Source organism: Acinetobacter sp. AS5, from assembly GCF_048957595.1.
Taxonomy (GTDB): Bacteria; Pseudomonadota; Gammaproteobacteria; order Pseudomonadales; family Moraxellaceae; genus Acinetobacter.
In genome coordinates, this window is record NZ_JARDAL010000008.1 from 57,672 (window position 1) to 103,972 (window position 46,301).

Annotated in this window: 41 protein-coding genes and 3 pseudogenes (1 of these 44 only partly in view); 26 read left to right on the plus strand and 18 right to left on the minus strand. The window is 44.5% G+C overall.

Annotated elements, in window-relative coordinates:
• The 3 genes from smc to ligA all read left to right on the plus strand — a co-directional run.
• Nucleotides 1-2,890: the 3' portion of a chromosome segregation protein SMC gene (smc, locus tag PV763_RS03795; protein WP_420937396.1), read on the plus strand. It extends 563 nt beyond the left edge of the window; only the last 2,890 of its 3,453 coding nucleotides appear in the window; its start codon lies beyond the left edge, outside the window; its stop codon occupies nucleotides 2,888-2,890.
• A 1-nt stretch (nucleotide 2,891) separates the two neighbouring features.
• A complete protein-coding gene (locus PV763_RS03800; protein ID WP_420937378.1) occupies nucleotides 2,892-3,857 on the plus strand; it encodes a cell division protein ZipA C-terminal FtsZ-binding domain-containing protein in 966 nt (321 codons plus the stop codon).
• 109 nt (nucleotides 3,858-3,966) lie between these two features.
• Nucleotides 3,967-6,006 carry an NAD-dependent DNA ligase LigA gene (gene ligA, locus PV763_RS03805; RefSeq protein WP_420937379.1) on the plus strand — a complete coding sequence of 680 codons (2,040 nt, stop codon included), beginning with the start codon at nucleotides 3,967-3,969 and terminating at the stop codon, nucleotides 6,004-6,006.
• A gap of 71 nt (nucleotides 6,007-6,077) precedes the next feature.
• Here ligA and PV763_RS03810 read toward each other — a convergent pair whose 3' ends face one another.
• Nucleotides 6,078-7,145, minus strand: a complete 1,068-nt coding sequence (locus PV763_RS03810; RefSeq protein WP_420937380.1) for an SDR family oxidoreductase — start codon at nucleotides 7,143-7,145, stop codon at nucleotides 6,078-6,080.
• A 342-nt stretch (nucleotides 7,146-7,487) separates the two neighbouring features.
• Between PV763_RS03810 and ftn the strand changes: the two genes are divergently transcribed.
• Nucleotides 7,488-7,952, plus strand: coding sequence for a heteropolymeric bacterioferritin subunit Ftn (gene ftn / locus PV763_RS03815; protein ID WP_420937381.1), 465 nt, complete (start codon nucleotides 7,488-7,490; stop codon nucleotides 7,950-7,952).
• 55 nt (nucleotides 7,953-8,007) lie between these two features.
• Here ftn and PV763_RS03820 read toward each other — a convergent pair whose 3' ends face one another.
• The 7 genes and pseudogenes from PV763_RS03820 to PV763_RS03850 all read right to left on the minus strand — a co-directional run.
• A complete protein-coding gene (locus tag PV763_RS03820; RefSeq protein WP_004279208.1) occupies nucleotides 8,008-8,424 on the minus strand; it encodes an ExbD/TolR family protein in 417 nt (138 codons plus the stop codon).
• A gap of 21 nt (nucleotides 8,425-8,445) precedes the next feature.
• Nucleotides 8,446-8,871 (minus strand): ExbD/TolR family protein, encoded by a 426-nt coding sequence (locus tag PV763_RS03825; RefSeq protein ID WP_004279209.1) that lies wholly within the window; start codon nucleotides 8,869-8,871, stop codon nucleotides 8,446-8,448.
• Between the two features lie 16 nt (nucleotides 8,872-8,887).
• Entirely contained in the window at nucleotides 8,888-9,787 is a 900-nt protein-coding gene (locus PV763_RS03830) for a MotA/TolQ/ExbB proton channel family protein (protein ID WP_420937382.1), read from the minus strand.
• A gap of 36 nt (nucleotides 9,788-9,823) precedes the next feature.
• On the minus strand, nucleotides 9,824-10,525 hold the full coding sequence (locus PV763_RS03835) for an energy transducer TonB (protein WP_168730988.1): 702 nt from the start codon (nucleotides 10,523-10,525) through the stop codon (nucleotides 9,824-9,826).
• 147 nt (nucleotides 10,526-10,672) lie between these two features.
• Nucleotides 10,673-12,157 (minus strand): annotated as a pseudogene (locus tag PV763_RS03840) (TonB-dependent receptor domain-containing protein); the annotation flags it as partial.
• Between the two features lie 3 nt (nucleotides 12,158-12,160).
• Nucleotides 12,161-12,912 (minus strand): IS5 family transposase gene (locus tag PV763_RS03845; RefSeq protein ID WP_103270875.1). Its coding sequence is split into 2 segments (ribosomal slippage): nucleotides 12,161-12,576 and nucleotides 12,576-12,912, totalling 753 coding nucleotides; the frame shifts between segments, so codons are not numbered across the junction.
• Between the two features lie 50 nt (nucleotides 12,913-12,962).
• Nucleotides 12,963-14,153 (minus strand): annotated as a pseudogene (locus tag PV763_RS03850) (TonB-dependent receptor plug domain-containing protein); the annotation flags it as partial.
• Nucleotides 14,154-14,877: 724 nt separating this feature from the next.
• Here PV763_RS03850 and PV763_RS03855 point away from each other — a divergent pair.
• Genes PV763_RS03855 through PV763_RS03880 form a run of 6 tightly spaced genes read left to right on the plus strand, consistent with a single transcriptional unit; the run spans nucleotide 14,878 to nucleotide 24,337 of the window.
• A complete protein-coding gene (locus tag PV763_RS03855; RefSeq protein WP_420937383.1) occupies nucleotides 14,878-16,635 on the plus strand; it encodes an ABC transporter substrate-binding protein in 1,758 nt (585 codons plus the stop codon).
• Nucleotides 16,636-16,656: 21 nt separating this feature from the next.
• Complete coding sequence (locus PV763_RS03860) at nucleotides 16,657-18,459, plus strand: ABC transporter substrate-binding protein (protein WP_420937384.1); 1,803 nt, start codon at nucleotides 16,657-16,659, stop codon at nucleotides 18,457-18,459.
• Between the two features lie 20 nt (nucleotides 18,460-18,479).
• Entirely contained in the window at nucleotides 18,480-20,486 is a 2,007-nt protein-coding gene (locus tag PV763_RS03865) for a M3 family metallopeptidase (protein ID WP_420937385.1), read from the plus strand.
• A gap of 12 nt (nucleotides 20,487-20,498) precedes the next feature.
• The gene (locus PV763_RS03870) at nucleotides 20,499-21,437 is read left to right on the plus strand and encodes an ABC transporter permease (RefSeq protein WP_420937386.1); all 939 of its coding nucleotides are present in this window, start codon (nucleotides 20,499-20,501) and stop codon (nucleotides 21,435-21,437) included.
• Between the two features lie 7 nt (nucleotides 21,438-21,444).
• Nucleotides 21,445-22,596, plus strand: a complete 1,152-nt coding sequence (locus PV763_RS03875; protein WP_005104834.1) for an ABC transporter permease — start codon at nucleotides 21,445-21,447, stop codon at nucleotides 22,594-22,596.
• Nucleotides 22,597-22,606: 10 nt separating this feature from the next.
• Complete coding sequence (locus PV763_RS03880) at nucleotides 22,607-24,337, plus strand: ABC transporter ATP-binding protein (RefSeq protein WP_420937387.1); 1,731 nt, start codon at nucleotides 22,607-22,609, stop codon at nucleotides 24,335-24,337.
• A gap of 43 nt (nucleotides 24,338-24,380) precedes the next feature.
• On the opposite strand, the gene PV763_RS03885 is transcribed toward PV763_RS03880, so the two are convergent.
• The 4 genes from PV763_RS03885 to PV763_RS03900 all read right to left on the minus strand — a co-directional run bounded on the left by PV763_RS03885 (nucleotide 24,381) and on the right by PV763_RS03900 (nucleotide 27,434).
• Nucleotides 24,381-24,635: a hypothetical protein gene (locus PV763_RS03885; protein ID WP_420937388.1), complete on the minus strand. Its 255-nt coding sequence runs from the start codon at nucleotides 24,633-24,635 to the stop codon at nucleotides 24,381-24,383.
• A 323-nt stretch (nucleotides 24,636-24,958) separates the two neighbouring features.
• A complete protein-coding gene (gene rluB, locus PV763_RS03890) occupies nucleotides 24,959-26,011 on the minus strand; it encodes a 23S rRNA pseudouridine(2605) synthase RluB (protein ID WP_004646093.1) in 1,053 nt (350 codons plus the stop codon).
• Between the two features lie 41 nt (nucleotides 26,012-26,052).
• The gene (gene scpB / locus PV763_RS03895) at nucleotides 26,053-26,643 is read right to left on the minus strand and encodes an SMC-Scp complex subunit ScpB (RefSeq protein ID WP_420937389.1); all 591 of its coding nucleotides are present in this window, start codon (nucleotides 26,641-26,643) and stop codon (nucleotides 26,053-26,055) included.
• Nucleotides 26,640-27,434, minus strand: a complete 795-nt coding sequence (locus tag PV763_RS03900) for a segregation and condensation protein A (protein ID WP_216986580.1) — start codon at nucleotides 27,432-27,434, stop codon at nucleotides 26,640-26,642. The genes scpB and PV763_RS03900 overlap by 4 nt, the downstream gene beginning before the upstream one ends.
• Before the next feature lie 505 nt (nucleotides 27,435-27,939).
• Here PV763_RS03900 and PV763_RS03905 point away from each other — a divergent pair.
• A complete protein-coding gene (locus tag PV763_RS03905; protein WP_071851463.1) occupies nucleotides 27,940-28,419 on the plus strand; it encodes a hypothetical protein in 480 nt (159 codons plus the stop codon).
• An 81-nt stretch (nucleotides 28,420-28,500) separates the two neighbouring features.
• Here the strand turns inward: PV763_RS03905 and PV763_RS03910 are convergent, their stop codons facing one another.
• The 3 genes from PV763_RS03910 to PV763_RS03920 form a co-directional block, all read right to left on the minus strand.
• Nucleotides 28,501-28,785: a hypothetical protein gene (locus PV763_RS03910; protein ID WP_420937390.1), complete on the minus strand. Its 285-nt coding sequence runs from the start codon at nucleotides 28,783-28,785 to the stop codon at nucleotides 28,501-28,503.
• Nucleotides 28,786-28,830: 45 nt separating this feature from the next.
• Entirely contained in the window at nucleotides 28,831-29,448 is a 618-nt protein-coding gene (locus tag PV763_RS03915; protein WP_004646095.1) for an L-threonylcarbamoyladenylate synthase, read from the minus strand.
• A gap of 87 nt (nucleotides 29,449-29,535) precedes the next feature.
• Nucleotides 29,536-30,198 carry an elongation factor P hydroxylase gene (locus PV763_RS03920; protein WP_420937397.1) on the minus strand — a complete coding sequence of 221 codons (663 nt, stop codon included), beginning with the start codon at nucleotides 30,196-30,198 and terminating at the stop codon, nucleotides 29,536-29,538.
• A gap of 97 nt (nucleotides 30,199-30,295) precedes the next feature.
• On the opposite strand from PV763_RS03920, the gene PV763_RS03925 reads away from it, so the two are divergent.
• The 6 genes from PV763_RS03925 (at nucleotide 30,296) to lysM (ending at nucleotide 34,054) form a co-directional block, all read left to right on the plus strand.
• Complete coding sequence (locus PV763_RS03925) at nucleotides 30,296-30,853, plus strand: YceD family protein (RefSeq protein WP_004279226.1); 558 nt, start codon at nucleotides 30,296-30,298, stop codon at nucleotides 30,851-30,853.
• 77 nt (nucleotides 30,854-30,930) lie between these two features.
• A complete protein-coding gene (rpmF, locus tag PV763_RS03930; RefSeq protein WP_004279227.1) occupies nucleotides 30,931-31,113 on the plus strand; it encodes a 50S ribosomal protein L32 in 183 nt (60 codons plus the stop codon).
• Between the two features lie 223 nt (nucleotides 31,114-31,336).
• Nucleotides 31,337-32,323, plus strand: a complete 987-nt coding sequence (gene fabD, locus PV763_RS03935) for an ACP S-malonyltransferase (protein WP_420937391.1) — start codon at nucleotides 31,337-31,339, stop codon at nucleotides 32,321-32,323.
• Nucleotides 32,320-33,054, plus strand: coding sequence for a 3-oxoacyl-ACP reductase FabG (gene fabG / locus PV763_RS03940; protein WP_004646100.1), 735 nt, complete (start codon nucleotides 32,320-32,322; stop codon nucleotides 33,052-33,054). The genes fabD and fabG overlap by 4 nt, the downstream gene beginning before the upstream one ends.
• A gap of 83 nt (nucleotides 33,055-33,137) precedes the next feature.
• Nucleotides 33,138-33,374 (plus strand): acyl carrier protein, encoded by a 237-nt coding sequence (gene acpP / locus PV763_RS03945; RefSeq protein ID WP_004646101.1) that lies wholly within the window; start codon nucleotides 33,138-33,140, stop codon nucleotides 33,372-33,374.
• Nucleotides 33,375-33,559: 185 nt separating this feature from the next.
• Entirely contained in the window at nucleotides 33,560-34,054 is a 495-nt protein-coding gene (lysM, locus tag PV763_RS03950; RefSeq protein ID WP_004279231.1) for a peptidoglycan-binding protein LysM, read from the plus strand.
• Between the two features lie 87 nt (nucleotides 34,055-34,141).
• Here the strand turns inward: lysM and PV763_RS03955 are convergent, their stop codons facing one another.
• A complete protein-coding gene (locus PV763_RS03955) occupies nucleotides 34,142-34,609 on the minus strand; it encodes an Lrp/AsnC ligand binding domain-containing protein (protein WP_420937392.1) in 468 nt (155 codons plus the stop codon).
• Nucleotides 34,610-34,749: 140 nt separating this feature from the next.
• Between PV763_RS03955 and PV763_RS03960 the strand changes: the two genes are divergently transcribed.
• The 4 genes from PV763_RS03960 (at nucleotide 34,750) to PV763_RS03975 (ending at nucleotide 39,167) form a co-directional block, all read left to right on the plus strand.
• Nucleotides 34,750-36,009, plus strand: coding sequence for a D-amino acid dehydrogenase (locus tag PV763_RS03960; RefSeq protein WP_213686930.1), 1,260 nt, complete (start codon nucleotides 34,750-34,752; stop codon nucleotides 36,007-36,009).
• Between the two features lie 34 nt (nucleotides 36,010-36,043).
• Complete coding sequence (alr, locus tag PV763_RS03965; RefSeq protein ID WP_420937393.1) at nucleotides 36,044-37,156, plus strand: alanine racemase; 1,113 nt, start codon at nucleotides 36,044-36,046, stop codon at nucleotides 37,154-37,156.
• 48 nt (nucleotides 37,157-37,204) lie between these two features.
• Entirely contained in the window at nucleotides 37,205-37,570 is a 366-nt protein-coding gene (locus PV763_RS03970; RefSeq protein ID WP_004646105.1) for a RidA family protein, read from the plus strand.
• A 169-nt stretch (nucleotides 37,571-37,739) separates the two neighbouring features.
• Nucleotides 37,740-39,167, plus strand: a complete 1,428-nt coding sequence (locus tag PV763_RS03975) for an amino acid permease (protein ID WP_184413228.1) — start codon at nucleotides 37,740-37,742, stop codon at nucleotides 39,165-39,167.
• Between the two features lie 57 nt (nucleotides 39,168-39,224).
• Here PV763_RS03975 and PV763_RS03980 read toward each other — a convergent pair whose 3' ends face one another.
• Nucleotides 39,225-39,677, minus strand: a complete 453-nt coding sequence (locus PV763_RS03980) for a CopD family protein (RefSeq protein WP_004279237.1) — start codon at nucleotides 39,675-39,677, stop codon at nucleotides 39,225-39,227.
• Between the two features lie 23 nt (nucleotides 39,678-39,700).
• Nucleotides 39,701-40,930, minus strand: coding sequence for a beta-ketoacyl synthase N-terminal-like domain-containing protein (locus PV763_RS03985; RefSeq protein ID WP_004730606.1), 1,230 nt, complete (start codon nucleotides 40,928-40,930; stop codon nucleotides 39,701-39,703).
• 272 nt (nucleotides 40,931-41,202) lie between these two features.
• On the opposite strand from PV763_RS03985, the gene PV763_RS03990 reads away from it, so the two are divergent.
• The 5 genes and pseudogenes from PV763_RS03990 to PV763_RS04010 all read left to right on the plus strand — a co-directional run.
• Nucleotides 41,203-42,687 carry an EcsC family protein gene (locus PV763_RS03990; protein ID WP_420937394.1) on the plus strand — a complete coding sequence of 495 codons (1,485 nt, stop codon included), beginning with the start codon at nucleotides 41,203-41,205 and terminating at the stop codon, nucleotides 42,685-42,687.
• A gap of 156 nt (nucleotides 42,688-42,843) precedes the next feature.
• Entirely contained in the window at nucleotides 42,844-43,218 is a 375-nt protein-coding gene (rpsL, locus tag PV763_RS03995) for a 30S ribosomal protein S12 (RefSeq protein WP_002050319.1), read from the plus strand.
• A 180-nt stretch (nucleotides 43,219-43,398) separates the two neighbouring features.
• Nucleotides 43,399-43,869: a 30S ribosomal protein S7 gene (gene rpsG / locus PV763_RS04000; RefSeq protein WP_004279240.1), complete on the plus strand. Its 471-nt coding sequence runs from the start codon at nucleotides 43,399-43,401 to the stop codon at nucleotides 43,867-43,869.
• Nucleotides 43,870-43,997: 128 nt separating this feature from the next.
• Nucleotides 43,998-46,133, plus strand: coding sequence for an elongation factor G (fusA, locus tag PV763_RS04005; RefSeq protein WP_071851492.1), 2,136 nt, complete (start codon nucleotides 43,998-44,000; stop codon nucleotides 46,131-46,133).
• A gap of 92 nt (nucleotides 46,134-46,225) precedes the next feature.
• A pseudogene (locus PV763_RS04010) lies at nucleotides 46,226-46,301 on the plus strand (elongation factor Tu); the annotation flags it as partial.

The following is a 46,301-nucleotide window of genomic DNA, read 5'->3' on the forward strand; positions in this document are numbered from 1 at the left end:
ACAAAACCTGTCGCGTCTGGAAGATATCGCCTCCGAACTGAAATCTCAGCTAAAAACCCTGAAACGTCAGTCGGAAAGTGCGATTCAATATAAAGAACTGGAAGGGCAGATACGTACGATTAAGATCGAAATTCTGTCTTTTCAATGTGAGCAGAGCCAGCGCTTACAAGAAGAATATACCCTTGAGATGAATATGCTCGGGGAAAATTTTAAGCTGGTGCGCTCTGAACTGACTACCGTTGAACATGATTTGGGCAGTACCAGTGAACTGTTTCAGCGTCTAATTCAGCAATCCACCCCTTTGCAAAGCGAATGGCAACAGGCTGAGAAAAAACTGGCTGAACTGGAAATGACCCTGCAACAAAAGCAGTCTTTGCTGGAGCAGAATTCCACCAGTCTGGTCAAACTGGAACAGCAAAAAGCCCAGACTAAAGAGCGTTTGCAGTTGATTGAACTGCAACTCGAAACCTTGCAGCAGCAATTTGAAGATCAACAGGCACAATTGCAACAGCAAGATGGCCAGACTCAGACGCATAGTCAGAATCTGAGTGAGCTCAAATCCCAGCAGAGTTCAGTAGCAGCGCAATTCGCACAGATTAAAACTCAGGTCGAACAGCAGCAACAGCATAAATTACAAATGCTGGCTCAAAGCGAGCAACTGGCAAAGAATATTGAACGGATTGAACAGCAGAAACAGACGCTCCAACAGCAAAATGCACAGATCCAGCAACAGGCGCAGCAAGATGAGCTGGTGCAGTATCAGGCAGACAAAGCCCAGGCTGAACAGCAAATCGTTGGCTATGAAATTCAATTAACAGATTTAAGAACTCAATTCGAGCAGATTCAGGAAGAGCAGGCGAGTCGTCAACAACAGCTGATGCAGCTCAAATCTGAAATTCAGGTCCTGCATTCAGAAAAGAAAAACCTGAGCCAATTACTGACCAAAGCCAACCCAAATGCCAAGAGTGATGCGGTCCAGTTGATGCATGTGCTTAAGCTCAATGATGCAGGCAAAGGACATGCCAGCCTGATCGAAAAGTTTCTGGCCAAGTGGCTGTCTGCCCAGATTCTGGCAGAGGGCGAGCACTTCCTTGAAGATCGTGCACGTCAGTTAAAACAACAGGCTGTTCAGAATAAAATTCAGATTGCCAATACGATGTGTCTGGCCGACTGGATTGAATCTCCGCATTATTCACTGTGGCAACAAGTCGCGGTCGTAGATACATTAGCACAAGCATTACCGCTTCAAACTGACCTATTACAAGGCCAGTCAATCCTAAGTCTGGATGGCTATCATGTTGGGTCAGACTGGGTCATTGCGCTGGACTATGATGAAGCCAGTCAGGCCGGACAAGGCGCATTGAGTCATCGAATCCGTCTGGATGAAATCGAGCAGCAGCTTGCGGAACTTGAACCCAAGCTTATGCAGCTGGAGCAGCAGTTACCTGAATTCGCCGATCAGGTTAAAGCTTTGCAAAATCAGATTCAGAGTATCAGCGAGCAGCACAAGCATACCCAAAAGCAGCTGCAGCAACTCGATGTCAATATTGCTAAAGTACAAAGTAGTGCGCAGGCTTTTGCATTGCAAAAGCAGCAATTACAGCATCAGTTACAACAACTGGATGAGCAGCTTGAAGAAGATGCCATGCAGAAAGATGATCTGGAAATTGATCTGCATGCCTTGAATATCAAACTGGAACAGGCGCTACCAAATTATAAAACCCTGCAATTCCAGCTGGAAGAATTGAGTACTCAGCTGGATGACTCACAGCAGCTCAGTCAGCAAGCGCAGCAGGAATTAGAAGTGCTGCGTAGGCAAAATGTGCAAAGCCAGCAGCAAATTGAATTGCTGGAAAAAGATCAGGTATTCCTAAAAGAACAGTCTCAACAAATTACTGCACAAATCGAGCAGGCCAAGAAATTTGTTGATCCGGTACAGCTGGAATTACCTGCTTTACAGAGCCAGTTTAATGAACAGGCGCAGATCACTGAAAAGCTGCAAAAGACCTGGGCCGACTGGCAGATTGAATTAAATCAGGTGCAGAGCAAACAGCAGCAGCTGACCGAACAGCGTCACAGCTTCCAGCAGCAGGATGAAAAACTCCGCAGTACACTGGAAGAAAAACGTCTGGCCTGGCAGGCAGCCAAATCTGATTTGCAGCATTATTCTGAACAGCTGAAAGAATTGAATAGTGAAGTAATTTCCGGACTGAATATTGACCTTAAAGTACATCAAACCAAACTGGAAAAAGCTCAGGCCCAGTTTGATAAACTCGGTGCAGTCAATCTGGCGGCTTCTGAAGAATATGAAGAAGTATCAAAACGTTATGAGGAACTGAGTCACCAGATGCAGGATCTGGAAAATACGGTTGAACAGCTACAGGCTGCGATGAAAAGTATTGACCAGGAAACCCGTAAACTGTTTATGCACACGTTTGATCAGGTCAATGCTGAACTGCAAAACCTGTTCCCGAAAGTGTTTGAAGGCGGTGAGGCGAGTTTAAGCCTTGAAGATGGCTGGCAATCGGGGGTAAAACTCATGGCCCGACCACCGGGTAAACGAAACAGCTCATTGGCCTTACTCTCGGGTGGAGAAAAGGCTTTAACTGCATTAGCATTGGTATTCGCGATTTTTCGCTTAAATCCGGCACCATTTTGCGTACTGGATGAAGTCGATGCACCGCTGGATGATGCCAATGTGGGACGCTTTTGTAATTTAGTCAAAGAGCTTTCTGAACAAGTGCAATTTATTTATATTACCCATAACAAACTTGCAATGATGATGGCGACTGATCTTTTAGGTGTAACCATGCCTGAACCGGGAACATCAAAATTAGTGACAGTTAATTTGGAACAGGCAAAAGAATACGGCCTAGCTGCGGAGGTATAATATGGAAATCACCACCATTATCGGGATTGTTATCGCAATTGTGATTATGCTGTTTGGTATAAGAATGCTGTTCAAAAAACCTGTAGAGGCTGTGCCTTCACTGGATGCCAACCTGCATATCGACCCGGATAGCCAGACACCGATCATTCCAAGGCATGTACGTTCTCAGTTGGCACAACAGGATGTCGAATCTGATCGTATCGAGCCAAGCCTGAGTATAGATGAGCCGGCTCCTGAAAAGCCTTCAGTATTTCAAAAGGCTGAATCAACTCCGGTTGAGCCGGCAGCGGTCGAAACTCTTGCAGTTGTCCCGTCAACAGAAGCTGAAGGAGTGGCAAAGTCGGTAGTCACGGCAGCAGATATTCCGCAAGTAAAAGCAGAGCAGGAGAATAGCCAGACTGAAACCAAGGAAGAAACGCCTGAATTCAGCCTGAACAGTAACATCGAAAAAGCAGAAATTTCTGAATTTAATGATGAAAGCAGTATTCTGGATGCACATCTGCATGAGCAAAAAATAGTGGATGAAGAAAGTGCTTTGTCCAATGCTGAAACCATTATTTCTTTGCATATCTATCCGCAAGGCCGTGTACTTTCGGGTGATAAAACCTTGAAGGTTTTATTGAAATATGGCCTGCGTTATGGTGAGTTGGCCTGTTTCCACCGTTATAGTGAAGACGGTTCAAAACTGCTGTTCTCAGTACTGCAAATGACTGATACTGGGATGGAAGGCTTTGATTTGGAAACCCTGTCGACTCAGGAAGTGAAAGGTCTGGCATTCTTCCTGGCTTTACCGCATAGCGATGTACAAAATGCGTTTGATACCATGGACAGTATTTCACGTTTGATTGCCCGTGAAGTCGATGGTCTGGTCTATGACCAGAACCAGCAGGAATTTACTCCACAATTACGTGAATTCTGGCGCCATCAGGCCATTGATTATCGTGCTGGACAAGGAACGGAAGTTTAAGGCTGCTTTGTTCAATCTCCAAGTTGAATCTGTAGACTGCAATTTTTATAATAGCTAAAAGCTGAATATTCTACAGGGCGGATTTTCCGCCCTTTTTTATGGTGAAATTATGACCCAAGATGCCACTGTCATTGCGCAAATGCGTCAACTGATTCAACTGCTTGCCAAGCATAACCATGCTTATTATGTGATGGATCAACCGAGCATTGAAGACAGTGAATATGATCAGCTCTTTCATCAGCTCAAAGCCTTAGAACAACAATATCCTGACCTGATCCAGTCCGATAGCCCGACCGATAAAGTGGGTGGGCAGGCGCTTTCAAAATTTGTGACCGTAACACACGCCGTGCCGATGCTGTCATTAGGCAATGTCTTTAATCAGGAAGATCTGCTGGCTTTTGCCCGCCGTATTGAAGAACGTTTGCCGAATCAAAAAATTGAATATGATGTTGAACTGAAATTTGATGGTCTGGCCATTTCACTCTGGTATGAGCATGGCGTACTGACGCGTGGGGTGACGCGCGGCGATGGGGAAACCGGTGAAGACATCACCCAGAATGTCAGAACTATTCGCAACCTGCCGAAACTTTTATCTCCAGTGAATGGCATCATTCCCGATTTGTTGGAAGTCCGCGGCGAAGTGTTGATGCCGAAATCCGGTTTTGAAAAATTGAATGCTGCCAATGCCGCCAAAGGTGAAAAGACCTTTGCTAATCCGCGTAATGCTGCGGCAGGAAGTTTGCGTCAGCTGGACCCGAATATTGCTGCCTCGCGGCCATTGGCTTTTTATGCTTATGGGATTGCTCAGTGCGTGCCGCATCATGGACAAACCACTATGTCCGCCAGTCTGGAATGGTTACATCAGTTCGGTTTTGCGGTTGGCGAGCGTCACTTTATCTGTGACAGTATTCAGGACGTGCAAAAGGTCTACGAACAGATCATTGATGAGCGTGCCAGTCTCAGTGTCGAAATCGATGGTATGGTGATCAAGGTCAATGACCTGAAACAGCAACAACAGCTTGGTTTCCTGAGCCGTGAACCGCGTTGGGCCACCGCCTATAAATTTCCGGCAGTTGCAGCACTGACCACAGTAGAAAATATTAACTGGCAAGTGGGTCGTACTGGAACATTGACGCCGGTTGCGCGTTTAAATCCAGTTGCTGTCGGTGGAGTAACAGTATCTAATGTAACCCTGCACAATATTGGCGAAATTCACCGTCTGGATGTACGTATTGGTGATACCGTCAGTGTTTATCGTAGTGGCGATGTAATTCCTAAGGTGGAAAAAGTCTGGCCGGAATTTCGCCCGGTTGATGCAGTTGAAGTGCATTTACCTGAACAATGTCCAGTCTGTGATTCACCCGTGGTCATGCCGGAAGGCGAAGCCTTGGCACGCTGTTCGGGCGGACTATATTGTGCCGCGCAGCGTATTGAAGCCATTCGTCACTTTGTCTCACGTAAAGCCATGGATATTGAAGGCTTGGGTGACCGTTGGGCAGAATCGTTGCTGCATCTGAATCTACTCAAAGATGTCTCGGATATTTACCATCTGCATGAACATCGTCAGACGTTGCTCGGTATTGAAAAGATGGGGGCCAAATCGGTTCAGAATCTTTTGGATGCCATCGAAAACAGCAAGAAAACTACACTGGCTGCTTTTATCTATGCCCTCGGTATTCGTGGGGTAGGTGAAACCACGGCGCGGATGCTGGCCAATACTTTCCAAACACTGGAGGCATTACGCAATGCTGATATTGAAGCATTAAAGAAAACACCAGATGTCGGTGATATTACTGCGGAATGGATTCTGGATTTCTTCCAGGCGCCACATAATCTGGAAGTTTTGGATCGTTTACTGGCTGCCGGTATTCACTGGGATGCACCGATTGCACCGACCCGTCAGCCATTGAACGGCGAAAGCTGGGTGGTTACCGGAACTTTAAGCAGTATGGGACGGGATGATGCCACCCAGTTATTGCAAGCCTTAGGTGCGCGAGTCAGTGGCAGTGTGTCTAGTAAAACCAAATGTGTGGTTGCAGGTGAAAAAGCTGGCTCAAAACTGGATAAAGCAGAAAAACTGGGTATCCCAGTGATCAATGAACAACAGTTTATTGGCTTGATGCAGGATTATGGTCAGCTTGAGGCCTAAATCTCTGGATATTTCATGAAAGAATAAGAGTTAAAAAAGCCACCTTCGGGTGGCTTTTTCGCATAGAAAGATTAAGGAATATATTTTTTCACGACACCATCATCGAGCAGCTGCTGGAAATGTTCCACCAGACTTTCTTTCACCGGACGATACTCAATACCGAGCTCATCTTTACTTTTCTGGGCATTAAAGAAAATTGGATAACCCATATTCAGTTCTACAAATTTGCGGCTAAAACCTGCTACAGGCCCGAACAGTTTAAAGGCTGCTTTGGGCAGTTGATTGCGCGGGAACGGAAACTTATTGCCAAAATGTGCTCGCAGAATTTGGCCCATTTCCAGCAGGCTCAAGCTTTCACTACAAATGATATAACGGCCATGCGCTTGCGGATTAAACGCAGCACGGATATGCGCTTCAGCGACATCCTGAACATCGACCACGCCATTCCACATCGGTGGAACGCCAAGCAGGGTCATGCCGTTGGCAAACTGTTGCAGGACTTCCACACTGCCGGATTGGGTATTTGGGGTTAAGGATTGACCAAAAACCAGTGCAGGATTGATACAGACCAGATCCCAGCGATCCTGTGCTTCAGCCATTTCCCAGGCTTTACGCTCTGCCATGACTTTAGAATAAGGATAAGGCTGATGTGTGGCTGAACTGGTGGTATTCCAGCATGATTCATCAAAACTGTTATTCTCAGTTTGTAGAATATCAATGGCATCGCCATAGGTAGATGCGATACTCGATGTCACGATCACGCGTTTCACTGATTCAGTCTGATTGACACTATTCAGTACATTTTCAGTGCCTAACACCGCAGGTTCGATAATATCTTTGACTGCATCTTTATAGTTGGTGACCACAAAAGGTGAGGCCATATGAAAGACAATTTCACAGCCTTGCATCGCCTGATCAAAAGAACCCGGGCTTAATAAATTGGCCTGAAATAACTTGAGAGTTCCCGGTGTGCTGTCGGCAATTTTTTCTAAATGGGCAAAGCTTTTACTTTTATTTAGGTCACGTACCGTGGCATGTACAGTATAGCCTTGCGTGAGTAATTTCTGGATGACCCAGCTGGCAATATAACCCGATGCACCGGTAACCAGAACAGGCGCTGTTGTTTGTGGATGTGTCATATCGGAACCGTTGTTGTTTTAAATTTGTGTGAATGATAAGCGAAATTTAAGCATGAAGTACGCCAATGCAGTGATATTTATACAAAAAGAATGAATCTGTCTGGTCAAAATTAAGATTTACAAATTTTAACGCATGTGTTTATTTGCCGGTTTTAGGTTATTGGCAAGCGTAATGAAAATGCAAAGTGTTGTTTTATAAATGGGATTTCATTAAGAACGAAGTGTAAATGCAAGTACTTCTCATTTTAATTATATAAAAATCAAATATTTAACCATGGTTAAGCTTTGCAAATTCAATTGCTTTTCGCCATAATAGCAAAATACAGGTAGGGAGTTATTCAAATGCGCGGAAATCCAGAAGTCGTAGATTATTTAAATATGTTGATCGGTGGCGAACTGGCTGCTCGTGACCAATACTTGATTCACTCTCGTATGTATGAAGATTGGGGATTGACCAAAATCTTTGAACGTATCGATCACGAAATGCAAGAAGAGTCCCAGCATGCGGATGCGATTATCCGTCGTGTTCTGTTCCTTGAAGGAACGCCAAACATGCAGCGCGATTTCGTTGAGATTGGCGAGGATGTGGTGAGCTGCCTGAAAGCCGATCTAAAACTTGAATATCATGTGCGGGAAAAACTGGCGCAGGGCATCAAACTGTGCGAAGAGAAAGGTGACTATATCAGCCGTGATATGTTACGCCAGCAAATGTCGGATACCGAAGAAGACCATACTTACTGGTTAGAAAAACAATTGCGCTTAATCGAACTGATTGGTCTGCAAAATTATATTCAGTCACAGATGTAAAACCGGATGAATAAAAAACCCAGCACATGCTGGGTTTTTTATATCTTGAAAATACTTAGTTGTTATTACTCATAATGCCAATTTTTTTGACCTCCAGCCTTTGAGCTGCCGCCATGACCATAGCGATATGTTTATATTCAGTGGCACGATCCGCCTTGATTTTAATCTGATCCTGATCCGCTTTTTGCGCTACTGTCTTGAATAAGTTTTCCAGAGCTTGGGTATTTGCTACCGGCTGTTCATTCCAGAAAATCTTACCTTGTGCATCCAGACGTAATTCCACCAGCTCAGGCGGTTTTTCATCGGTTACAGGAGGCGTTCCATTCGGTAGATCGATATTAATCGAGTTATTCGGCAAAGGAATTGTGATAATAAACATAATCAGCAAGACCAGCATGACATCAATCAATGGGGTCATGTTGACATCTAACATCACATCATCGTCTTGATTTGAACCAACATTCATACCCATAAACTTAATCCTTCTTTGTGCTTAAGGTGTAGCGGGCGGAGTGGTGACAAAAGCAATTTTGCCAATACCGGCCTGTTGGGTGGTACTAATCACCTGATCAATTGCTTCATAAGGTGTTAACTGATCACCACGAATATGCACTTCAGGCTGCGGACGTTTCTGTGCTTCTGCCTGTAAACGGCTCAGTAAAACTGTTTTATCTGCGATATAGATTTCGTTCCAGAAAATATCACCTGTTTTATTGACAGCCAGCTGAACATTTTCTGGCTTGGTTTCATACGGTACATTTCTTTCTTCGGGCAGATCGACTGGTACGGTATGAATGGCAACCGGTACAGTAATCAGGAAGATAATGAGCAGAACCAGCATAATATCAACCAAAGGTGTGGTATTAATGGTTCCAATTACCTCATCATCGCTGTCGTTTGAATTGACCATCATTCCCATGGCTGATGCCTCACTCTTACTTCACGTCACGATTAACAGGATTATTGGTTGTAATTTCACCGCTGAGTAATACTGCGTGTAAATCAGAACCAAAGGTACGCACTTCTTCCATGACCGCTTTATTACGGCGAGTTAACCAGTTGTAGCCAAGTACTGCCGGGACTGCGACTGCCAGACCAATTGCAGTCATGATCAGTGCTTCACCGACTGGGCCGGCAACTTTATCAATGGATGCTTGTCCTGAAACACCAATGGCAGTCAGTGCATGGTAAATCCCCCAAACCGTACCAAACAGGCCAACAAAGGGTGCAGTAGAACCGACTGTCGCAAGGAAGGCCAGGCCACCACTCAGATGGTTCTGGATTTTGTCGATTGCACGGGAAATTGAGATGGTGACCCAGGTATTGAAGTCAATACGCTCAAGTAATGTGCCACCATGATTTTTGGTTGACTTGATACCTTTTTCCGCAATAAAACGGTAGACGCTGGCTTCATCCAGGTTCTCGGTGGCATTATCTAGAGAAGAAGATTCCCAGAAAGTATTTTCAGCTTGCTTAGCCTGTTTGCGAATCTTGCCTTGTTGTAGGCATTTGCTGATCATGATGTACCAGGTGCCGATCGACATGACAACCAGAATAAACAAAGTGATTTTAGAAACAATATCACCTTCTTTCCACATGGCTTCCAGACCATAAGGATTATATCCAGCCTTTTCATCCTTAGCTTCAGCTGGTAATGGCGGTGTAGCCGCTGTAGCCGCTGTTGCAGGTGTTTTTACCGCTGTTTCAGTGACAGCACTGGTATTGGGTGTAGCGGACTGTTCTGCAAAAACTGTTTGCAGAGGTAATAAGGTACTAATGGCAATTACACCGGCAGCAGTCATATTTTTTAAAGGTTTTAGTGATTTTTTCATCATGGATCTCCTGATTTTTTTCTTTATCTGTTGTATCTGTTAGTCAAGGACAAATTCATATGGAATGTCATACCAAGATTCTTGCGGTTCGCCATTTTTCATTGCCGGCTTGAAAGTACATAAACTGAAGGCCTTGGATGCTGCACGATCCAGCGCACGACTACCGCTCGACTTTTTCACTTTGGCATCCTGGACCTTGCCGGTGGTATTTACATATACAGAGATCAGCACTTCACCTTGCTCTTCATTCATCAGTGCATCACGTGGATAGTCTGGGCGTTTACAACCTGCTTCACCTTGTGTCACCCCACGAGTGACACCAGCGGGTGGAGGAGCTGGTGCTGGAGCGGCTGCGACTACTGCAGCCGGTGCTGCTACCGGACTTGGTGAAGGACTCGCTGCAACGGGAGTAGGTACTGCAACAGTTGTCGGTTGAGTTGGCGTTGGAAGTGTTTTCTGTACAGGAACTACTTTTTCAACCGGTTTCACCTCAGGCACTTGTGCTACTTTTTCTACGATTTTCGGTGGTTCAGGTGGTGTTTCTTTTGGTGGCTCAGGTTCAGGCGGCTTAATATCTTGAATAATCATTAGCTCAACTGGCTGTTCCGTCGGTTTAATAATGTCTTTTGCCATACCAGCCATAAGTACCAGGCCAACCAGGATATGCAAAAAAACAACGACCCCAATACCAGTCAGTTTTTTGGCGGAGTTTTTTTCTAAGTCTTCAAACTTTGTGCCCATCATGACTCCTAGAATTTAAGACAAACAGGAAATAGTGCACTGATGAGAAATTTTTTTGATTACAGGCAGCATTATTTTTTGTTTGGCTAAAATTAAACGGGGAAAACCGCAAACACCGCTTGGCAGCAGTGTTTGCGAAGTAATTAATTAAAAGAATTTATAGGTACCACGTAGGAAGTAAGCGCGGCCTGTTGGATCGCTATAACGTGGGTCATAACCGTATTGGAAGTTATCCATTACGTCAGAGGCAGGTGGTTCTGCATCGAACATATTTTTAATACCGGCAGTTAGCTCCAGATTCTTAAATCCTTTGTAAGTACCAGAAATGTTGTATACGGTGTAGTCAGCAACATCACGTTCTTCCGAATAGTCTTCATAACCACGAACGAACTGTTGTTCAAACACCATTCTCCAGTTTTCATAAGACCAGTTCACGTTTGCAGTATGTTTCCAGCGAACAACTGCTGGGTCATCATAAAGACCGACATAACCTTCCCACTCGCCGCCTGGTTCACTTTGGTAATCCATTTTGATCACATAAGTACCGTCAATACCGAAACCGAAGCGGCCAGTTGACGTCATTGGAGAAAGATAGTTCAAACTCAAATCAATACCTTGAGTTTTCAAGCCACCGGAGTTAATCAAGTTAGTTGAGATATGATCGATACGACCTTCTGCATTACGAACAAAGTATTGAGCATATTTTTCTGGATCACCAAAAATTGATGCTTCACCAATCGTTCCAACTAGGTTTTCAATTTCGATATTGTAGTAATCGGCAGTGAAAACTAAGTTTTTGATCGGTTCAAAGACAAAACCAGCCATGTAAGATGTTGATTCTTCTGGACCTAGTTCAGAATTTCCGCCTTGGGTACGGATAAACTGGGTATTACATTCAGTTTGGTATCTGGTTTCAGTTGGTGTACCACCCGGGCAAAGAACCGGGTCGTTATATCTTGCACCAGTCCAGGTTCTGACCGAAGGAGCATTGACTTCATATAAGCTTGGTGCACGGAAACCGGTACTGTAAGAAGTACGGAACATGAGTTCTTTAACTGGTTCCCAGCGTAAGGCCACTTTAGGATTAAAGGTGTCACCAAAATCGCTATAGTCATCATAACGAGCGGCCAACTGTAATTCCAGGTTGGTCAATAAAGGTACTTGGAGTTCAGTAAATACTGCACTAATGTCACGATCGCCTGAGCTTTTTGGTTTATTTGGATCAATACCACTGCCTGGAACTTGAGCAACAATTTCAGAATTTACAGTTGCTTCCCAGTCTTGTTTGGAGAAACTGCCACCGAGTGCAAAACCGACATCACCTGCAGGCAGTGTGTAGATTGGACGACTCACGGTAAAGTCAATTGTAGTGGATTCTAAAGATGCCTGATTGGTATCGCCTTTGACATCAAAAGTGTTCCATAAGCCGGCATTGGCTGCTGCTTGTGGGCCAAATGGGTTTAAAGTTCCATTATCAAGTGCAGCCTGAACTCTACTGCGGTTTAAATAACCACTTACGAAACTGTCAGTCGCATCACTTTTTGCATAAGTAACACCACCATTCATATCCCAACCGTATGCTTCACCTTCAATCCCTGCAAAGATACGGTTCGATTCGTTAGGGTCTGTTGAGAATTACCGAGAGTTAATTAAACTCGCGCACAATTGAATCATGGCTTCAAAACTCGTATCTGTTTTACAACTACGCATCGCTATACGTTTAAATTCTTTTAACTTACAGAAATAGTTTTCAATGAGATGACGCCATTTATACATAATCGTATCAAAGGCTCTCATTACTTTTCGATTAGATTTGGGTGGGATCACCACTTTCACTTTACGTTCATTGAGTTCTTGGATGAGCCAATCTGCATCAAATGCTTTATCCGCTAGTAATGCTTGAAAATCAACATCTTCAATTAAAGGTTTGGTTTCTACTAAATCGTGATATTGACCAGGCATTAATCGAAACTTAATGAGGTTGCCTAGACTATCTACTAAGGCAAGAATTTTACAGGTCATTCCACCTCGAGATTTACCTATAGACTGTTTGAAAGTCCCCCTTTTGCACCTTGGCCATGTCGATGAACTTTAACAATCGTTCCATCAATCATGGCGTATTCCAAATCAACATCTTCATTTACAGATGCAAAAATAGTTTCAAATACACCAGCTTTCACCCAATCACGGTATCTTTTAAAGACGGTATTCCATTTACCAAAATGAGCAGGTAGATCACGCCATGGACTGCCTGTACGGGCAATCCATAGGACTGCTTCTAAAAATAATCGATTATCTTTTCCACTACGACCTCGATCGGTCACTTTACCTAGGCAAAAAGGTTCCATTTTTGCCCATTGGGCATCAGTAAGTATGTATCTATCCATAGTACTATTATAAATTAATCAGTAGCCTTTGTTAATTCTCAACAAGCCCTAATTGACTTAGAAACACGGTTACCGCCTTGTGAACGTAGATACAGTTGTAATGTGTTAGTCGCCAAGCCATCAACTGCTGGAGTAATACCTTTGCCAGGGTAATATTGACTGGCATAAGGCAAGGTCACACTACGGCTATAAACATCAGGCGCAATTGAAGTGGTTACTTCATCACGTGCATAGATATACTCACCAATCGCATTAAAGTTATCTGACAATTTGAAAGTTGCGCGACCTAACGCAGAAAGATTCTCTTGTTCAGGCACAATACCAATAACAGTTTGGGTATTTAAATAACAGAAACCATCTTCAGCAACAGTATCTTTGGTATTTAAACAATTATCCCCATAAGGGTTACCCAAAATACCTGTGATAGGATCGTAGAAGTTTGCAGGGAAAGCATTTGCTGAACTGCCATCAATTCCTAATTCAGGAAGTACCCCACCACGGCGGCTGACTTTACGGTCTTTTGCCCAAATCGTATCTTGTTTTCGGTAATCGATCACACCGTAGACATTAAAACCTTGTTCATCTAGATCGCCATATCCCCCAAAAATCGAAACGTCAATTTTTTCGCCGCCTTTTTCTTCAGGAATTTGACCACCTAAAGTAATGCCCACGCCTTCATATTGCTTTTTCGTAATAAAGTTGATTACACCACCCACTGCATCTGCACCATAGACTGCAGATGCGCCGTCACGTAAGACTTCAATGCGCTCTACCAATGCGAGAGGGATGTTGTTTAAGTTGGTTGAATCGGTACCAAATGCACTGCTTGCAACACGGCGACCATTAATTAAAACTAAAGTTTTATCCGAACCAAGACCACGTAAATTTGCTGTTGAACCACTGGTATTACTGGCACCGACATTTTGTGCTGTGACATAACTTGCTTGGTTGGCACTGACTTTCATCAATGCTTCTTCTACAGTGGTTACCCCCTGATTCACCAGATCTTCACCTTTAATAATCGTGATTGGTGAGGCGCTTTGTGCGGCTACACCTTTAATAGATGATCCAGTAACTCGCACTTTCTCAACCTTGGTAGGTTGTGCAGCGGAGTTTTCTGGTTCATCTGCTGCATGTGCCAGCGAAAGACACATCATGCTTAAGCTTAACGCGCTTAATTTGATGAGTTTTTTGCCAACGGTTGGAGCCCCCATAGATCCGACCAATTTGTTTTTTTTCATCGTAATTTTCACCCTTTTGTTATGTGAAGTAGTGCTGGGAGGACTTAAGCAAAGCGAATGCCAACTTATAAATTATTAATTTTAAAAAATATTAAGTGATTGAAAAAATTATATTTAATTTGATTTTTTTGGAGGTGTACTAAGTTCTGATGAAGAAATATTAAGAGAGTAGGGTTTAAAATCTGAAGAAAGTCTCTATAGGAAACCATGAGAAAGTAAAAAATAAATATTTAATGAATAAGAATGGAATCTAAAATTGAAAGGGAAATTGAATAAAGTTTAATCATGGTGCATGATTTTTACATAAAATATACAATAATTTAATAAGATAATAATTATATATTTCATTTGCTTATGTATGTATTTTCTTAGGTTGAAGTAGTGGGAGGATGCAATAATATGAAACAGGTCTGGTTTATTTTTGTGCAGACTAGGCTTGGAGCTAGATTTTAAGAATAAATATTAAATTAATGATTCATGGAAAATATTATGTTATTGATAATGTTTTAAATGATTAATAAAAATAAGCTTTTTTGAGTTAATAACAGGAAAAAATCGTTATTTTTCGAGGATGGCATGAAATTCGCTTTGTTCATTTTATTCCATCTGTCCAGCTTTGACCCATCCATTGAAGCAAATATGGGATGATGTGTTAAAGACTTCCTATAGCAATAAAACTTCAAGATCAAGAATAGGTACAAATTTGAAATCAGCACTTTTCAGCATGACAATTTTGGCCTTGGCCATGACTACGGGGCAAGCCTCCTGGGCAAAATCATCTGCACATCCGGATAAAGTTTTAAACCTGGCTTTTGAAGCACCTGATGATGGTTTTGATATGGTCAAAACCTATAATTTTTATAGTGGTAGCGTTGCTGAAGCCATTTTTGAACCCTTGTTGCGTTATGACTATCTGGCGCGGCCTGCAATCCTGGCTCCAAATACAGCCGAATCTTTACCCAAGGTTGAGCAGGATGGCAAAGTTTATACCTTTAAAATCAAGCCAGGAATTTATTTTAGTCCTGATCCTGTATTTCAGGGCAAGAAGCGTGAACTGGTGGCGCGTGATTATATCTACTCCATGCAAAGGATCATGGATCCAAAAAATCATTCTCCTTCTTTTTCTTTTATTGATGGAAAAATCCTTGGGGCAGATCAGGTCATCCAGCAGGCTAAAAAAACTGGCAAGTTCAACTACGATGCACCTATTCCCGGTTTAAAAGCACTAGATAAATATACCTTACAAATTACCCTGACCCGTTCCGATCTGAATTTTCCATATATTCTGGCCTATGTGGCTTTTAGTGGTACCGCACGGGAAGCGATCGAACATTATGGTCATCGGGCAGGTCAGCATCCGGTTGGAACAGGAGCGTATCAGTTACACAAATATGTTCCGCGTAGCCGTATTGAACTGACTGCCAACCCGAATTATCGTGGTTTTGTCTGGAACTTTAAGGGCGATGGTTCCGAGTGGGATCAACGTATTGTCAAAGCCATGCAAGGCAAGCAGATGCCGCAAATTGGCAAGGTCAAAATCAGTATTATTGAAGAGGAACAGTCTCGCTGGCTGGCTTTAAAGTCTGGACAACTGGACTATGACAAACTCACTGCGAGCGGCGCCGAACAGGCACTGGAAAATAAGCAGCTGAAAAGTGAATACAAGAAAAAAGGCATCCTGCACTATCCGAATAAAGAACCGGAAATTACCTACACTATCATGAATATGCGTGATCCGGTGATTGGTGGGAATTCACTGGAAAAAATTGCCTTACGTCGTGCTCTCGCCTTGTCCTATAACCAGAAAGAAGCTATCCAGCAGTTGTACAAAGGTCATGCCGATAAAGCTGAAATGATTTTGCCAGAGGGAGTAGGTGGACATGACCCGACGTATAAAAGCAGTATTGCTTATAACCCATTACTGGCCAATAAACTGCTTGACCGCTTTGGTTATAAGAAAGGCGCTAATGGTTACCGTAGCTTGCCTGATGGCAAGCCTCTGATACTAAAAATGAATTCAACCAGCTCAAGCTCTTCGGTGATTTCTGCAGAATTATGGAAAAAAAATCTGGATGCGATCGGGGTGCGAATTGAGTTCAAGGTCAGTAATTTTGCTGACAATTTAAAAGAAGCCACCCAATGCAAGCATATGATGTGGGGTGGAGCCTGGATTGCGGACTATCCGGAAGGGGAAAACTTTGCCCAGTTACTGTATGGGCCAAATGCGCAGCAAGGCAACCTGAGTTGCTATACCTCCAAAACTTATGATGCACTGTACCAGACCGCGATGAAACTGCCGCCGCAGCAGCGGGCGCCATATTATGAGCAGATGAACCGTCAGATGGAGGCCGATAATCCATGGATTCTGCACAATACCCGTATACGCAACTGGTTGATTCATCCGCATGTGCAGGGCTTTAAAGCCCATCCGGTGACCAGAGCAGTTTGGCAATATATGGATATTGAACCTGTTAAAAAATAACTTGAGAAGATTAAGAACCATATGAATGTGAATACAAATGCTTTAAAAAAACTGGCTCGTGGGGTGTTAGTGGCTGGTTTGATGATGGCAGGGGTTGCGTCCACATGGGCTGCCAATCCTGCCAACCCGAATAAAGTTTTAAAAACAGTATTTCCGGCGGCTGAAACCGGTTTTGATCCGGGTTATATCCATGACCGTTATTCAGCCAAGATTAATGCGGCGATTTTTGAGACCTTATTTACCTATGACTATCTGGCCTCGCCGGCAAAATTAGTGCCATTAACTGCAGTCAGTCTGCCTCAAGTCAGTGCGGATGGCCTGACTTATACCATCAAAATCAAAAAGGGCATTTACTTTGCCGATGATCCTGTTTTCGGCGGTAAAAAACGTGAACTGACTTCGTATGACTATGCCTATAGCTTGAAACGTCTACTGGACCCAAAGCTGCATTCACCGAACAGCTGGTTGCTGGATGGCCGAATTAAGGGGCTGGACGCATGGATGGCCCTAACCAAAAAAAATGGCAAAGCCTATGAAAATCCGTTTGAAGGTATTCAGACCCCAGACCGCTATACCTTGATATTAAAGCTGAATAATCCGGATCAGAACTTTCCGATGTTGCTGGCACATGGGCCTGCCGCTGCAGTAGCTCGTGAAGTGATTGAAAAATATAAAGACAAAGCGGGTTGGGTCATGAATAGGCCAGTGGGAACTGGTCCTTATGTGCTCAGTCGCTGGACACCAGGCTCACGGATTATCTTAAAACCAAATCCAGCTTATCGTGGTTTTGTCTGGGACTTTAAAGCCAGTGGTGCAGAAGATCAGGCTATTGTAAAAGCCATGCAGGGCAAAAAAATGCCTCAAATCGGCACTATTGATGTGCGTGTTATTGAAGAAGCGCAATCCCGGATGCTGGCATTTAAGAAAAATGAACTGGACCTGCTCGAAATTGAGGGCGATATCGTCGTACAGGCCCTCGATGGTGACAAATTAAAGCCTGAGCTGGCTCAGCAGGGAGTGAAGCTGTCACGTATTTTAGAGCCCTCCATTAGCTACCATTACTGGAATATGCAAAACCCGGTCGTGGGTGGTTTCGCGCCAGAAAAAATTGCCTTACGTCGTGCCATGGCGATGGCATTTTCTGTAGAAAACATGATCAATGTATTACTTAAGGGGGATGGAGCAAAACTGCACATGCCTATCCCCCCAGGAGTAGCAGGCTATTCACCGTCCTATAAAAGCAGTATTCCCTATTCAGTCAAAGCAGCCAACATGTTGCTCGACCGCTATAACTACAAGATCGGTGCAGATGGCTGGCGGAAAACGCCTGAAGGTAAACCTCTGGTGATTGAACTGATTACTGGGAATACCAGTCGGGGCCAGCAGCAGGGTGAGTTCTGGAAAAAGACCCTGGACAGTATTCATATTCGATTGACCAGTAAGGCCATGCCATTTGCTGAAGGCATCAAGCTGGAAAAGCAATGTAAAACCATGTTCAAGAGTTCTGCATGGATTGCCGATTATCCGGATGCCGACAATTTTATGCAGCTGTTCTATGGCAAGAATGTCAATGTCACCAACAATGCCTGTTTCAAGCATCCTGAATTTGACCGTCTTTACGAGCAAACCCAGAGCATGCCGCCAGGTCCGGAGCGTGATCTGCTCTATCGCAAAATGACCAGGATTCTCGAAGTCAACATGCCAACCCTGATGCTCTATAGCACCTACCGTAACGCCTTGACCCAACCCCAAATTATTGGACATAAGTCTCATCCGATTCTGTCTTCAGAATGGATGTATATCGATATTAATACGAAAAAGTAAGAAAAAATCTGGAGATGAATATGAAATCAAAGTCTTTAAAATTAAGTACCTTATGTTTAATGATAATGGGGGGATATCAAGGTGTAGCGGCAGATACCCAAGTACAGCTGTTGCAATTGTTCAAGGCTGCAGAAATTCCGTCTTTATGTGATGCCAGTCTGGCTTCCATGCAAAAAGATATCCAGATATTTGAAAATAAAAAAATTAAAGATAAAGCCAAGGCAGGACCTTATCTAGCTGAATGGGATGAGTTGCATGCCAAAGCCCGGGATTTCGGTGCAGCAGTAGGGCTGTACAGTAATGTCGATCCGGATCCTGCATTGCGTCAGGCAGCCGATGACTGTGAACTTAAAATCAGCAAATACCAAACCACCCTGTATCAGAATCCGAAACTGTATGGACAGTTCAAAAAACTGAAAGCCAGTGATCCGATTGATCAGAAATTTTTAGAAGATATTCTGGAGCAGTTTGAGAACACCGGGGTGCAACTCAGTGCAGAAAAACAGAAACGACTGAAAGAAATTATTGAAGAAAGTACCAAACTGGGACAGGACTTTTCCAAAAATGTGCGGGATAACCCTGAAAAAGTTGAATTTACTCCAGCTGAAATGAAAGGCCTGCCAGAAAGTTACATCGCAAATTTAAAGAAAAATGAAAAGGGCAATTATCTGCTCGGCTTTGATTATCCGGAATACCAGCCTTTTATGGAGCTGGCAGAAAGTGATGAAGCACGCAAACGTTACCAGACCGCTTACACGCGTCGCGGGACCGAACAAAACTTGCAATTCATGAAAAAAGCCATTGATCTGCGTTATGAAATGGCACAACTTTTTGATAAGGAAAGCTATGCTCATTCTGCGCTTGAATTCCGTATGGCCAAAACTCCTGAAGCAGTGAACGGTTTTCTGGATGAGGTTTATGCCAAAGTTGCACCTCTAGAAAAGCAGGATGTAGAACAATTACGCCAGTTCAAGGCTGAAACTTTAAAAGTTCCGTTAGAGAAAGCAGAAATTACACGCTGGAATCAGGGTTATTGGAGTGAAAAACTGCGTCAGGCCAAATACAAGGTAGACCAGGAAAAATTGCGGGATTATTTCCCGACAGAAGCATCGCAAAAATGGTTATTCGCTATTTCTTCGGAACTCTATGGCATTGAGTTCAAGCCGGTGAAAGTCAAGGCCTGGCATGATGAAGTGGAATATTATGCGGTACATGACAAGGCTACGGGCGAATTCCTGGGCGGATTATATGTTGATAAATACCCGCGTGAAGGCAAATATGGGCATGCAGCTGTCTGGGGAGCTTATGGCGGCAGTACCCTGAATCAGCGTCGTCCGGTATCGGTACTGGTGACCAATTTTAACCGTAAGGGCTTGAACAGCAATGAACTGGAAACCTTTGTGCATGAAATGGGTCATGCCTTGCACGGGATTCTTTCGAAGACCCGCTATACAGAACAGTCTGGTACCTCGGTAGAGCGTGACTTTGTAGAAGCACCATCACAGATGTATGAAGAGTGGGCACGCCGTCTGGAAACCTTGTCAAAAGTAGCAGATTACTGTGAGCCGGCATGTCCTCGGGTGGATGCTGCCATGACCGAGCGCTTAAAGAATGTGAAGAATTACGGTCGAGGCCTGCATTACGCCCGTCAGGCTTTATATGCCCAATATGATATGGCCTTGCATGGTAAAGATGCAAAAAACATTGAGCCTTTAAAACTCTGGCAGGATATGGAAGGCAAGACCGCCTTGGGTTATGTCAACGGTCAGCAGTTCCCGGGACAGTTCGGGCATCTGATGGGCGGCTATCAGGCAGGTTACTACAGCTATATGTGGTCTGAGGTCATTGCCCTGGATATGCTTTCATCCTTTGGTGATCAGCTGATGGACAAGAAAGTCGGTGCGCATTATCGCAATACGGTCCTGGCCCAAGGCGGACAAAAGCATGGCGAGCAAATGGTGAAAGACTTCTTGGGTCGTGATCCGGACAGCAAAGCTTTCTTTAATGAAATTTCAGGAAAAAATTAAGGAAGGCAAGCGATGCTGGCATATATTATTCGACGGCTTTGGCAAATGATCCCGACCATGCTCGGGGTGATTTTGCTGATTTTCCTGCTGTTTAACTGGGTAGGTGGAGACCCTGCCTATATTCTGGCCGGTAAAATGGCCAATGCGGAACAGATTGAGAACATCCGTCAGCAACTGGGTGTGGATCAACCGTATTACGTCCAACTCTGGATCTTTATCAAGCAGATTTTAACCTTTGATTATGGGGTGAGCTGGAGTACCGGGGAATCGGTAGCACAGATTATCACCACCCGTTTGGGGCCCTCACTGACCATTCTGATTCCACTGACCATTCTGCAAACTATTATTTCTATCATTCTGGCTTTAGGTGTGGCTTCAGTTCGTGGTTCTTTGACAGATAGCATGATCATGATGCTGTGTACGATCGGTATGTCGATCAGTATTCTGGTGTACATCATCGTGTTCCAGTATTTCCTGGCTTATGAATTGAGCTGGTTCCCGGTACAGGGCTGGAGCGATAATTTCGCTGATAACCTTTTCAAATACGCCTTGCTACCTGTGCTGATTATGTTGGTGGTCAGTATTGCACCGACTTTACGCCTGTATCGTAGTTTCGTACTGGATGAAGTCAATCAGGACTATGTGCGTACTGCGCGTGCCAAAGGCCTGGGTGAAAACCGTATCATGGGCGTGCATGTCTTGCGCAATGCCTCCATTCCGATTATTACCGATGTGATGGCAGGACTTCCGGCACTGCTGATCGGTGCTTTCCTGATTGAGCGTTTTTTTGGTATTCCGGGAATTGGCCGTGAAGTTATTATTGCGGTAGAACGTTCTGATTTTCCTGTGATTAAAGCCATTACGGTCTATGTTGCTGCTGCGACCATGATATTCAACCTGATTGCCGATCTGATCTATAAATGGGTCGATCCGCGTGTACAGTTGAAGTAGGTGAATTATGCTGAGTGCGATATTTAAAAAAGAACAAGCGGCTGAAGCAGCACCTGAATCGGCTTCAACAGGATTATGGCAACTGGCCATGCGCCGTTTGAAACGTGACCGGATTGCCATGTTTTCCCTGTATGTGGTGCTGTTTTATCTGCTGCTGCTGGTGCTGTCAATGAGCGGCCTGATTGCCAAAGACTGGAATAAAGAAGTGGCGGTCAGCTATGCACCGCCGAGTTTTATCAGTGCAGCGCCAGTTCCGGCTGTATCTGATACAGAGCAGGGCGCAGAATCTGTACCTCTACCAGTCAATCCAGTTGATCCTTTAAAAGATGTCATTGCTGAATTGAATGCTGAAATTGCTGCTGAGCAGGGTGCTGGTGCAGGCATCGATTATTATGGAGTGGTCGATCCGCTGGCAGAAGACATGAAGGCCATTAATCAGGAACTCGGTGGCCAGCTGATGGATGAAAGTGGGGAACTCAAGCAAAGTCTGGTCTTCGGTGCAGATAAATGGGGACAGGATGTTTTACAGAAAACCATCAAGGGGGCTGAAACCTCGATTCTGGTTGGATTGATTGCAGCCTTTGTCGCTGTACTGATTGGGACTGCACTGGGTGCAATAGCAGGGTATTTTGGTGGTTGGGTCGATGATGTCCTCAACTGGTTTTATAATATCTTTACCTCAATTCCCTATCTGTTGCTGGTTTTGGCCATTGCCGCAGTGTTACAGCAGAAAGGTATTTTATCAATCATCCTGATTTTAGGTCTGACTGGCTGGACCGGGGTCTTCCGTTTGGTTCGTGCTGAATACATGAAGCATACGGCACGTGAATATGTGCTGGCTGCCAAGGCGATTGGCGTGAGTAATATGCGTCGTATGTTTGTCCATATTTTTCCCAATGTCAGCCATATTGCCCTGGTACAGATGTCTATTCTGGTGGTGGCATTTATCAAGTCCGAAGTCATTTTGAGCTTCCTCGGTTTCGGTGTGCCTATCGGGGTAGTGTCATGGGGCAGTATGCTAAATGAAGCACAAAGCGAGCTGATTTTGGGTAAATGGTGGCAACTGGCGGCAGCCTCAATCGCCATGGCGGTATTGGTAACTGCTTTCTCGATGTTTACCGATGCACTCCGTGATGCATTAGATCCAAAACTGAAATAGGAGCGCAACGATGTCTGAAATCAATCCAAGCACAGCACCTGCGCTACTTCGCGTAGAAAATCTGCGAGTCAGTTTTAAAGGTGAAAATAAAGAATATATTGAGACTGTAAAAGGGGTTTCTTTCGAGATTCCGGCCAATACCACAGTTGCACTGGTAGGCGAATCGGGAAGTGGCAAGTCGGTCACTTCCCTCGCCACTATGGGCCTGCTTCCGGCAGAAAGCGCACGTATTTCAGAAGATAGCCAGATCATCTTTGAAGGGAAAAACCTGCTCAAGCTTAAAACCCGTGAAATGCGCAAGATGTGCGGCAAAGACATTGCCATGATTTTTCAGGAGCCAATGTCTTCGCTAAATCCGGTATTTACGGTAGGCATGCAGATTGCAGAAATCTTGCAACTACATTTAGGCATGAATAAAAAACAGGCGCGGCAACGTACCCTGGAGCTCCTCAAAGAAGTGGGGATCCCTGCGCCAGAAACTAAAATTGATGCCTATCCGGGGCAGCTTTCCGGTGGACAGCAGCAACGGGTCATGATTGCCATGGCTATTGCCTGTGAACCGAAACTGTTGATTGCAGATGAACCGACCACCGCTCTGGATGTGACTATTCAAAAGCAGATTCTGGACTTGCTGGAATCGCTACGTCAGCGTCGTCAGATGTCGATGCTGTTTATTACCCATGATCTGGCATTGGTTGGTGAAATTGCCGATCAGGTTATTGTGATGCGCCATGGGGAAATCCGTGAACAGGGTCCGGTTCGGGAGGTGCTGGACCGGCCTCAGGACATGTATACCAAAGCCTTGTTGCACTGCCGCCCGCAACTCTCGCAACGTCCGTTACGTTTGCCGATGATCAGCGATTTTATGAAACAGGATGGTTCAACCTGGCTGGAAGATATTCGTCTGAATACTCAGCTTCCGCAACGTTCACGTGGACTAAAGGGCGGAGAGGAAATTATTCTGGATGTACGGGATCTGCAAAAATCTTTTTATAGTCGTAAAGGACTGTTTGGCAAAGATGAGTTTCAAGCAGTAAAAGGAGTTTCTTTTCAGCTGGCCAAAGGCAAGACCTTGGGGTTGGTCGGGGAGTCCGGTTCGGGTAAAACCACCATTGGCTTGTTGCTGATGCGTCTGCAAAAGGCTACGGGCGGTAAGGCACTGTTTCAGGGTCGGGACATTCTGGACATGTCGGAAAAGGAATTTACCCAGTATCAACGTAAAATCCAGATCATTTTTCAGAATCCCTATGCTTCGCTGAATCCACGTTTTACTGTTGGACAAATCCTGATGGAACCGATGCAGATTCACAAGATTGGTCAGGATGATGCCGAACGCAAACAAATGGCTTTAGACTTGTTGGAGAGGGTCAGCTTGCCTGCACAGGCTTTTTATCGTTATCCGCATGAGTTTTCTGGTGGTCAGCGTCAGCGGATTGCAATTGCACGTTGTCTGACTTTAAAACCTGAGATTTTAATCTGTGATGAATCGGTCTCGGCGCTGGATGTATCAGTACAGGCGCAAGTGCTGAATTTACTGCAAGACTTACAGGATGAATTTGGTCTGAGCTATATCTTTATTTCGCATGATTTATCGGTAGTGAAATATATTTCTGATCAGATCATGGTGATGAATCATGGGGAGTTGGTAGAAATCGCCAATTCAGATGAACTGTATCAATCGCCACAGCATGAATATACCAAGCGTTTACTCGGTGCTATTCCGCAAGGGATTCCACAATAATATTTTAAGTTCCAAATATAATGCCCACATTGTTGGGCATTTTTTATGACTGAACGATGTTTTCAGGAAACAGGTGAGATAGCTGCATATGTATCAGATTCTGGTCGGCTGTACTGAACAGACTAAGGTTAAGATCGTGATCCTGTGCGGCTGTATAGAAGCGGAGCAGCCCAGTCTGCTGCTGATCTGCAGGAGGAATCACGATATATTCAACCTTCTGAACTTCACTGAGTTTGCATATCTTGCTGTAAGGATGACCAAAGAGAGACCAAGCAATACCATGCTCAGAAATGAGCAATATCCGATTTGTTTTTATAATATGGACTACTAGTACCAATAACAGAGAGGACCCGATCAGTAGACAGGTCCATGGATCCAGTATTTTTAGAGGCTACGTACTGAAATCACGAAGAAAATGAATATCGCTGAAAGGGATAGAGCTGCGCTGAGGAACTGCTCTTTGCCCGATGCTGTAATGAACCAGCATAAAATGCACTAGCATTAGTATGTAGAAACCATAAAGCCGGGAAGCCTGAGGTGCCACAGGATGATAATATTGGGTCATTATTATTGTTCTTGCAAAAAAAAGAGCCACCGAAGTGACTCAATTTTAATCAGAACTTAGAACTTTTTAAAGCCTTTGTTGATACCGTATGGACGACGCGGCGCATTTTCATCACGCTCTTCACGACGACCAAAGCCTTGATCCGGACGGTTTTCACGACGCACAAACTGAGTGCCATTCTGGTTTTCAGCTCTGTCACGACGACCATAAGCATTGTCATCACGACGCTCACGGCCAGTATTATTTTGTGGTTGCTCATCACTGTCACGACGTTGCTGACGCAAGAAACCGCCACGGCGTGCAGCCATCGGCTTGTCCTGCATACGTTCATTACGGCGTTTCGCCATACCAAACAAACCAGTACCTTGACGTGGTTTCAATTCCACAGCTTTGGTCAGGTTGTCGATATCGTTTTTATCCAGTTCAATCCAGCGACCGGTACGCAGTTCGCGTGGCAAAATCACAGTACCATAACGGGTACGCAGTAGACGGCTGACTTTCAGGCCTTGTGATTCAAAGATACGACGTACTTCACGGTTACGACCTTCTTTTACTACCACCTGGAACCAACGGTTGATCCCGTCACCACCGAGTTCAGAGAAAGATTCGAATTTTGCCGGACCATCGTCTAGCACCACGCCTTTGAGCATGTTGTTACGAATTTGTGGTGTAACTTCACCCATGACACGAACTGCATATTCACGTTCGATTTCATTCGATGGGTGCATCAAGCGATTCGCAAGTTCACCATCATTTGTGAATAAAAGCAGACCGGTCGAGTTAATATCCAGACGACCCACCATTACCCAGCGATCGCCCGGAATAGCAGGCAGCTGTTCAAATACAGTCGGACGGTTTTCAGGATCGCTACGTGAGCAGATCTCGCCTTCAGGCTTGTAGTAAATAATGACACGACGACGGATTTCGTCTTCAATCTGGAAGGCAACTTTACGACCATCGATGCGAAGCTCATCACCTGGTTCGATTCGTTCACCCACTTGGGCAATTTGCCCGTTGACACTTACACGACCCGCGGCAATGACTTCTTCCATATAACGGCGAGAACCCAAACCAACGCGTGCAAGCACCTTTTGCAACTTTTCACTCATGACAGCATAACCTTAGAAATAATTATCAACAGTTCACCTATTTATGACTTCGGTGCATTCGCATCGAGGGCCATAAAAGCTTCCTTGGCATCCTGCAGGGGAGGCAATTGGCCCAAACTATTCAGGCCAAACGCATTTAAAAATTGTGGCGTTGTCATTAACAACGCAGGTCTTCCAGGGAGTTCACGAAATCCAGACTCTTTAATCCAGTTCCAGTAAAACAGCGTACGCAAGTTTTGACTGTTATTCGTGACACCACGAATTTGTTCAATATCCGCTCGGGTCACTGGCTGGTGATAAGCAATCACCGCAAGCGTCTCTAGTAATGAAGGCGACAAGCGAGCCGGTCGCTCAGGCCAGGTCTGTGCAATAATATTACGATATTTTGCACGCACTTGAAAACGATAACCTTGTGCTGTTTCAATCAGTTCGATTGAACGGCCATGCATCAGCATGGAAAGTTGTTGTAAATACTGACGTAATTCCTGCTTGCTATAGCGATCCTGAAAAGCTTCTTTCAGACGAGCCAATGAAACCGCGGAGTCGCTGGCAAAAATAATGGCTTCAAGCTGCATCAATACTTCATGCAGATTATCTTCTGCAGATAACAGCGTATTTTGATCGAGTGTCATTGACTGGCTCCTTGAATTGCGAGCGGGGCTTCAATACCTGTAGCAATAATCTGAATTTTTTGTTGTCGGGTCAGTTCCAGCACCGCCATAAAGGTTACCACCATACCCATACGGCCTTGGCTCGGTTTTAACAAGTCCTTAAAGCTGAGTATTGCGCCAGTTTCAATACAACTTTCAATATAGGCAATCCGTTCTTCCAGCAATACCGGTTCCTGTTGCACCTGATGAATCACGGGTTCAGGACGATTAAATATACAGAGCAAGGCATCACGCAATAAATCGCTTGAATAGCCTTCATTCGGCTGCTGGATTTCGCCCAGACTGACATTGGTGGTGAAAGTGTCACGTTCCAGAATCGGCATCTGGCCGAGACGTTCCGCAGCCTGTTTAATTCTTAAATAATTTTCTAAACGGTCAATCAGTTCTTGTTTTGGATCCTGCTCAATCGCAGCCAGGCTTTTCGGTTTAGGTAACAGCAAACGTGATTTCAGATCTGCCAGTAAGGCTGCCATCACCATATAGTCGGCCGTCAGCTCGATATTCAGGGATTTCATCGCATCCATATAAGACAAATACTGTGCTGCAATCGGCGCGATATCGACCTGTAACAGATCAAAACCGTTTTTTTGAATCAGGTAAATTAAAAAGTCGAGTGGGCCTTCAAAATGTTCTAATAAGATTTCAAATGCCGCTGGAGGAATGTACAGATCCTCTGGAATTGTATCCTGCCATTCATCCAGAACCCGAATGTGTGGAGCAGATTCCATAGTGTTATGGATAATTTGAGTCATTACAATTATAGGCCACGCGAATTTTCAAAGGCATGCAAAGGCTTGATTTTCGGTATCTGATCGAAAGAAAAGCACAAGATTAAGCGTTGTCATTGTACTGGAAAAGTAACTTTAAATAAATTAAATAAGCCGTCAAAGCCATAAAAACTTAAAAAAATAATAGAATTTATCTGCGATTTAAAAATAGCAACGAGAAAAATGACAGAACATAGCGGGAAATGCTGCGGCGATCTTCATGTTAAATTGGTTCTCAGAATTAAGCGTATCTGGTAGATGATGCCAGTTGATTCACTTAAAAAACTCGTTCAATACAGTGATTTTCATCAAAAGAGGAAATAAGCTAGCTGGCAGATATTGAATGATTTTTAAACGGATTTCCCATGTAAAAAACATAAAATTAATAAGTATTAATAAAATATTTCCCTATAATTTTTGGTCAAAAATACCGCTATACTCTCGAAAAATAGTCAAGAATCACAAAAATCAATAAAAAGGTGAAGAAAGCATGCCACTTATTCTGGTTGTTATTGGGATGATCGCATTCGGGGGATTTTGGGCTTATCCCAAATATCAGATTATGCAGCTTGAAGATGAAGCACGCACAGGACTGAAATCAGGCGGATTTTCAGCTTTTGCGGAACAGGCCCGACCTGTCATGCAGGCCATGAAAATGGATTTTAGTGTGCTGGACCAATATCCCAATATTCGTTTTTACATGCGGCATATGGCCTATGAGGGCGACCAGCTGGATGAGCGGATTAAACTGGATATGCAAGCCATGTCTTGTGAGTCAATCAATTCCTTTAAAGTCATGGAACCCAAGGCGCGTACAGCGATGCTCAATGTATTGGAAGAAGATCAGATCATTTTTCATGTGTATCTGAAAAATAAACTGGGTGAAGAGCTCATGCATCATGAACAGAAGCTATCGCAATGTCCAAATTTCATTGCGGTTCGTCATTATGAACGTAGTTCAGATTCCTAAACTGTTTTTGCCAGCCACTGCATTTATGCCGAATTGAAAAGAATAGAACTGCAACCTCTCACCATATGCTTTTTTAGATTTTCATGGTGAGGAATGATTGTATTCCGTGGTGGCAAACTCGATGATACGTTGGCAAGTTTCTGCCAGGCATGCGTTCTGGTTGGAGTAGATCTGCAACAACTGTCTCGCTACAGCCAACGTCAGGAAAAATTGGTACTCAGTATGATTAATATTTATAGTGAGATGGGGAGAAGGATGTGCTTCGACCAGGGCTGCCTTGGATTGCAGTGTCCAAGGCAGTTCTGCATAGATCAAATCCTGTACAGAAAATTCATGCTGATTCAGGAGCAAGTAAAATAAATCCATTTATTCTGACTCCTTCAATGTTTGTAGGAAATTCTCAGACCTCATTTATTCAAAGGCGCTGACATCTCCCATACCACGACGAATCACTTCTGGATGATCACCGGATAAATCTACAATAGAGGTCGTGCTTAACGTACCTAAACCACTATCTACAAACACATCAATGCGTTTGCCCAGCTGCATTTCGATATCATAAGGATCATCAAGTGGATCAGTCTGACCCGGTAAAATCAGGGTAGAGGTCAATAACGGCTCACCGAGTTCTTTGAGCAGCATCTGACACACCGGATTATTCGGAATGCGTAGACCAATGGTTTTCTTCTTGGGATGCATCAACCGACGTGGCACTTCACTGGTCGCAGGTAAAATAAAGGTCGTGATGGCTGGTGTATTATTTTTCAGCAAACGATACATGGCATTGTCCACCTTGGCATAAGTGGCAATATCGGATAAATCACAGCACAGAATCGCATATTGATGCTTTGGGCCCAGACCACGAATTTGCGCAATCCGCTCCATGGCACTCTTGTTCCCAATCTGGCAACCAATCGCATAGGCAGCATCAGTGGGATAGACCACCACATCACCCGCACGGATACGTTCCACTGCCTGACTGATTAAGCGGGGTTGCGGATTGTCTGGGTGTACGCGTAAATGCAGCATAGAGACTACTCCAAGCTTGGGCTGATGGCTTATTATGTGGCGCTCAGGCAAGATCTGGCAATCATAAAAAAGGTAGATTTGTGTAATTTAATCAAGCATTTCACGTATAAATTCATCAGATTGTAAACTTTTGCCACCTCTGATGCAGATACAGATACATTGGATAAAACGCGCTGCATCACGTGGAAGTTTGGCTGTACCATTAAAATAAGCCTGCACTTGAGCGTAGACATTGTCTTTAAAGCTGGCACCATCACCGCCGTCGCCAGTCAGGTTATCCAAAGAAACCCGGAATTTACGGCCAAAAGCCTGGGCAAACATCCACTCAATTGCCTGTGGCTTGATTTCGACCTGTTCAAATAAAGCCTGCTGTTCGCGAGTACGGCCATCCGGAGCATACCAGTAACCCAGATCAGGCAGCAGACGGCGTTTGTCTCCGGCAATGGTCCAGTGGCTGATTTCATGCAGGGCACTATTAAAGAAACCATGGGCAAACTGGATGCGGGCAGGACGTTCTGCGCTTGCAGGGAAATATTCTGGTTCAAATTCGCCGCGCACTAAAGTGACATTTAAATGGGAAAACCAGTGATTAAAGTGTAAGATGAGCCAATCCACCTGCTGCGCTTCTGACGATAAATTCGCCCATGGCGAGAGTTGCACTTGTTGTGTTGAACTGTCAGAATCAAGGCTTGGAATTGTGCTAACGAGTGATGAAACATTCACTTCTGTTTGCGGCTGCAACAGATGCATGACTTGAGTTACCCAAATGGTCTGTCGAAATAAGTACAAAATTGTATCTTAATCTTTGACAGAGTACTGATGAATTTGTAGAATTGCCGCCTTAATTATGTCAGCAAATACCTTTCCGGCACAGATTGAGCCGTTTAAATGGGCTGAACAGGGCTTTAAATGGTCAGGTCAACTGCCTTTATCCCGCTTTGTTCGTATCGCTCGTGAAGCTGTTGGATCAATTGATGATCAATTGATTAACATAGACTGTAAGCTATCAATGGATGCCTATCATCGTATTGCATGGCTAGATGGTCACGTTGAAACAAAAGTTCCTATGGAATGCCAGCGTTGTCTGGAAACTGTAGAAATTGAACTGGTTTCATCGTTCCATTTGGCACTTGTGGATGATGAGTCACTGATAGAGCGCTTGGATGAGGATGCTGATTTCATCGTCCTAGGTGAAAGTGAAGCAACGACCAAAGGTGATTATGATGCACCGGCGACCGCTGATTTGCTCGCGCTGATAGAAGATGAACTGTTATTGTTGATGCCATTGTCGCCTAAACATGAGTTTTGTGAACATAAGCATCAACCTGCCGTAGAAGAAGTGGCTGAAGAAAAACGGGACAACCCGTTTGAAGTTTTGGCTGCTTTGAAGGGTAAACTTAACTAATTTTTGTGTTATACTCTTGTGTATAAGACAATCGAATTTGTTCTGATCCATTTTTTCGATCTTTGTAAGGAGCCATCATGGCCGTTCAGCAAAACCGTAAAAGTCGCTCTCGCCGTGACATGCGCCGTTCACATGACGCTTTAACCGAGAATGCATTAACTGTAGACCAAGCTACTGGCGAGACTCACCGTCGTCACCACGTATCTAAAGATGGTATCTACCGTGGTCGTCAATTATTCGCTAAAGCATCTGCTGAATAATTGGTGATGTATTAAGCGTCAAGCTTAGTAGAAAAAATGGGAGCATTTAGCTCCCTTTTTTTTGTCTTCGATTTTTAGCGGTATCGGTTTTTTGTTGTATTTGGCAATTACCGCCAGCAAAATTACATGCTAAATTGCGCTCCACAATGATTTAGGTGGTCTTATTGGTCAGTCTTCTTGTTAGGATTGAAGAAGCACACCTCTTGAATGAAAGGATTTTATTATGTCTGCTACACCACTCGAACAAGCAGCGCCAGCAACAAAAACTGCATTTGTGTTTCCGGGTCAGGGTTCACAAAAGGCCGGTATGCTGGCTGAGCTTGCAGAACAGTTTGCGAGTATTCGCGAGACATTTGCAGAAGCATCTGAAGCCGTCGGTTTTGATCTGTGGCAGATTGCGCAAACTGGCGAAGGTCTGGATCAAACTGAATTTACCCAGCCGGTATTGCTGACTGCAAGTATTGCCTTATGGCGCGTGTGGTTAGAATCTGGCGGTGTAGCACCGAAATATCTGGCAGGCCATTCACTGGGCGAATACAGTGCATTGGTTGCATCGGGTGCTTTAAGCCTGGGTGATGCTGCTAAGCTGGTGAACCTGCGTGGCAAACTCATGCAGACTGCAGTACCTCAGGGTGTGGGTGCGATGGCTGCCATTTTGGGTCTGGATGATGCCAAAGTGATTGAGCTGTGTGCACAAGCAATTGCAGCAGGCGAAGGTTCTGTCGAAGCAGCCAACTACAATGCTCAAGGGCAGGTTGTGGTTGCAGGCAATAAGGATCGTGTTGAAGCGGTCATGGCATTGGCCAAAGAAAATGGCGGTAAAGCCATTGCACTACCAGTATCGGTTCCATCGCATTGTTCATTGATGAAACCTGCGGCTGAGCAGTTTGCTCCGGCATTGGAACAAACCGCCATTGAGCTACCACGCATTCCTGTATTACAAAATGTGGGCGCGCAAGCGGCAAGCAATGTAGATGAATTGCGTCAGGCGTTGACCGCGCAACTTTATGAGTCGGTACAATGGACTAAAACCTTACAATTCCTTCAAGATGAAGGTATTGAGTACATCGTAGAATGTGGTCCGGGTAATGTATTGACCAACTTGGCGAAACGCTTGCCGAATATTCAAAAAGCACTTCCACTGGACAGTCAATCCCGTCTGGAAGATGCATTAAACACCGTATTGGCGGCAGAAGGGAAAAGTGCATGACACAGGAACGTAAAGTTGCTCTGGTAACAGGTGCAAGTCGTGGTATTGGTGCTGCGATCGCACAACAGTTGATTCAAGACGGTTATTTTGTCGTAGGTACTGCGACTTCTGAGGCAGGTGCAGAAAAATTATCTGCAGAATTTGCTGAAAATGGCGCTGGAAAAGTACTAGACGTACGTGATGGCGCTGCAATTGATGCACTGGTAACGGACATCGAACAGAACTATGGTCCAGTCCTTGCGTTGGTCAATAATGCCGGTATTACCAAAGATAATTTGCTGCTGCGTATGTCTGAAGATGACTGGGATGATATTTTAAATATTCACCTGAAAGCAGTTTACCGTTTGTCTAAGCGTGTACTCAAAGGCATGACCAAGGCGCGTTTCGGCCGCATCATTAATATCAGTTCTGTGGTGGCACACTTTGCCAACCCGGGTCAGGCCAACTATTCTGCTGCCAAAGCAGGTATTGAAGCATTTAGCCGTAGCCTTGCCAAAGAAATGGGTAGCCGTCAGATTACCGTAAACTCGGTAGCACCAGGTTTTATTGCGACTGAAATGACTGAGCAGTTAAGCGAAGAAATTCGTAAAAAGATGACTGAGCAGGTGGCATTAAACCGTTTAGGTGATCCGCAGGATATCGCAAATGCCGTAAGTTTCTTGGCTTCGGATAAAGCCAGTTACATTACTGGTACAGTTATGCATGTAAATGGGGGCTTATACATGAGCTAAGCTCAAGTATAAACTTTCCAAATTTTTTAGATTCAATTAAACTAACGGCATTAAAAACGCCACAAGCAATGAGGAGAATTCCTGTGAGCGATATCGAACAACGTGTTAAGCAAGCAGTTGCAGAACAACTTGGTATCAAAATCGAAGAGATTAAAAACGAAGCGTCTTTCATGGATGACTTGGGTGCAGATTCTCTAGATCTAGTTGAACTTGTTATGTCTTTCGAAAATGACTTCGACATCACGATTCCTGATGAAGATTCTAACGAAATCACAACTGTTCAATCTGCAATTGACTACGTTTCTAAGAAACTGGGTTAATCGCCGATTTCAGCTTTGCTGAACATAAAGACCACCCTTGAGGTGGTTTTTTTGTGTCTGCTTTTCAGATGAATGGAGGTTTTACAATCCATTACCTTTCTGTCACCAATGACTAACTATCTCTATAGAGTTTTCATTATAAAAATAAGAGTGATGTGACATTAACAACAAGAATGGAGTCCGCTATGGGTCTTTTTGATTTTGTAAAAGGTATCGGTAAGAAGAATACAGCTGCTGCGGAACCACAGGCTGCACCTACAACGACAACGCCGGCTGCAGCACAACCAGCAGAGCCTTCTGCTCAGGAAGTGGCAAACAAATTACTCGGCCATGTGAAAAGTCTGGGTCTTCCGATCACTGGCTTATCCATCAGTTATAACTCTGCTTCGGATCTGGCGACGGTCAGAGGTCAGGTACAAAGTCAGGCTGATCGTGAAAAGATTGTTCTGGCTGTGGGTAATATTGATCATGTGGCCAAAGTGGATGATCAGCTTACGGTGAGCAGTCCTGAGCCGGAAAGTAAGTTCTACACGGTGAAATCAGGTGACAGTTTGTCAAAAATCTCAAAAGAATTTTATGGTGATGCCAATCAGTATAATAAGATTTTTGAAGCTAACCGTCCGTTGCTCAAAGATGCAGATGATATTTTCCCGGGACAGGTGCTCCGCATTCCTGCTTAAGGTTTAATAAGTCCAATCAATGTTCGATCTCAAAGCCCCGTTTGGGGCTTTGCTGTTTTTGCCGGTAGCTTTAAAAAGCCATCATTACTAAATACCCAAGTCCAGATATAAACTTTCTTTGACCTCTTCCATGACGACATAACTGTGTGAGGACGCAGAAGCGGGCAGTTTTTTCAGTAATTCTCCCAACAAGCGGCGATAGGCACTCATTTCTTTTAAACGCGCTTTGACCAGATAATCAAAATCACCGGAAATTAAATGGCATTCCAGGACTTCCGGAATTTCCGTCAGGTTGCGCGCGACCTGATCAAAGACATCACCTGATTTGGCGGAGAGTTTGATTTCCAGAAAAACCAGCAGGTTGCGCTCCAGCATTTCCGGATTTAAACGGGCGTAATAGCCCATGATGATGCCTTCACGCTCTAGCCGTTTTACCCGCTCTGAACAGGGTGTGGTCGATAGATTGACGCGTGCTGCAAGTTCGCTAATGGCAATCCGGCCATCGCGTTGCAGGATATCCAGAATCATGCGGTCAATGCGGTCTAATTTGCGCATCAATATTTCCCTCTTTTTTTTAATTCTGCCCGAAAAAATATTTATTTCACTGAATATACAGTCTGAATATAGTGAATTTAACTATTAAAGCAAAAATATACTAGTGAAATAAACTGAAAAGATGTTTGAGGGTTAAGGTAATGCGCGTATTGGTTTTAGGTAGTGGTGTGATTGGTGTGGCAAGCGCTTACTATCTGGCGCAGCAGGGAGCAACCGTGACTGTGTTGGATCGTCAGGCAGGTCCGGCGCAAGAAACCAGCTTCGGTAATGCCGGGCAGATTTCTCCAGGATATTCGACCCCTTGGGCTGCACCAGGTATTCCATTTAAGGCAGTCAAATGGATGTTTCAGCATCATGCACCGTTGGCGATCAATGTCGATGGCAGCTTGTGGCAATTGCAGTGGATGGCACAAATGCTGAAAAACTGTAATGCCCAGCATTATGCAGTCAATAAAGAACGGATGGTGCGTGTGGCTGAATACAGCCGTGACTGTTTACGTAATTTGCGCCGTGATATTGGCATCTCTTATGAAAACCGCGCGAAAGGTACTTTGCAGATTTTCCGTAAAGATGCGCAGCTGGATGCAGTTCAGCGCGATATCGAAGTTCTGAAGGAAACTGGAGTTGAGTTTGAACTGCTGGATCGCGATGGACTGGCGCGTGTAGAACCGGCATTGGCACAGGCAAAAGACAAACTGGTGGGTGGTCTTCATTTACCCAATGATGAAACAGGTGACTGCTATCTGTTTACCAATGCCCTAGCAGAACATGCCAAAGGGATGGGTGTAGAGTTTAAGTTTAATCAAAACGTTGAAAAGCTGATTGTAGAAGGTGACCAGATCAAAGGTGTTCTGGTCAATGGTCAGGTGCTCACGGCAGATAAATATGTGCTGGCCTTTGGTAGTTATTCACGTGATTTCCTTAAACCGCTTGAACTGAATTTGCCGGTATATCCAGTAAAAGGTTATTCATTAACCATTCCTATTCTAGATCCAGCCTTCGCTCCGCAATCTACCGTGCTGGATGAAACCTATAAAATTGCAATCACCCGTTTCGACCAGCGCATCCGCGTAGGGGGAATGGCTGAACTGAGCGGTTTTAACTTGGGTCTGAATGAAGACCGTCGTGGCACGTTGGAAATGGTGACCCGTGATTTATTCCCGGGGGGTGACATGAATCAGGCCAGCTTCTGGACAGGCCTGCGTCCAATGACCCCGGACAGTACGCCAATTATTGGGAAAACCCGTTTTAAAAACCTGTTCCTGAATACTGGACATGGCACGCTGGGTTGGACCATGGCCTGCGGTTCAGGGAAATTAATCAGCGATCTGGTCTTGGCCCGTGATCCTGAAATTAGTACCGAAGGATTGTCATTGGCGCGCTATCACCACGCGGCTTAGAGCCATCTGAGGCGGAATATTCAAGGAGGAATGTATGCCACGTCCCATTACTGCAATTATCCATCAACAGGCGCTTGCGCATAATTTAAGTGTGGCGCGCCAATGTATGCCCAATAGTCAGGTATTTGCCGTGGTCAAGGCCAATGCCTATGGGCACGGGATTGAACGGGTTTATGCGGCATTTCAGGATGTGGACGGTTTTGCCTTTCTGGATATAGAGGAGGGCAAAAGGCTGCGTGCGATCGGATGCAAAAAGCCGTTAATGTTGCTCGAAGGTATTTTTGCTCTCGAGGATTTATTCGAATGTGCCAAGCATGAAATGAGCTTTGCTATTCATTCCTCGCATCAAGTGCAATGGCTAAAACAGTTTGCTGCAATAGCACCAGATGTGCAGTTTGATGTGTATTTAAAAATGAACAGTGGCATGAACCGGCTGGGTTTTGAGCCACAGCAATATGCAGAAATCTGGCAGGAGCTGCATCAGCTGAATACTGTCCGTTCAATCACGCATATGACCCATTTCTCCGATGCGGATGGTCAGCGTTTTGGGCAGGACGGGATTCAGCATCAAAACCTGATTTTTAGCCAGACCATTCAGGGGCTTGAAGGTAAAACCTCACTCAGTAACAGTGCGGCCATTCTGCGGCATCATCAAACCCTTCATTCCGATATCGTACGTAGCGGCATCATGCTGTATGGCAGTTCACCGGATTATCCAATACACACGATTCTAGACTGGAATCTGCAACCGAGCATGAGCTTACGCAGTGAAATTATCGCCATTCAAATGATCCAGTCAGGTCAGAGCATTGGCTATGGTTCCAAATTTATTGCCACACAGGATATGCGGATCGGCATTGTGGCCTGTGGCTATGCCGATGGCTATCAACGTCTATCGGCGACCGGTACGCCTGTGCTGGTCGATTCAATGAAAACACACACATTGGGTCGGGTCAGTATGGATATGCTGGCCGTAGATCTGACTGCACTGCCGCAGACGAATGTCGGTAGTGAAGTGGTACTTTGGGGGCAATCTTCCCAAGGTGTGGTTTTGCCGATTGATGACGTGGCGGCTAGCTCAGGCACCATCGGCTATGAGCTGATGTGTGCGGTGACCGCTCGGGTTCATTTCCAGATTGACGCTTAAATTTTTAATTTAAATTTTATTTAAATATCCCAAACAAGGAAGATCAACATGACACAGGACAATACAGCCATTCAGCGACTCAACAGCAATCAAATCATGAGTGCGGTGACGATTCATCATCAAACCGTCTATCTGTCAGGTCAGGTGCCAAATAGCACGGATCTGGATGTACGCGGCCAAACACTGGAAGTCTTTGCAAAAATTGAAGAATTGCTTGCACTGGCAAATACCGATAAAAGCCAGCTGCTTTCTGCACAATTATTTGTCAAGCATCTGGATGATTTTCAAACCGTGAATCAGCTTTGGGTGGAATGGTTACAAGGACATGGTACGCCGGCACGTGCTACGATTCAGGCAGATTTGGTCAATCCGGACTGGCTGATTGAAATTGCAGTCATTGCAGCTCAAGCTTAATTGAATTTTTGATATTGAAATCTCCCATGCAATGATTTAAGTCGTTTTAGTGCAGTAAATCTCACTGAACAGCGCAGTAAAAAGTATGAAAATGTCATAATAAGCGTTCGAGGACTGAACGTTGTAAATTCAGCTTGATGCTGTTGTAAAGATTAAAAAGGATGTAAAAATGAAAACCACCCCGGGCACAGAAGACGTAAAATCGTCGCCGCATGAGTTGCAACGAAAACTCTCTAACCGACATTTGCAGTTAATCGCCATTGGTGGCTGTATCGGTACCGGCCTGTTTATGGGATCGGGAAAAACCATCTCCCTGGCAGGTCCTTCAATTTTGATCATTTATATGATCATTGGTGGCATGTTCTTCTTCCTGATGCGTGCGTTGGGTGAAATGCTGCTGTCCAATCTGCATTACAAATCTTTTATTGATATGGCCCATGACCTGATCGGGCCGGGTGCTGGCTATTATATTGGCTGGTCGTACTGGCTGGGTTGGGTGCTGGTAGGGATTGCCGATCTCGCGGCGATTATTAACTATTTGAGTTTCTGGCTGCCCGAAGGCATGGCCTTTACCCCGATGGGGCAGGCGATGATTAGTATTGGCTGTGTGCTGTTTATTCTCGCGATTAACTTGGTCACGGTAAAACTGTTTGGTGAGATTGAATTCTGGTTCGCACTAATCAAGATTTTAGCCATTCTTGGTTTGATCTTTGTCGGTGGTTATATGGTGTTTAGCGGTTTTCAGGCACCGAGTGGTGCCGTCGCCAGCTTTAGTAATGTCTGGGCGCATGGTGGCTTATTTCCCAAAGGCTTTACTGGTTTTCTGGCAGGCTTCCAGATTGCCATGTTTGCCTTTGTCGGGGTGGAACTGCTCGGTACGATGGCGGCAGAAACCAAAGATCCGGAAAAGAATTTACCCAAAGCGGTCAACGCCATTCCTACGCGGATCATTCTGTTCTATGTATTGTCATTGCTGATGATCATGTCGGTCACACCGTGGCATCTGATTCCTGCGGATCAAAGTCCTTTTGTGAGTTTGTTCCTGTATGCCGGTATTCCAACTTCAGCCATTATCATGAACCTGGTGGTGTTGTCGTCAGTGATGTCCTCTATGAACAGTGGCGTATTCTCGACCAGCCGTATGTTGTTTGGTCTGGCACGTGACGGACAAGCACCTCAAGCTTTGGCGCGGTTATCTAGCAGAGCTGTACCAGCCACAGGGTTATTTTTCTCCTGTGCTTTTATTATGTTGGGGGCAGCATTTCAGTATTTTGTGCCAAACACCATGGAAGCGTTTACTCTGGCGAGTTCGCTGTGTGTGATCCTGTTTATTAGTATCTGGAGCATCATTATGGTGTGCTATATCCGTTACCGTAAGCAGCAACCGCAAAAGCATGCCGCCTCGACCTTTAAAATGCCGGGTGGGGTATGGATGTCTTATGTGGTATTGGCATTCCTGTTATTCGCTTTGATTATTTTAAGCCTGGAACCTGACACTCTAAAAGCTCTGATGATCAGTCCTTTATGGTTGATTATTCTGGCGGTGACCTATCGACTGCTGTATAAGCCACGTATGCGTCAGCGTGGTAATCATTAAATATTCAGACATAAAAAATCCCCGACTAATCGGGGATTTTTTGATTGCGCAGGTGAATTAGAAAGTAGGTTTAACTACCACTAAAATCACCACGGCAAATAAGATCAGGGTTGGCATCTCATTAAAATAACGCCAAAACTTGTGTGACTTGTAATGTGCATTATCAATCAGCTTCTTGCGGTAATAACCACACACTAGATGGTAAATCACCAATAAACCGACCAGGCCGACTTTAAGGTAAAACCATAAGGCTTCATGATAGTGACGCGTTGCATCACCCCAATCCACCAAAAAGTGCGCCGTAATCAAGGTAGCCAACATGGCTGGCCACATGATGCCACGGTACAGCTTACGTTCCATGACTTCAAAGCGTTGATGACTGACGGCATCTTCGCTCATGGCATGGTAAACATACAGCCGTGGCAAGTAGAACAAAGCCGCGAACCAGCAAACCACTGCAATAATATGTAATGCTTTTACCCACAAGAAAGCATCAGAAGGAGCATCCATCAAGTCACCCTAAATTGGGCAGCTTAGCCTTCCCATTTTTTGAAAATGAGACAAGCATTTACGCCGCCGAAACCGAAACTGTTACTCATCACAGTATTCAATTTTGCGTCACGTTTTTCAAGCACGATATCAAACGGTTTCGCGCCTTCATCTAGCTCGGTCACGTTGATGTTTGGAGCAATAAAGTCATTTTGCATCATCAGAACCGAATAAATCGCTTCCTGAACACCAGCAGCACCCAGACTGTGACCCGTCATTGACTTGGTTGAGCTTAATGGAGGAACCTGACCTTCACCGAAAGCACGTTCCATTGCTTTAAGTTCTGTGATGTCACCCGCTGGAGTAGAAGTACCATGTGTATTTACATAGTCAATTTTATCGACACCGTGTTGTTTGGCTTCTTCTAAAGCCATCAGTACGCAACGTGTTGCACCTTCACCAGATGGTGCAACCATATCAGCACCATCACTGTTTGCAGCATAACCAACCACTTCAGCTAAGATATTTGCGCCACGCGCTTGCGCATGTTCCAAAGACTCAAGGATCACAAAACCACCACCACCGGCAATCACGAAACCGTCACGGTCTGCAGAATAAGGGCGTGATGCTGTTTCAGGGCTGTCATTGTATTTAGAGCAAAGTGCGCCCATCGCATCAAACAACAAGCTTTGTGACCAGTGATCTTCTTCACCGCCACCTGCCAGCATTAAATCTTGTTTACCGAGTTGAATCAGGTTGTAGGCATAACCGATGGCATCGGCAGAGGTTGCACATGCACTGGTAATGGTATGCGCCACGCCTTGTAATTTGAATGCAACGCCAACGTTAGCCGTAATGGTGTTAGTCATATTACGTGGTACAAAGAAAGGACCGACTTTACGCGCACCTTTGGTTTGCAATAATTCGTTCATTTCAATAACAGAAGCAGTTGAACCGCCACCTGAACCACCCGCGATACCATAGCGTGGGTTGCCAGCTAGATCTTCAACCTTTAAACCTGCATGTTCAACTGCAGCAAGAGCTGAGTTGTACGCATACATTGCACATACGCCCATAAAGCGTTTCAGTTTGCGGTCGATCCCGTCGAAATCCTGCTCGGCTGCAGCACTGACATGACTTTTGAAATTGAGTTCAGCATAAGTCGGATTAAAACGTGTTCCTGAAATCCCGTTTTGTAAAGAATGGTTTACATCCTCTAATGTATTACCAATACATGAGTTAATACCCATGCCAGTGATGACAACACGTTTCATCTACAGATCCTTATAGTTTGCTCTATGCTCAGCGCAGATATCTGGGTTTTAAAATCGCCCAATCCAGCGCTTAGCCTTATTTCATGATGGGGAACATGATAGCAGAAAGACTTTTGAAATCTTATGGCAAATGTTATGCCGTGTGACAGTCGGTTGAGTTTGTGAGTCGGCGTGTAGGGGTTTTACTAAATGAAACAGAATAAAGTTGAGATAAACGCTGACTACACCTAGTATTTATACCAAATACAAGCACATGAATGCTGAGGTAAAAAATGGTAAATGCTAATAATAAACAATCTAATGGTCTGATTTCGAATGCCTTTGGAGTGGCGAAAAAGTTCAGTTCAACTGGATTGGATTTATTGAATCATGTTGCGCCGGATTCGGTGACTAAAGCGCTGAAGCCTTCCAGCTCCGATCAGGTGATTGACGGTTCGGCGAAGACGAAAAGCGCTTTTTCAGCTAAAAAATATGACAATCCTCAGCAAATGCTTCGTGAGCATCTTCCAAATGTGTCTCGTCAACTTCTCGGGCGCCGCTTTAATACCGTGAATAATGTCGCGCATTTTGTTTCTCCAGACTTAACCGAAAAAGTGTCTAACTACTTTTATGACCGTCTCAATCAATTCAGTAATCAAACGAGTTCGGTTGATGCCATTCTGAATGAAGCGGGAGCGAAAGATTTAGAGGAACTCACTCAGGACGTCGATCGATCCAAGCGAATTTCACAGGCTTTAGGTGAACAAAACAAATGGATTGCAACGGTGCAGGGTGCAGTAAGTGGTGCTTCAGGGATGCTTGGTACTGCCATTGATATTCCAGCCTCTTTGCTCATGGCATTGCGTACCATTTATCAAGTCGGTCGCTCTTATGGTTTTGACCTGAGCAAAGAAGATGATCAGGAAATCGTCCAGCATATCTTTAGACAGATTGACCTGAGCCTGATTGCAGAAAAGCAAACCTTGTTATTAGGTTTAAAAGCTTTAAGTAATACGCTTAAAACTCATGATATCTCGCAGCTACAAGCCATGCTAGGTTCTGATAATGATGTCAGCGCCATCAAGCAATGGCTGAGTCGTCATGAGGGAGAGGCTAAATGGGAATGGATGAATCATCTGCCAAAAATTTCGATTCTGGAGCGATTAACCAAACTGACACCTCTGGCGAGTGCAGGTATTGGTGCAGTATATAGCCATCGTTTTGTCGAGGATGTAAATCAGAAAGCTCAGGAAGCATTCTCGCATGCACGCCAATACCTGATTCAGCATCAGGATTCGCAATTGTCTCCTTATGCTGCCTATGAAAAAGCAGTCAGTTTGTTGCAACAGGCAACTCCAAAACTCTTAAATGGTGCCTCTCACGAAGTTGAGCCTGCGAAAGATAAGCCGATCATGGATAAAGATATTATGATTGAAGGCAATAACACGATTACCCAAGTCAAGCTGGTCAAAAAAGAACAGAATGATCTAAGCTCTGAAGAAGCAGAAATGAAGAAAGATGAAAAGGTGAGTGAAGGGCTGGAGGCGCTCAACGATGAGTTGGTTGAACCTGCGGCAGACAAGCAGTCGCAACAACCGGCTTTAACCAAAACTTCATTTGACCCGGAAATCGAAGCTGAACTGCATCCAGAAGCTGCTGACGAGGCAGAAGCTGCTACAGAGACTTCACAGCAGGGTGTAGACGATCAAGAAAATTCGAAAACTGAATCTGAAGCTCAAGATGTGACTAAAAAAGTCAGTAAAAATTCAAAAAAATAAGCGAATTTTGAAGGTAAATAAAAGCAGGCAAATGTCGTGAGAAACGGTATTTGCTTGGCTTGAGTAGGTTGACCAATTTTGCATCTTGAATTACAATTGCATGCCCTCAAAAAGTAGTAGTTTTTTGGGGCTTTTTATTAACGGGAGAATTGCCAAATGGCAACAACAAATCAGTTGATCCGCAAGGGTCGTACGACTTTAGTTGAAAAATCTAAAGTTCCTGCGTTGAAGGCTTGTCCACAGCGCCGTGGTGTTTGTACACGTGTTTACACAACTACACCTAAAAAACCTAACTCAGCAATGCGTAAAGTTTGCCGTGTTCGCTTAACTTCAGGTTTCGAAGTTTCTAGCTACATCGGTGGTGAAGGCCATAACCTACAAGAGCACAGTGTTGTTCTTATCCGTGGTGGTCGTGTTAAAGACTTACCAGGTGTACGTTACCATACCGTTCGTGGTTCTTTAGACTGTGCTGGTGTTAAAGATCGTAACCAGTCTCGTTCTAAATACGGTACTAAACGTCCTAAGAAATAATTCGTTAAGAATTAAATTTTAAGAACGTAGAACCGCAATCCTTTATCGTCTCGCTTGTCTGATTTCTGCATTAATTTTGTGAAAATTCCAAGCGACGTATAGTAAGGCCAGCGAGTAGTACATGACACTTTGTACTCATGCTGGATAAACCTGAAGTGTCATCTTTATAGGTAGTTTAAAATGCCAAGACGTCGCGTAGTCGCTGCTCGTGAAATCCTTCCGGATCCTAAGTTCAGCAGCCAAACAATCGCTAAATTCATGAACCACGTAATGCAAGATGGTAAAAAATCTATTGCTGAAAGTATCGTTTACGGTGCTTTAGACCGCGTTCAAGAAAAATCTAAAGTAGACCCAGTTGAATTTTTCGAGACTACTCTTGAAAAAGTTCGTCCTATGGTCGAAGTAAAAGCACGCCGTGTTGGTGGTGCTACATACCAAGTTCCTATGGAAGTACGCCCATCCCGTCGTACTGCTCTAGCGATGCGTTGGTTAGTAGATGCTGCTGCTAAGCGTTCTGAAAAAACTATGGCTTTACGTCTTGCTGGCGAGTTGCTTGATGCATCTGAAGGCAAAGGCGCTGCGGTTAAGAAACGTGAAGATGTGCACCGTATGGCTGAAGCCAACAAAGCATTCTCTCACTACCGTTTCTAAGCAGATAAAACAGGCCCTATTCAGGAGGGTGATAAGACCGTCATGGTTCTGTCACCAAAGCGCTTTAAGTTGCTATGCAGCTTAAAGCGTCCTGTTTTAAACAACAAAATTTAGGAATGCAAGAAATCATGGCACGTCAAACCCCAATTTCTCGTTACCGTAATATTGGTATTTCTGCGCACATTGATGCTGGTAAAACCACGACTACAGAACGTATTTTGTTCTACACAGGTGTATCTCACAAAATCGGTGAAGTGCATGATGGTGCAGCAACAATGGACTGGATGGAACAGGAGCAGGAACGTGGTATTACCATTACTTCTGCTGCGACAACTACATTCTGGTCAGGTATGTCTAAGCAATTCCCTGAACACCGTATCAATGTAATTGATACCCCGGGACACGTTGACTTCACGATCGAAGTTGAGCGTTCTATGCGTGTTCTTGACGGTGCATGTATGGTTTACTGTGCTGTAGGTGGTGTTCAGCCGCAGTCAGAAACTGTATGGCGTCAAGCGAACAAATACCAAGTACCTCGTTTAGCATTCGTGAACAAGATGGACCGTACAGGTGCAAACTTCTTCCGTGTTGTTGAGCAAATGAAAACTCGTTTAGGCGCTTCTCCAGTGCCAATCGTTGTACCAATCGGCGCTGAAGAAAACTTCCAAGGCGTTATCGACTTAATCGAAATGAAAGCGATCATTTGGGATGAAGCATCTCAAGGTATGCAGTTCGAATATGGCGAGATTCCAGCTGAGCTAGTTGATACTGCTACTGAATGGCGTACTAACATGGTGGAAGCGGCTGCAGAAGCTTCTGAAGAACTCATGGACAAGTACTTGGAAGAAGGCGATCTTTCTAAAGAAGATATCATTGCTGGTCTACGTGTCCAAACTTTGGCTTGTCAAATTCAACCGATGCTTTGTGGTACAGCATTCAAAAACAAAGGTGTTCAACGTATGTTGGATGCTGTAATTGAATTCTTGCCGTCGCCTACAGAAGTTAAAGCGATCGAAGGTGTTCTTGACGATAAAGCTGAAACTAAAGCGATTCGTGAAGCATCTGACGAAGCTCCGTTCTCCGCACTTGCGTTCAAAATTATGAACGACAAGTTCGTGGGTAACTTGACATTCGTACGTGTTTATTCTGGTGTACTTAAACAAGGTGACTCTGTTTATAACCCAGTGAAAGCTAAGCGTGAACGTATCGGCCGTATCGTGCAAATGCACGCGAACGATCGTCAAGACGTTGAAGAAATTCGTGCGGGTGACATCGCGGCATGTGTAGGTCTTAAAGATGTAACTACAGGTGATACACTTTGTGATGAGAAAAATGTCATCACACTTGAGCGTATGGAATTCCCAGAGCCAGTAATTGCATTGGCTGTTGAACCAAAAACTAAAGCTGACCAAGAAAAAATGTCAATCGCTTTAGGGCGTTTAGCTAAGGAAGATCCATCATTCCGCGTTCGTACAGACGAAGAATCAGGTCAAACGATTATTGCTGGTATGGGTGAGCTTCACCTTGACATCATTGTTGACCGTATGAAGCGTGAATTCGGTGTTGAAGCTAACATTGGTAAGCCAATGGTTTCTTACCGTGAAACGATCAAAAAGTCTGTTGAGCAAGAAGGTAAATTCGTACGTCAAACAGGTGGTAAGGGTAAATTCGGTCACGTATATGTACGTTTAGAACCGATGGATCCTGAGTCTGAAAAAGATTACGAATTCGTTGAAGAAGTTGTAGGTGGTGTTGTACCTAAAGAATTCTTCGGCGCGGTTGACAAAGGTATTCAAGAACGTATGAAGAATGGCGTTTTGGCTGGCTACCCAGTAGTTGGCATTAAAGCGACATTGTTTGATGGTTCTTACCATGACGTCGACTCTGACGAATTGTCGTTCAAAATGGCGGGTTCTTATGCCTTCCGTGATGGTTTCATGAAAGCGGATCCTATCCTTCTTGAACCGATCATGAAAGTTGAAGTAGAAACTCCAGAAGACTACATGGGCGATATCATGGGTGACTTAAACCGTCGTCGTGGTATGGTTCAGGGTATGGACGATCTTCCTGGTGGTACTAAAGCCATTCGTGCTGAAGTTCCATTGGCTGAGATGTTTGGTTACGCAACTTCTATGCGTTCTATGTCTCAAGGTCGTGCGACTTATTCTATGGAATTTGCTAAATATGCTGAAACTCCACGTAACGTGGCTGAAGGCATCATTTCTAAGTTCCAATCTGGCGGTAAAAAAGGTGACGACGAGTAATCTTTCGATTACTATAAGCCCAAACTAATTCATAGTTAAACCCAAGTGCTCATGCAGTGATCCTGCATGAGTAGTTTAAAAAGGAAGATCTCATGGCTAAGGCTAAGTTTGAACGTAATAAGCCACACGTTAACGTGGGCACAATTGGTCACGTTGACCATGGTAAAA

What these genes read in the sequence shown, in the direction of transcription:
- PV763_RS03865 (WP_420937385.1), top strand. Translation starts at nt 18,480, where the DNA reads ATGAAATCAAAGTCTTTAAAATTAAGTACCTTATGTTTAATGATAATG.
- PV763_RS03870 (WP_420937386.1), top strand. Translation starts at nt 20,499, where the DNA reads ATGCTGGCATATATTATTCGACGGCTTTGGCAAATGATCCCGACCATG.
- ftn (WP_420937381.1), top strand. Translation starts at nt 7,488, where the DNA reads ATGCGCGGAAATCCAGAAGTCGTAGATTATTTAAATATGTTGATCGGT.
- PV763_RS03905 (WP_071851463.1), top strand. Translation starts at nt 27,940, where the DNA reads ATGCCACTTATTCTGGTTGTTATTGGGATGATCGCATTCGGGGGATTT.
- rluB (WP_004646093.1), bottom strand. Translation starts at nt 26,011, where the DNA reads ATGAGTGAAAAGTTGCAAAAGGTGCTTGCACGCGTTGGTTTGGGTTCT.
- PV763_RS03880 (WP_420937387.1), top strand. Translation starts at nt 22,607, where the DNA reads ATGTCTGAAATCAATCCAAGCACAGCACCTGCGCTACTTCGCGTAGAA.
- rpmF (WP_004279227.1), top strand. Translation starts at nt 30,931, where the DNA reads ATGGCCGTTCAGCAAAACCGTAAAAGTCGCTCTCGCCGTGACATGCGC.
- PV763_RS03800 (WP_420937378.1), top strand. Translation starts at nt 2,892, where the DNA reads ATGGAAATCACCACCATTATCGGGATTGTTATCGCAATTGTGATTATG.
- PV763_RS03915 (WP_004646095.1), bottom strand. Translation starts at nt 29,448, where the DNA reads ATGCTGCATTTACGCGTACACCCAGACAATCCGCAACCCCGCTTAATC.
- ligA (WP_420937379.1), top strand. Translation starts at nt 3,967, where the DNA reads ATGACCCAAGATGCCACTGTCATTGCGCAAATGCGTCAACTGATTCAA.
- PV763_RS03825 (WP_004279209.1), bottom strand. Translation starts at nt 8,871, where the DNA reads ATGGGAATGATGGTCAATTCAAACGACAGCGATGATGAGGTAATTGGA.
- rpsG (WP_004279240.1), top strand. Translation starts at nt 43,399, where the DNA reads ATGCCAAGACGTCGCGTAGTCGCTGCTCGTGAAATCCTTCCGGATCCT.
- PV763_RS03970 (WP_004646105.1), top strand. Translation starts at nt 37,205, where the DNA reads ATGACACAGGACAATACAGCCATTCAGCGACTCAACAGCAATCAAATC.
- rpsL (WP_002050319.1), top strand. Translation starts at nt 42,844, where the DNA reads ATGGCAACAACAAATCAGTTGATCCGCAAGGGTCGTACGACTTTAGTT.
- PV763_RS03875 (WP_005104834.1), top strand. Translation starts at nt 21,445, where the DNA reads ATGCTGAGTGCGATATTTAAAAAAGAACAAGCGGCTGAAGCAGCACCT.
- PV763_RS03820 (WP_004279208.1), bottom strand. Translation starts at nt 8,424, where the DNA reads ATGGGTATGAATGTTGGTTCAAATCAAGACGATGATGTGATGTTAGAT.
- PV763_RS03925 (WP_004279226.1), top strand. Translation starts at nt 30,296, where the DNA reads ATGTCAGCAAATACCTTTCCGGCACAGATTGAGCCGTTTAAATGGGCT.
- PV763_RS03860 (WP_420937384.1), top strand. Translation starts at nt 16,657, where the DNA reads ATGAATGTGAATACAAATGCTTTAAAAAAACTGGCTCGTGGGGTGTTA.
- fusA (WP_071851492.1), top strand. Translation starts at nt 43,998, where the DNA reads ATGGCACGTCAAACCCCAATTTCTCGTTACCGTAATATTGGTATTTCT.
- PV763_RS03990 (WP_420937394.1), top strand. Translation starts at nt 41,203, where the DNA reads ATGGTAAATGCTAATAATAAACAATCTAATGGTCTGATTTCGAATGCC.
- PV763_RS03835 (WP_168730988.1), bottom strand. Translation starts at nt 10,525, where the DNA reads ATGGGCACAAAGTTTGAAGACTTAGAAAAAAACTCCGCCAAAAAACTG.
- scpB (WP_420937389.1), bottom strand. Translation starts at nt 26,643, where the DNA reads ATGACACTCGATCAAAATACGCTGTTATCTGCAGAAGATAATCTGCAT.
- fabD (WP_420937391.1), top strand. Translation starts at nt 31,337, where the DNA reads ATGTCTGCTACACCACTCGAACAAGCAGCGCCAGCAACAAAAACTGCA.
- PV763_RS03910 (WP_420937390.1), bottom strand. Translation starts at nt 28,785, where the DNA reads ATGGATTTATTTTACTTGCTCCTGAATCAGCATGAATTTTCTGTACAG.
- lysM (WP_004279231.1), top strand. Translation starts at nt 33,560, where the DNA reads ATGGGTCTTTTTGATTTTGTAAAAGGTATCGGTAAGAAGAATACAGCT.
- PV763_RS03855 (WP_420937383.1), top strand. Translation starts at nt 14,878, where the DNA reads ATGACAATTTTGGCCTTGGCCATGACTACGGGGCAAGCCTCCTGGGCA.
- PV763_RS03920 (WP_420937397.1), bottom strand. Translation starts at nt 30,198, where the DNA reads ATGCATCTGTTGCAGCCGCAAACAGAAGTGAATGTTTCATCACTCGTT.
- PV763_RS03960 (WP_213686930.1), top strand. Translation starts at nt 34,750, where the DNA reads ATGCGCGTATTGGTTTTAGGTAGTGGTGTGATTGGTGTGGCAAGCGCT.
- PV763_RS03830 (WP_420937382.1), bottom strand. Translation starts at nt 9,787, where the DNA reads ATGATGAAAAAATCACTAAAACCTTTAAAAAATATGACTGCTGCCGGT.
- PV763_RS03985 (WP_004730606.1), bottom strand. Translation starts at nt 40,930, where the DNA reads ATGAAACGTGTTGTCATCACTGGCATGGGTATTAACTCATGTATTGGT.
- alr (WP_420937393.1), top strand. Translation starts at nt 36,044, where the DNA reads ATGCCACGTCCCATTACTGCAATTATCCATCAACAGGCGCTTGCGCAT.
- PV763_RS03810 (WP_420937380.1), bottom strand. Translation starts at nt 7,145, where the DNA reads ATGACACATCCACAAACAACAGCGCCTGTTCTGGTTACCGGTGCATCG.
- PV763_RS03900 (WP_216986580.1), bottom strand. Translation starts at nt 27,434, where the DNA reads ATGACTCAAATTATCCATAACACTATGGAATCTGCTCCACACATTCGG.
- PV763_RS03975 (WP_184413228.1), top strand. Translation starts at nt 37,740, where the DNA reads ATGAAAACCACCCCGGGCACAGAAGACGTAAAATCGTCGCCGCATGAG.
- fabG (WP_004646100.1), top strand. Translation starts at nt 32,320, where the DNA reads ATGACACAGGAACGTAAAGTTGCTCTGGTAACAGGTGCAAGTCGTGGT.
- PV763_RS03980 (WP_004279237.1), bottom strand. Translation starts at nt 39,677, where the DNA reads ATGGATGCTCCTTCTGATGCTTTCTTGTGGGTAAAAGCATTACATATT.
- PV763_RS03955 (WP_420937392.1), bottom strand. Translation starts at nt 34,609, where the DNA reads ATGCGCAAATTAGACCGCATTGACCGCATGATTCTGGATATCCTGCAA.